The organism is Pseudomonas sp. GM18 (assembly GCF_000282195.1).
Classification (GTDB): Bacteria; Pseudomonadota; Gammaproteobacteria; order Pseudomonadales; family Pseudomonadaceae; genus Aquipseudomonas.
This window is the reverse complement of sequence record NZ_AKJT01000041.1, coordinates 1-57671: the sequence shown is the minus strand read 5'-3', so window position 1 is coordinate 57671 and position 57671 is coordinate 1. Positions and strand designations below refer to the sequence as shown.

Annotated in this window: 50 protein-coding genes (1 of these 50 running past the window's edge); 18 read left to right on the top strand and 32 right to left on the bottom strand. The window is 59.3% G+C overall.

Annotation, left to right across the window (positions count from 1 at the left end):
* From treZ to PMI21_RS15490, 5 genes are all read right to left on the bottom strand, one after another.
* Positions 1 to 1735 carry the 5' portion of a malto-oligosyltrehalose trehalohydrolase gene (gene treZ / locus PMI21_RS15470; protein WP_007937872.1) on the bottom strand. The gene continues 62 nt to the left of window position 1, outside the view, so 1735 of the gene's 1797 nt are visible here — the first part of the coding sequence; the start codon lies at positions 1733 to 1735; the stop codon falls past the left edge of the window.
* A 13-nt stretch (positions 1736 to 1748) separates the two neighbouring features.
* A complete protein-coding gene (gene glgA, locus PMI21_RS15475) occupies positions 1749 to 3335 on the bottom strand; it encodes a glycogen synthase GlgA (protein ID WP_007937870.1) in 1587 nt (528 codons plus the stop codon).
* Between the two features lie 496 nt (positions 3336 to 3831).
* The gene (locus PMI21_RS15480) at positions 3832 to 4785 is read right to left on the bottom strand and encodes a D-2-hydroxyacid dehydrogenase family protein (protein ID WP_007937868.1); all 954 of its coding nucleotides are present in this window, start codon (positions 4783 to 4785) and stop codon (positions 3832 to 3834) included.
* Between the two features lie 36 nt (positions 4786 to 4821).
* Positions 4822 to 5268 carry a YqaA family protein gene (locus PMI21_RS15485; RefSeq protein ID WP_007937866.1) on the bottom strand — a complete coding sequence of 149 codons (447 nt, stop codon included), beginning with the start codon at positions 5266 to 5268 and terminating at the stop codon, positions 4822 to 4824.
* Complete coding sequence (locus PMI21_RS15490) at positions 5268 to 5714, bottom strand: DUF411 domain-containing protein (RefSeq protein ID WP_007937865.1); 447 nt, start codon at positions 5712 to 5714, stop codon at positions 5268 to 5270. Before PMI21_RS15490 ends, PMI21_RS15485 begins: the two co-directional genes overlap by 1 nt.
* A gap of 502 nt (positions 5715 to 6216) precedes the next feature.
* On the opposite strand from PMI21_RS15490, the gene PMI21_RS15495 reads away from it, so the two are divergent.
* Positions 6217 to 6747, top strand: coding sequence for a hypothetical protein (locus PMI21_RS15495; protein ID WP_007937863.1), 531 nt, complete (start codon positions 6217 to 6219; stop codon positions 6745 to 6747).
* Positions 6748 to 6796: 49 nt separating this feature from the next.
* Here the strand turns inward: PMI21_RS15495 and PMI21_RS15500 are convergent, their stop codons facing one another.
* Entirely contained in the window at positions 6797 to 7792 is a 996-nt protein-coding gene (locus PMI21_RS15500; RefSeq protein ID WP_007937861.1) for an aldo/keto reductase, read from the bottom strand.
* Positions 7793 to 7907: 115 nt separating this feature from the next.
* On the opposite strand from PMI21_RS15500, the gene PMI21_RS15505 reads away from it, so the two are divergent.
* Positions 7908 to 8834, top strand: a complete 927-nt coding sequence (locus PMI21_RS15505) for a LysR family transcriptional regulator (protein ID WP_007937859.1) — start codon at positions 7908 to 7910, stop codon at positions 8832 to 8834.
* On the opposite strand, the gene PMI21_RS15510 is transcribed toward PMI21_RS15505, so the two are convergent.
* Genes PMI21_RS15510 through PMI21_RS15530 form a run of 5 tightly spaced genes read right to left on the bottom strand, consistent with a single transcriptional unit; the run spans position 8823 to position 15896 of the window.
* Positions 8823 to 9770, bottom strand: a complete 948-nt coding sequence (locus tag PMI21_RS15510) for a GNAT family N-acetyltransferase (protein WP_007937856.1) — start codon at positions 9768 to 9770, stop codon at positions 8823 to 8825. The two genes, PMI21_RS15505 and PMI21_RS15510, sit on opposite strands and share 12 nt — an antisense overlap.
* Positions 9770 to 11059, bottom strand: a complete 1290-nt coding sequence (locus PMI21_RS15515; RefSeq protein ID WP_007937854.1) for an AMP-binding protein — start codon at positions 11057 to 11059, stop codon at positions 9770 to 9772. Before PMI21_RS15515 ends, PMI21_RS15510 begins: the two co-directional genes overlap by 1 nt.
* A gap of 39 nt (positions 11060 to 11098) precedes the next feature.
* Entirely contained in the window at positions 11099 to 13501 is a 2403-nt protein-coding gene (locus PMI21_RS15520) for an aldehyde dehydrogenase family protein (RefSeq protein WP_007937853.1), read from the bottom strand.
* 1 nt (position 13502) lies between these two features.
* Complete coding sequence (locus tag PMI21_RS15525) at positions 13503 to 14633, bottom strand: LuxE/PaaK family acyltransferase (protein WP_007937851.1); 1131 nt, start codon at positions 14631 to 14633, stop codon at positions 13503 to 13505.
* Positions 14634 to 14654: 21 nt separating this feature from the next.
* Complete coding sequence (locus PMI21_RS15530) at positions 14655 to 15896, bottom strand: MdfA family multidrug efflux MFS transporter (protein WP_007937849.1); 1242 nt, start codon at positions 15894 to 15896, stop codon at positions 14655 to 14657.
* Positions 15897 to 16434: 538 nt separating this feature from the next.
* On the opposite strand from PMI21_RS15530, the gene PMI21_RS15535 reads away from it, so the two are divergent.
* Positions 16435 to 16623, top strand: coding sequence for a hypothetical protein (locus tag PMI21_RS15535; RefSeq protein WP_007937845.1), 189 nt, complete (start codon positions 16435 to 16437; stop codon positions 16621 to 16623).
* Here the strand turns inward: PMI21_RS15535 and PMI21_RS15540 are convergent.
* Entirely contained in the window at positions 16613 to 17014 is a 402-nt protein-coding gene (locus PMI21_RS15540) for a hypothetical protein (RefSeq protein WP_007937844.1), read from the bottom strand. The two genes, PMI21_RS15535 and PMI21_RS15540, sit on opposite strands and share 11 nt — an antisense overlap.
* Positions 17015 to 17247: 233 nt before the next feature.
* Between PMI21_RS15540 and pvdQ the strand changes: the two genes are divergently transcribed.
* On the top strand, positions 17248 to 19593 hold the full coding sequence (pvdQ, locus tag PMI21_RS15545; protein WP_007937843.1) for a bifunctional acylase PvdQ: 2346 nt from the start codon (positions 17248 to 17250) through the stop codon (positions 19591 to 19593).
* A gap of 55 nt (positions 19594 to 19648) precedes the next feature.
* On the opposite strand, the gene PMI21_RS15550 is transcribed toward pvdQ, so the two are convergent.
* Both PMI21_RS15550 and PMI21_RS15555 read right to left on the bottom strand, forming a co-directional pair.
* Positions 19649 to 20650, bottom strand: coding sequence for a FecR family protein (locus PMI21_RS15550; RefSeq protein ID WP_007937842.1), 1002 nt, complete (start codon positions 20648 to 20650; stop codon positions 19649 to 19651).
* 98 nt (positions 20651 to 20748) lie between these two features.
* The gene (locus PMI21_RS15555; RefSeq protein WP_007937841.1) at positions 20749 to 25620 is read right to left on the bottom strand and encodes a dermonecrotic toxin domain-containing protein; all 4872 of its coding nucleotides are present in this window, start codon (positions 25618 to 25620) and stop codon (positions 20749 to 20751) included.
* Positions 25621 to 25839: 219 nt separating this feature from the next.
* Here PMI21_RS15555 and PMI21_RS15560 point away from each other — a divergent pair, with 219 nt between their 5' ends.
* Positions 25840 to 26880, top strand: a complete 1041-nt coding sequence (locus PMI21_RS15560; RefSeq protein ID WP_007937840.1) for an Ldh family oxidoreductase — start codon at positions 25840 to 25842, stop codon at positions 26878 to 26880.
* Positions 26881 to 27086: 206 nt separating this feature from the next.
* Here the strand turns inward: PMI21_RS15560 and PMI21_RS15565 are convergent, their stop codons facing one another.
* Positions 27087 to 27404 carry a DUF883 family protein gene (locus PMI21_RS15565; protein WP_007937839.1) on the bottom strand — a complete coding sequence of 106 codons (318 nt, stop codon included), beginning with the start codon at positions 27402 to 27404 and terminating at the stop codon, positions 27087 to 27089.
* A 207-nt stretch (positions 27405 to 27611) separates the two neighbouring features.
* Here PMI21_RS15565 and PMI21_RS15570 point away from each other — a divergent pair, with 207 nt between their 5' ends.
* Positions 27612 to 27863 carry a hypothetical protein gene (locus PMI21_RS15570; protein WP_007937833.1) on the top strand — a complete coding sequence of 84 codons (252 nt, stop codon included), beginning with the start codon at positions 27612 to 27614 and terminating at the stop codon, positions 27861 to 27863.
* Here PMI21_RS15570 and PMI21_RS15575 read toward each other — a convergent pair.
* Positions 27856 to 28779, bottom strand: coding sequence for a LysR family transcriptional regulator (locus PMI21_RS15575; RefSeq protein WP_007937831.1), 924 nt, complete (start codon positions 28777 to 28779; stop codon positions 27856 to 27858). The genes PMI21_RS15570 and PMI21_RS15575 overlap by 8 nt on opposite strands.
* 85 nt (positions 28780 to 28864) lie before the next feature.
* Here PMI21_RS15575 and PMI21_RS15580 point away from each other — a divergent pair, with 85 nt between their 5' ends.
* Together PMI21_RS15580 and PMI21_RS15585 are read left to right on the top strand one after the other, a co-directional pair.
* Positions 28865 to 29788 carry a carbon-nitrogen hydrolase family protein gene (locus PMI21_RS15580; protein WP_007937829.1) on the top strand — a complete coding sequence of 308 codons (924 nt, stop codon included), beginning with the start codon at positions 28865 to 28867 and terminating at the stop codon, positions 29786 to 29788.
* 68 nt (positions 29789 to 29856) lie between these two features.
* A complete protein-coding gene (locus PMI21_RS15585; protein WP_007937828.1) occupies positions 29857 to 31419 on the top strand; it encodes an alkaline phosphatase D family protein in 1563 nt (520 codons plus the stop codon).
* Between the two features lie 235 nt (positions 31420 to 31654).
* Here PMI21_RS15585 and PMI21_RS15590 read toward each other — a convergent pair whose 3' ends face one another.
* From PMI21_RS15590 to PMI21_RS15600, 3 genes are all read right to left on the bottom strand, one after another.
* Complete coding sequence (locus PMI21_RS15590) at positions 31655 to 32128, bottom strand: LEA type 2 family protein (protein ID WP_007937827.1); 474 nt, start codon at positions 32126 to 32128, stop codon at positions 31655 to 31657.
* 55 nt (positions 32129 to 32183) lie between these two features.
* Complete coding sequence (locus PMI21_RS15595; protein ID WP_033063981.1) at positions 32184 to 33659, bottom strand: nucleobase:cation symporter-2 family protein; 1476 nt, start codon at positions 33657 to 33659, stop codon at positions 32184 to 32186.
* A gap of 170 nt (positions 33660 to 33829) precedes the next feature.
* Positions 33830 to 34723, bottom strand: a complete 894-nt coding sequence (locus PMI21_RS15600) for a LysR family transcriptional regulator (RefSeq protein WP_007937825.1) — start codon at positions 34721 to 34723, stop codon at positions 33830 to 33832.
* A 101-nt stretch (positions 34724 to 34824) separates the two neighbouring features.
* On the opposite strand from PMI21_RS15600, the gene PMI21_RS15605 reads away from it, so the two are divergent.
* From PMI21_RS15605 to PMI21_RS15630, 6 genes are all read left to right on the top strand, one after another.
* On the top strand, positions 34825 to 35916 hold the full coding sequence (locus PMI21_RS15605) for a polyamine ABC transporter substrate-binding protein (protein WP_007937824.1): 1092 nt from the start codon (positions 34825 to 34827) through the stop codon (positions 35914 to 35916).
* A 22-nt stretch (positions 35917 to 35938) separates the two neighbouring features.
* A complete protein-coding gene (speB, locus tag PMI21_RS15610) occupies positions 35939 to 36898 on the top strand; it encodes an agmatinase (RefSeq protein WP_007937823.1) in 960 nt (319 codons plus the stop codon).
* A gap of 106 nt (positions 36899 to 37004) precedes the next feature.
* Positions 37005 to 37721 carry a helix-turn-helix transcriptional regulator gene (locus tag PMI21_RS15615; protein WP_007937821.1) on the top strand — a complete coding sequence of 239 codons (717 nt, stop codon included), beginning with the start codon at positions 37005 to 37007 and terminating at the stop codon, positions 37719 to 37721.
* Positions 37722 to 37773: 52 nt separating this feature from the next.
* A complete protein-coding gene (locus PMI21_RS15620; RefSeq protein WP_007937819.1) occupies positions 37774 to 38115 on the top strand; it encodes a nuclear transport factor 2 family protein in 342 nt (113 codons plus the stop codon).
* 202 nt (positions 38116 to 38317) lie between these two features.
* On the top strand, positions 38318 to 39436 hold the full coding sequence (gene zapE / locus PMI21_RS15625; protein WP_007937817.1) for a cell division protein ZapE: 1119 nt from the start codon (positions 38318 to 38320) through the stop codon (positions 39434 to 39436).
* Positions 39437 to 39566: 130 nt separating this feature from the next.
* Positions 39567 to 40058, top strand: coding sequence for a GNAT family N-acetyltransferase (locus PMI21_RS15630; protein ID WP_007937815.1), 492 nt, complete (start codon positions 39567 to 39569; stop codon positions 40056 to 40058).
* Between the two features lie 75 nt (positions 40059 to 40133).
* Here the strand turns inward: PMI21_RS15630 and PMI21_RS15635 are convergent, their stop codons facing one another.
* Positions 40134 to 41879, bottom strand: coding sequence for a phosphoethanolamine transferase CptA (locus PMI21_RS15635; protein WP_007937813.1), 1746 nt, complete (start codon positions 41877 to 41879; stop codon positions 40134 to 40136).
* 195 nt (positions 41880 to 42074) lie between these two features.
* Positions 42075 to 42257: a DUF6026 family protein gene (locus tag PMI21_RS15640; RefSeq protein ID WP_007937811.1), complete on the bottom strand. Its 183-nt coding sequence runs from the start codon at positions 42255 to 42257 to the stop codon at positions 42075 to 42077.
* 272 nt (positions 42258 to 42529) lie between these two features.
* On the opposite strand from PMI21_RS15640, the gene gnd reads away from it, so the two are divergent.
* Genes gnd through PMI21_RS15655 form a run of 3 tightly spaced genes read left to right on the top strand, consistent with a single transcriptional unit; the run spans position 42530 to position 45848 of the window.
* The gene (gene gnd, locus PMI21_RS15645; RefSeq protein WP_007937809.1) at positions 42530 to 43510 is read left to right on the top strand and encodes a phosphogluconate dehydrogenase (NAD(+)-dependent, decarboxylating); all 981 of its coding nucleotides are present in this window, start codon (positions 42530 to 42532) and stop codon (positions 43508 to 43510) included.
* Positions 43507 to 45030 carry a glucose-6-phosphate dehydrogenase gene (gene zwf, locus PMI21_RS15650; protein WP_007937807.1) on the top strand — a complete coding sequence of 508 codons (1524 nt, stop codon included), beginning with the start codon at positions 43507 to 43509 and terminating at the stop codon, positions 45028 to 45030. Before gnd ends, zwf begins: the two co-directional genes overlap by 4 nt.
* Positions 45027 to 45848 carry a Cof-type HAD-IIB family hydrolase gene (locus PMI21_RS15655; protein ID WP_007937806.1) on the top strand — a complete coding sequence of 274 codons (822 nt, stop codon included), beginning with the start codon at positions 45027 to 45029 and terminating at the stop codon, positions 45846 to 45848. The genes zwf and PMI21_RS15655 overlap by 4 nt, the downstream gene beginning before the upstream one ends.
* 25 nt (positions 45849 to 45873) lie before the next feature.
* Here PMI21_RS15655 and nhaB read toward each other — a convergent pair whose 3' ends face one another.
* The 3 genes from nhaB to PMI21_RS15670 all read right to left on the bottom strand — a co-directional run bounded on the left by nhaB (position 45874) and on the right by PMI21_RS15670 (position 49283).
* Positions 45874 to 47376, bottom strand: coding sequence for a sodium/proton antiporter NhaB (gene nhaB, locus PMI21_RS15660; RefSeq protein ID WP_007937805.1), 1503 nt, complete (start codon positions 47374 to 47376; stop codon positions 45874 to 45876).
* A gap of 67 nt (positions 47377 to 47443) precedes the next feature.
* The gene (locus tag PMI21_RS15665) at positions 47444 to 48733 is read right to left on the bottom strand and encodes a hypothetical protein (RefSeq protein WP_007937804.1); all 1290 of its coding nucleotides are present in this window, start codon (positions 48731 to 48733) and stop codon (positions 47444 to 47446) included.
* Positions 48734 to 49016: 283 nt separating this feature from the next.
* A complete protein-coding gene (locus tag PMI21_RS15670) occupies positions 49017 to 49283 on the bottom strand; it encodes a hypothetical protein (protein ID WP_007937803.1) in 267 nt (88 codons plus the stop codon).
* Positions 49284 to 49626: 343 nt separating this feature from the next.
* Between PMI21_RS15670 and PMI21_RS15675 the strand changes: the two genes are divergently transcribed.
* On the top strand, positions 49627 to 50952 hold the full coding sequence (locus tag PMI21_RS15675; RefSeq protein ID WP_007937802.1) for a sigma-54 dependent transcriptional regulator: 1326 nt from the start codon (positions 49627 to 49629) through the stop codon (positions 50950 to 50952).
* A gap of 67 nt (positions 50953 to 51019) precedes the next feature.
* Here the strand turns inward: PMI21_RS15675 and PMI21_RS15680 are convergent, their stop codons facing one another.
* The 8 genes from PMI21_RS15680 to pnuC all read right to left on the bottom strand — a co-directional run bounded on the left by PMI21_RS15680 (position 51020) and on the right by pnuC (position 57555).
* A complete protein-coding gene (locus tag PMI21_RS15680; protein WP_007937801.1) occupies positions 51020 to 52324 on the bottom strand; it encodes a hypothetical protein in 1305 nt (434 codons plus the stop codon).
* Positions 52325 to 52370: 46 nt separating this feature from the next.
* Positions 52371 to 53117 (bottom strand): hypothetical protein, encoded by a 747-nt coding sequence (locus tag PMI21_RS15685; RefSeq protein WP_033063978.1) that lies wholly within the window; start codon positions 53115 to 53117, stop codon positions 52371 to 52373.
* 45 nt (positions 53118 to 53162) lie between these two features.
* Positions 53163 to 53843 (bottom strand): C39 family peptidase, encoded by a 681-nt coding sequence (locus PMI21_RS15690; RefSeq protein WP_007937799.1) that lies wholly within the window; start codon positions 53841 to 53843, stop codon positions 53163 to 53165.
* Between the two features lie 67 nt (positions 53844 to 53910).
* Complete coding sequence (locus tag PMI21_RS15695) at positions 53911 to 54858, bottom strand: hypothetical protein (protein WP_007937794.1); 948 nt, start codon at positions 54856 to 54858, stop codon at positions 53911 to 53913.
* 64 nt (positions 54859 to 54922) lie between these two features.
* Entirely contained in the window at positions 54923 to 55516 is a 594-nt protein-coding gene (locus tag PMI21_RS15700) for a hypothetical protein (RefSeq protein ID WP_007937793.1), read from the bottom strand.
* A 1-nt stretch (position 55517) separates the two neighbouring features.
* Positions 55518 to 55973, bottom strand: a complete 456-nt coding sequence (locus PMI21_RS15705; protein WP_007937791.1) for a hypothetical protein — start codon at positions 55971 to 55973, stop codon at positions 55518 to 55520.
* A gap of 488 nt (positions 55974 to 56461) precedes the next feature.
* On the bottom strand, positions 56462 to 56995 hold the full coding sequence (locus PMI21_RS15710; protein WP_007937789.1) for an AAA family ATPase: 534 nt from the start codon (positions 56993 to 56995) through the stop codon (positions 56462 to 56464).
* Positions 56992 to 57555, bottom strand: coding sequence for a nicotinamide riboside transporter PnuC (gene pnuC, locus PMI21_RS15715; protein WP_007937788.1), 564 nt, complete (start codon positions 57553 to 57555; stop codon positions 56992 to 56994). The genes PMI21_RS15710 and pnuC overlap by 4 nt, the downstream gene beginning before the upstream one ends.
* Positions 57556 to 57671: the final 116 nt, after the last annotated feature.

Here is a 57671-nt window from a genome sequence, read left to right as displayed (position 1 = left end):
AATACGGGGCAAGGGTGCCCTGATCCAACAGACCGGCCGAGTGCGGCGGGTATTCGAACAGCAACGTCGCGTCGGCCTGTGGGGTGTGGACCACGGGCGCGTCGCGCAGGTTCAGGTCAATGCGCAGCTGACGGCCATCGCCCAGCCGCCAGCGTGCCGTCACCGCGCCTTCGGCCAGTACCTGCGCGCCCAACGCCTGGGTGCCGGGCAGGTGCGGGATGATGTGTTGATGGCGGGTTTGCAGCAGTCGGCGATACAGGTCGTAAACCGGCGGCTGCCGGGTGGCGGTCAACTTCGGCCGCGACGCCTCGAAAGTCTGCATCGCGTTCGGGTCGGGAATCTGCTCGCGTTTGTGCGGGTCGGCAAAGGCGCTGAAGGCGGCGAATTCATTGCGTCGTCCTTCGCGCACCAACTCTGCCAGTTCACCGTGGTGGCTGGTGAAAAACAGGAACGGTTGCTCGGCGGCGAACTCATCGCCCATGAACATCAGCGGGATCATCGGCGACAACAGCAGCAATACGGTGGCGGCGTTGAGGGCCTCGGAACGGGCCAGTTGATGCAGGCGCTCGCCAAAGGCGCGGTTGCCGATCTGGTCGTGGTTCTGCAGGAACAGCACGAAGGCCGTCGGCGGCAAGTGACCGCTTGGCTCACCGCGCGGCGTACCGTGGCGGGTGATATGGCCTTGAAACACGAAGCCCTGACTCAGGCAGCGGGCGAGTTGTTCGGTGGGGTTTTGGGCATAGTCGGCGTAATAGGCGTCGGTTTCACCGGTGAGCAAAACGTGCAGGGCGTTGTGGCCGTCGTCGTTCCACTGCGCGTCGAAACCTTGCTCCAGCAGGCTGGCCTGGTTGTGCTCGTTTTCCGCCATCAGCCACACGTGCCGCGCCGGGTCGATTTGCCGGCGGACCCTTTGCGCCAGCTCTTGCAGGAAGTCCGGGTCGTCGATGGCGTGCACTGCATCCAGGCGCAGGCCGTCGAAACGGTACTCCAGCAACCACATCAGCGCGTTGTCGATAAAGAAGTCGCGCACCTCGTGCCGGCGGAAGTCGATGGCTGCGCCCCACGGGGTGTGTTGGTCTTCGCGGAAAAAGCCTTTGGCGTAGCGATGCAGGTAATTGCCGTCCGGGCCGAAGTGGTTGTAGACCACGTCGAGAATCACCGCCAGGCCATGGCCGTGGGCCGTGTCGATCAGGTGTTTGAGTTGTTCGGGCGATCCGTAGGAGGCCTGCGGTGCGTAAGGCAAAACCCCGTCATAGCCCCAGTTGCGCTCGCCGGGAAACTGCGCCAGCGGCATCAGTTCGATGGCGGTAATCCCCAGCTCGACCAGCCGCGCCAGATGCTGCTCGACCTCGTTGAAGCCGCCGAGCGCACCGACATGCAGTTCGTAGATCACCGCCTCGTTCCACGGCCGACCCTGCCAGGCGCTGTGTTGCCAGCGATAGGCGAGGGGATCGACCACCACGCTGTGGCTGCCGATATCGCCCGCCTGCGCGCGGGAGGCCGGGTCCGGCACCTCCAGCTCGCCATCGATGTTGTAGCGGTAGCGGGTACCCGCGGGGCAGCGGGTCTTGATCACAAACCAGCCATCGGCCTGAGGCAGCAGTGGCAGGGATTGTCCGTTTTCCAGTTCAAGACTGACGTAAAACGCATCTGGCGCCCACAAGGCAAAACGCGTGTGTTCGGCGTCCAGCATGATTGCGCCGTGGGGCCAGGTCTCAAGGGTCCGTAACGGCATCGTTGAAAACCTCTTACTGTTTGCCCGATTTACCCAGCGCTTTAGCCACCAGTTGTTCGTAGAGTTCGGCGTAGGGTTCGACCGCCTTGCACCAGTTGAAGGGCGCCGCCATGGCCCGGCAACGCATGGCGTTGAGCAGGCCGGGGAAGGCGAACACCTTGAACGCGCGGCTCAGGGCTTCGCGATAGCTCTCCACGGTGGATTCGTCGAAAAGAAAACCGGTCACGCCGTTTTCAATGGTGTCGGCCAGGCCGCCGGTATTGCGCGCCACCGGCAATGAACCGAAGCGCTGGGCGTACATCTGGCTCAGGCCGCAAGGTTCGTAACGCGAAGGCATCAGCAGGAAATCACTGCCGGCAAACATCCGGCGGGCGTCGGTTTCATTGAAGCCGATGTGCACGCCGATTTGCCCGGGGAAGCGCAACGCCAGCTCACGCATGGCTTGTTCTTCTTCCGGTTCGCCACGGCCGATGATCGCAATCTGCCCGCCATTGGCGACAATGTATTCGGCCACCGCTTCGGTCAGGTCCAGGCCTTTCTGGTACACCAGCCGCGAGACCACGGCGAACAGCGGGCCTTCGGAATCATCCAGGCCAAACAGCCGGCGAACGTGCGCCGCGTTGACCGCTTTGCCGTCCCAGTCGCCGATGCCGAACGGGCAGAACAAGTGCGGATCGGTGGCCGCGTCCCAGCTTTCATCGATGCCATTGGGAATCCCGCTGAGCAGACCTTGCTGGGTCTTGGCGGCGAGAAAGCCGTCGAGGCCGCAGCCGAAGGCCGGCGTGGTGATTTCCTGGGCATAGGTGGCGCTGACGGTAGTGATGTGGCTCGAGTAGGCCATGCCGGCCTTGAGGAACGACATCTTGCCGTAAAACTCCATGCCTTCCTGTTGCAAGGCATGCGCGGGGATACCGAGTTCCGGGCATGAGCCGAGGCTGGTGACGCCCTGGTACGCCAGGTTGTGGATGGTGAACAGAGTCGGGGTGCGTTGGCCACGCCAGTGCATATAAGCAGGGGCCAGGCCGGCGGGCCAGTCGTGGGCGTGCACCAGATCCGGGCACCAGTGAATTTGTGCGAGGTTGGCGGCGATATCGGCGGCCGCGAGGCCCAGGCGGGCGAAACGAATATGGTTGTCTGGCCAGTCACGGCCATTGTTGGCGCCGTAAGGCGAACCTTCGCGCTCGTACAGTTCAGGGCAGATCAACACGTAAATGACCAGGCCGTCGGGCATGTCCATGCGCCCGATCTTGCAGGGCGGCAATGCGGCGTGCCCGCCCAGTTCACCGATGATATGAATCGGGTTTTCGCTGTTCAGCACTTGCGGGTAACCGGGGATCAATACCCGGACATCGTGCAGGTGAGCCATGGCTCGCGGCAGCGCGGCGGAAACGTCGCCCAGGCCACCGGTCTTCACCAGATCGGCAATCTCCGAGGTAACGAACAACACTTTCTTCTTGTTGGGATTCTGACTGACTACCGGTGCCAGCGCCTTGGTGACCGGGGCACTGACCGATTTGGCGGTAAGGGCCCCCACGGTACTGGCTTCGCCGACCTGCTGAAGAGCACGTTCTCCCTGAACATCTAACGCCGTACTGATCATATGCATCTCCCCGTGTTGTTGATCTGATTCCAGGCCTGGCACAAACGGTGTTGGCCAATTCCTGTGGCCGGGCGCAAACGCGCTACGCATCGGTGAGCAAGTGCTGCCCATGCGCTGAAGCTCAATGGGTGAAGTGGCTGTTGCAAGGAATGCACCAGTCGCTGTGCCCTACCTTTCAGCTGACCTGAAGCCAGCACCAAAAGTTTCTATTTATTTCACCGAATGACCACTCGGTTTTATTCCCCGAAAACAGTCTAGGCCAGAACCTAGAGGGGGGCGGTCAACCGGACAAATTGTTCGACAATCGGTTGGGAGAGGGTACAAAACACGAGGGCTTTAAGGGGCAGCGCACCGACGAAGTGCAGGTTTGTTTTTTGGGGCGGGTCAAATCGGGACCGGGAGGTCTCGATAGTTGGGCGCTACGGGGAATGGATTGCACCATTGCGGTGCGTATGATTCAGGGCAATGTGGCGGGTTTGAGGGCCTCTTCGCGGTCTCAGCCCAGTAACCGAACCGGCGCCCCGGCCGCCCACGCCTGAATGTCCTCAATCATCTGCAAAAAGAACAGCTGATAGTTCTGTCGGCTGACGTACCCGACATGGGGCGTGGCCAACACATTGTCCAGCGTCCTGAACGGATGATGGCGGGGCAACGGCTCGTGCTCGAACACATCCAGCGCAGCACCCGCCAGGCGTTGTTTCTGCAGTGCCTTGATCAGCGCCGACTCATCGACAATCGGCCCGCGCGCGGTATTGACCAGCCAGGCCGTGGGTTTCATCCAGCCCAGCGCCTGAGCGTCCACCAGCCCTCGGCTGCGCTCGCTGAGTACCAGATGGACCGACAGCACATCGGCCTGTTCGAACAGTTCCTGCTTGCTGACATAGGTCACGCCGACTTCGGCGGCCCGTTCGCTGGTGAGGTTTTCGCTCCACGCAATGACGCGCATGCCGAACACCTGGCCGAATTGGGCGACCCGTTGACCGATGCTGCCCAGGCCGAGGATTGCCAGCGTCTTGCCCTGCAGGTCGCCGCCCAGGCCTTGCTGCCAAAAGCCCGCGCGCAAGGCGTTGGCTTCGGCCACCAGGTTGCGGGTCGCGGCCATGATCAGTGCCCAGGTCAGTTCTGGCGCTGCATGTTTGTAGCTGTCGGTGCCGCAGACCTGGATGCCCAGCGCGGCGGCGGCTTTCAGGTCCAGGGCGGCGTTGCGCATGCCGCCGGTGACCAGCAGTTTGAGGGCGGGCAGGCGGCGCAGCAGGTCCTCGTCAAACCGGGTACGCTCGCGCATCACGCAGATCACCTCGAAGGCGCCCAGGCGCTCGGCCAGGGTTTCGTTGTCGGCGGGGTAGTCATGGATAAAACTCACCTGGCCGATGCTGTCCAGCATCGACCAGTCCACCACGTCGTGTGCCACGTCCTGCCAGTCATCGATCACTGCAATCTGCACCGCCATCAGCCTTACCTCATCAACGAACGGGATTGGTTTTGTTCAGCCAGCCGAGCAACCCATCCAGCCTAGTGTGGCCACGGCCAGCACGCCATAGCGAGCGCCCTTGGCGAGGGTCACGATTATCAGGAAACGCCCCAGCGGTTCGCGCATGACGCCGGCCACCAGCGTCAGCGGGTCGCCGATGATCGGTACCCAGCTCAGCAGCAAGGACCAATGACCGTAGCGCTGATAGTGTTTTTGGGCTTGTTGAAGATGACGAGGGCTGACTGGAAACCAGCGCCGTTCGCGAAACCGCTCGATGCCGCGCCCCAGCCACCAGTTCAGCAGCGAGCCCAGCACGTTGCCCAGCGTTGCCACTGCCAGCAGCGACCAGAGCCAATACCGATCGCTGAGCAACAGCCCCACCAGCACTGCTTCGGACTGCAAGGGCAGCAGGCTCGCAGCGCCGAACGCCGCGAGAAACAGCCCGAAGTAGGCGCCGAGCATCAATGGGCGGGGTAGTCCGCCACCACCACGTCAGTGCCATCCTTTTGCAGGCCGATCACCTGATAGGCGTCGCTCATGCCGTCCATTTCCATGCCGGGCGAGCCCATCGGCATACCGGGGGCGGCAACGCCCAACAGGTCGTCACGCTTGCTCAAGGCCAGCACTTGCTCGGCAGGCACATGGCCTTCGACGAATTTGCCGTTGATCAAAGCGGTATGGCAGGACGCGAGGCGTGGCGGCACGCCGTGTTGTTGCTTGAACTGGCTCATGTCGGCTTCAACGTGGTCTTCGACCTTGAAACCGTTGGCTTCCAGATGGCTGACCCATTTTTTGCAGCAGCCGCAATTGGCGTCGCGGTGAACTTCGATCGGGATCAGGTCGGCGGCCTGGGTCAGGGAGGAGATAAAGAGGGCGCTCAGGGCGGCCAGACGCAGTTGGGTTCGCATGGGGAATCTCGTCTCGGGTTGCGGCCAAAAAGATGCATTTTGACCAGTTTATCCAACAAAGAGACAGGGGATTGTTTCGAAGTAATACAGGAAAGTTCCGCAGCGTTAGCCGCGACGCATTCCCATAGCAGCGGGTGAAGGCTGCGTTCTACTACGAAGCAGTCGCAATATCTGAATTCACGGTACACCCGACAGACTGCGTCAGTAGATGTACCGCTGCTGATACAAACGAACTAACCAAGTCGTACATGGAGATCCGTCTAGTTGTCTGCGTCATTGTCGAAAAGATCTTGCGGGCCAATGAAGCAAGGCATTTTTTGATATGTATCTTAAATGTACAAAAATTGTTAAAAACAGAAATATTTGTTGGTCGCGCTAGTGCGCGCGTCGATACTCGCCCGCACTTAACTCGGTTAAACAAGGAACTTTTTATGGTCGCCTCACAAGGACGTTTGCGTGTTTTGGATGATGGGCATCCGGCCACGCAGTCGGGAGTCCGGTCATGACAATCGGTTACACAGGTAGCTGGACGAGCAAGGCGGGATTACTGGTCAGGGACGCGGGCAGCAGCAAGCCTGTCACCCATAGCGCCAGGGTCAAGCAGATGCTGGCAATGGTGGGAAGCAATCCGAATGTGCTGAACACGGCGAAAATGGATGAACAGAAACTGCACCGGAACATCAAGGGCTTCGACCCGGAAAATGTTTCCGCCAAACAACTGGGTAATCTCAGTGCATTCTTGAGAAGCAAAGGCCTGATTTCCGATATTACTTCGATGACCTTGCTGAATGCCGGTGACAAGTTCGACCGGTTTGGCGTACAGAAAGACCCGGATGCGAAGTTTAATGCACTGGAATATTTCGCCACACAACTGGACGCGATCCAGAGCAACAGCATCAAGGGTGACAAGTACGCCGCTGGCTTGATCCCGGAATACAAGACGGCGATCTACGTACTGCAGAACCTGCAAACTTACGGCAAGGGCAACGGGACAACGGTCCCCAATGACAAGGGCGTCAAATCCAGGGCCTGATGCTTGGCAGCGTTGGCCCGCTCGAACTGTCGAGCGGGCCAGGCAACGGCTACCGGTCGAGTAACTTCATGACCTCTTCTGGGTAGCGCAAGCCAGCGGTGGCATTGGCCGGGAATATCGCTTCAAGGGCCAGCAACTCTTCGCGACTCAGCTTCACCTCCAGCGCGGCCACATTTTCTTCCAGGTATTTACGCTGTTTGGTGCCCGGAATCGGGATCAGGTAATCCCCTTGAGCCAAGACCCAGGCCAAGGCCAGTTGGCCGGCCGTCACGCCCTTGTCGGCGGCCAGCGTTTGTACCTGCTGCACCAGCAACAGGTTTTTGGCAAAGTTTTCCCCTTGGAAACGCGGGCTGAAGCGACGGTAGTCGTCGGCGGCGAAGTCATCCGGGCTTTGCAGTGCCCCGGTCAAAAAGCCTCGGCCCAACGGGCTGTAAGGTACAAAGGCCACGCCCAGGCGCTGGCATGCGGCCAGGCAACAGTTCTCTTCCTGATCGCGACTCCACAGCGAATATTCACTTTGCAGGGCGCTGATCGGATGAACCTTGTTCGCTCGCTCCAGTGTGGCAACCGAGGCTTCACTCAATCCCAGGTAACGCACTTTGCCGGCCTTCACCAGTTCGGCCATGGCGCCGACGGTTTCCTCGATGGCCACCTGCGGATCGATGCGGTGCTGGTAATACAAATCCAGGGTTTCCACGCCCAGGCGCTTGAGGGTGCCGTCGATCGCCGCGCGAATGTATTCCGGACGACCGTTGACGCCTCGCGCACCGGGGTTGGACGGGTCGCGGACAATGCCGAACTTGCTGGCCAGAAACACCTGGTCACGCTTGCCGACAATCGCCTTGCCGATCAGCTCTTCGTTGGTGTGTGGGCCGTACATGTCTGCCGTGTCGAGCAGGTTGATCCCCAACTCCAGCGCGCGATGCAACGTTGCCGTGGCTTCGCGGGTGTCCACACCCGTGGTGTAGAAATCGGTCATGCCCATGCAGCCCAGACCGATGGCTGATACCTGTGGTCCGTTCTTGCCCAGTTGACGTGTTTGCATGAAATGAACTCCCTGTGGATGTGGGCGCTTAGTGTCGATCTCGACAGAACGAAGATAAACCGGCTAAAAGTGCTATCACTGTTCGTAATTTCTAAATAATCATCGAGTCCTGACCGTGGATCGTTTAAACGCCATGCGTGTGTTCACGCGAATCGTCGAGCTGGGCGGCTTCGCCAAGGCGGCGGACAGCCTGCAATTGCCGCGTGCCTCCGTAACCATTTTGATCAAGCAACTTGAGGCGCATCTGGGCGTGCAGTTGCTGCAACGCACCACTCGGCAAATCAGCCTGACGCTCGATGGCGCAGCCTATTACCCGCGTTGCGTGCGGTTGCTGGCGGATCTGGAGGAAACCGAAGCTGTATTCTCCGCTGCTCGCCACAACCCCAAAGGGCTGCTGCGAGTGGATATGCCGGCGGGAGTGGGGCGTTTGATCGTGATCCCGGCATTGCCGCAATTCACTGCACGCTATCCCTTGATCGAGCTGGAAATCGGTTTGAATGACCGGCCTGTGGATCTGATCCGCGAAGGTGTCGATTGCGTGTTGCGGGGCGGCTCGGCCCTGGACGACTCACTGGTGGCGCGGCCGCTGGCCACGCTGGATCAGGTCACGTGTGCGAGTCCCGAATACTTGCAGCGTTGTGGGACTCCGCTATGTCTGGAGGACCTGAAGGGGCATCAGATGGTGGAATACTTTTCCAACAGCACAGGCAAACGCTACGGACTGGAGTTCGTTGTCGATGACCAGCTGCGGCTGATCGACCTGCCCAAGCACGTCTCGGTCAACAGCTCCGATGGTTATCTGGCGGCGTGTGAGGCGGGGTATGGTCTGGTCCAGGCCCCGTACTATCACGTTGCCCGCCAGTTGAAGGAGGGGCGTTTGATCGAGGTCCTGAGGGATGTGCCGCCACCGGGTATGCCGCTGACGGCGCTCTATCCTCCTCACCGCCAGTTGTCCCGGCGGGTGCGGGTGTTCGTCGACTGGATGGTGGAGCTCTGTTCCCAGCCGGCTAATGGTTTTTATAGAAAGGGCTCACGCGGCTGAGCGGGCACCCAGGGGGGCGTCTGTTTTCGTGACGGTTGCGTTCTGCTGCAAATCTTCATGCAACTGTTGCATGTACGCGCAGTCCAGATCGAGGGATCGAACCTGCACGCCCCGATGAAACAGCGCGAACCAGCCATTGTCACTTGATGTAGGCATCAGGCCGGTAAAGGCGAAGCCCAGCGCCGAAAAGCTGCGCAAGTCCTGGGCGAAGTGTCGGGACAGTTCGAGTCGTGCCGAGATCAGCCAGTGCCTGGGCAGTCGCCAGAGTTGATCAAGCAAATCTTTGTTCAAGCGCTGAATGACTATGTCGACTCGATGCTGATTTTGCTCGATTTGCAAGGGCATCGCGAGGCGCGGCGTGTCCTGGTGAGTTCCGAACACCGAGCACAAGTGCTGCATGAGCGCTCGGCAGCTTTCGGGCCAAGGGATGTCGGGGAGCGGCCGTGCGTGTCCTTCGATGACATGGCAGCCCATCACCATGGTTTCCAGGAGTGGTTTGGCCAATGGCGAAGGGACGTAATCGGGAAGCAGTCCAGTGCTGTGAAAACCGATTTTTTTTGCCATGCGTTGCGTGTAGGGATGGTGGGTCACTTGCTTGATCGAGACGTTTTTAAGCCCCAGAGAACCTGCCTGCCTCAGCAGTTCGCGGCTCAGGCGGGTCGCGAGACTCTGTCCCCGGGCAGCGGGATGTACCACGGTGAGGGCCAGTTCCGCGGTATTCGAAGGCGTGTCGCGTCGCAACGCGGCATGCCCGAGAACGTTTGCATCGTCCACAGCCAGCATTGATTGCCAGTGACCCTCGGCATTGTGCTGACTGATCATGTTCGGCAGGTAAACATCCGGCTGAGGGTAATCATCGCCGTAGACTTCTTGAAACAATCGGCTCACTGCGTCTGCGTCGCTGGGGTGGTAGGGGCGAACTGTCAACCGGGTCATCACGCGAACTCCAGCCGGGGAACGTCATACACTCGCAAATCCAGCACCCGCAGCTGTTTGCCCGAACGCGGGTGAAGCTTCAGGTCTGTGGTTGCGCAGGACAATACTCGAAACTCCAGCAAACCCTCGCGGCTCAGATCGTCGATGGCGGGGTAGTGGGCAAGCAGCGCTTCACGCAATGCGCGGAGCACCGGTTCGACGTCCTGTAACTGAAGTTCAGGCACCCACTTCACGCTCAACACATCCTTGGGGCCGGTCTGTTCGATCAGCAATTGCCATTGTTCGCTGTGCGCTACACGCTGAACGATCTCGTGTATTTCTTCGGTGAACAGCGACAGCACACCGACTCGTATTCGTTGGCTGTGGGCACTGCGCCCTTTGAGCGCGAATTTACGCCTCGGGGTTGCGGCCGGCTCACGCCAACAGGCACGGTCACCCACCGGGTAACGCAGCAGCGGCATAAGCCGGCGTGTCAGGTTGGTCAGTACCAACAACCCGGTGCGATCGCATTCTTCAATCACTTCACCGGTGTGTTCGTCGACGATTTCCAGCAGGGTTTGCTGTTCGAACACTCTATGTTCGCCTAATGCACAGTCGCGAGCGCTGGCGCCTATGAGTCCGGCGTCTACGCTTGCATAGCCAATGGAGGCGATACGGGCGTTGGGAAACACTTCTGCGAGGATTGCCAACTGCGGGGCAAACAGGCTTTCACCTCCATACAACAGCGTCTCGACCCCGCACAACACACGCCGATGCTGCGCCAGGTAGGCGCAGAATCGCAGCAGTTGTGCCGGCACTCCGGCCAGAACGTTGATCCGATACCGCTCTATGGCATCCGCCAATACGTCCGGCTCGACACTTCCGGTAAACGGAAACTCACAGATGGATCGCTCGACATGGGCCAGGGAGTCGTGGACGAACAGAAAGCTGGCGTAGAGATCCCCTGAAAAAAACAGGTTGGCAACCCGGTCGCCGTTGTTCAGTTGAGCTGAGAGGCTGGCGCCGAACGTGCTGACAAAGGCATGCCATTCCTCGTGGGAGTAAACCGCAAGTTTGCCTTGGCTGGTCGAGCCTCCGGTTTTAAATACCAGTGCGCCATCGACATCTCCGGTCAGGACTGGCCAATGACTCAAGTCGTTACTACCGGACCAATAGTCGGCCACATGGGTTAATGGCAGATCTTTTAAAGTAAGCCCGTTCGCGGGCAAGTGTTCCAGATGTTTACGGTAGAAGTTGGAGTGTTGTCTTATATAAGGTACGAGTTGTTCAAGCGAATAAGTTGGCTTCACGGGATTCTCTTTTATAGTGGACGTCTTGCGTCGACTTTTTTATTTTCGTTGATCGATAATTAAGGGGGTTTTGCCACTGTGTTTGTTTCGGGTGAATGCTTGTTCAGCGCATGTCGTCACCTCCACAATTAAAAGTTCAGCGCTCACCGCATTCGCCAAGGCTTCGTGGGTCAGCAGTTTTTCGTGTACCCACGCGGCGTCTGCATCTGCGAGAACGTGCATTCGCTCGATCCCGTCGGTGGTGTGGTCCAGGACCACTTGAATGGGGGATCCCACACTAAGTTCCAGCGCCGCAGGCGCAATGAACTCCGTGCCAATGCGCACCAGTTTGCCGTGCCGCTGCAGCAGTTCGAATCGTGGCGTCTCCAGTCCGCAAGGGCAGGCTCCGGATATCCAGCGGCCGGTGTCGCCGATGTCATATCGGTGCACGCGCTGACCTTGCCGGGCGCGGGACGTAAACAGCAGGCGGCCGATCTCATAGGCCTGTACCGGCACATCCTGTTCGAGCTGAACGATTTCCAGATGCTGGGTTTCGCTCATCAAATGGAATACGCCGTCCGCCGTTGCCTGGCAGGCATGCCCCAGGGGGCCTGCATCGACGGAGCCATAGATGGCGGAGCGAATCGTCGACACCCCACAGCTTTCCATCAGGCGCCGACTGGCTTCTCCCGGATGTTCGCCGCCCAGGAACACTTTGCCGATACCGGCATAAGCGCGAAGTCGGGCCTGCTCTTTGAGAAACAGGCGATGCAGCGTGCTGGGCATGCCGATCAGCACGGTGACACGCTGCTCCACGATCAGTCGGGCGATTTCGCTGAAGTCATCGTCCTGTGGAGCCCCCATGGGCAAATGCACAACACCCATCTGTTCAAGAATGTTGGAAAAACTGAAAAAACCACCATAAAGGTTGCCGCCGTAGAACAGGTTCATCACCCGATCCTGTGACGGATCGAGCCCGACGGAAAACATGCCATCGGCTGCGGCGCGCATTTGTCGTTGAAAGTCTTGATAGCTGAAGCCAGCCAGCGCCGGCGTCCCGCTGCTACCGCCGGAGCGGAAATACAACTGTGCTGCGGATCCGATCGGCTGGGCCATAAAAGTGTCTTTGTCCATGATCGGGTCATTGGATGTGTCGGGGGCGGGTGGAACCGGGTCGAGCGTTGCACGGCCCGACGACACATGGGGGGGCAAACTCACCGAGAGGCGGCGACTCAGGCGCGACAGCGCGTAGACGCCATCGTGGGGCTCACCGGTGTATCCGTCATGGATCGACTGGCAAGGCGCAATGCGACTGACGCCCGCATTGACCAATGTTCGAACGAGCTCGGGCGTTTCTGTCGAGGGACACATCAACGCGCAGCTTTGCAGGAAGTTGCGCCAGGGCTGCAGTGTCTCGGCGAGCAGATGCTGCGGAACCGGTTTGAGCACAATCGTACGAAACAGCGGTGACGGCGCGAGCGTTTGATGGTGCTCCCAGATAACACGCCATCCGAGGCCGGTCCACACCTGGCCGGTCTGATTGGCAAAGCACTGATCGAGCCGTGCCATGGCGGTGCGGGTGGTAATTTCCGATGCTTCCTGATCTGTCGGCGTTAACGCCGGCCAATGTGGCGCGCGACGGTTGAAGGCTTCGGCCAGTCGATCTCCGAGGCTCTGCAAGACGGCCGGATCGTTGCTGTCCACCAGTACCCACTGAGGGCTGGAACACGCTTGTTGATCCAGTCGACAGACTTCATCCACCAATGCATCGAGCGCCGAAGGCGTCGCGGCGTCAGATGACAGGTAGGCGAAGCTGATCTTGTGTCCCCAATCGATCCAGCGACAGCCGGACGGGATCTGCTGACGGATCGATTTAAGCGCTGCTTCCCCGCCCCAGGCGGACACCCCATCGGCCTTGGCGCAGAGTTGAGCGATATGAGAAGTGTCCACCGGCAGAACCGCTACGAATTCGGCCAGTCTGCCGCTGGTGTCGCACCGCACAAGGGCGGCGAGTAACTGCGCGGTCAGCCCCTGATCGCTGGAGCTGGGGCGAAGCCAGTTGATGTTGCCGGCCAGCAGGCTTTCGAGTACCGCGAAGAACGCCAGCATCGGTGCGTTGCCCGGGGTGATATGCACCACCAGCCCTAATGGATGCCAGCTTTCGAAGCTTGGCTGGCGGTAGTCGATACGCCGCAGCGAACGCGGTTGCGGGCCCAATTCCCGCTCAAGCTTGGTGCTCAGGTTGCTGTGTTGGCAGAAATCGATAAGCCCTTGATATTGATCGTCGTCGAGGGACAGATCCAGGCTACGAGTTTGCAACTGCGCCGCAAAGCGAGCGGCGGATTCGATGACGGTCTCGTTATGGATCGGTGCAGAAAGCAGTCGAGGCAATGATTCTTGAAGGAGTTGCAGGGCGCTTTCCGGGGTGACGTCATCACGCAACTGGCCATTGATCAGGTACATATCAAGCCCCCCCGATCAGTTCTGACGCGGCCATGGCACAGCTGCGACTGGCGCTGGTGCCGGCACGTCCATGCAGTTCGAACCAATCGGTCGTCAGGCCGCATCCGCAACTGGCGCCGGGGTGCAACGTTGCCAGATCGCCCATGACCACCGCATGAGCAGGGCTTGAGGAAATGTAGGGGGAGACGAATTCCAGCAAACCGCGCTGGCCGTAGGGCTGGACAGTGAAATCGGATGGGTTGCGCACGAAAACCTTCGAATAAATCGGTACATGAAAATGATGATGGGCACACTGGATATAGGGCACGGCATGCTCTACGGCGCCGTAGCCGTCCCGACAGCGGGACAGGTCGATACCCAATTGCCGGTTGATTCGGGCATACAACTGATGCAGGGGAATCTCCTGTGCCGCCTGGGTCTTCCAGCCGCCTCCCAGAAACACCAGTGACTGGGCAGGCAACTGCAAGTCGGCCACGCCGGTGTCTTCCATGTGTTGCAGTGCATGGAAAAGGAACGCCGGAAAACCGAGAATGCGAACGGGCAATCCTTCCTCGGCAAACTCCTGCAGGGCGCGAATCACACCGAAGAGGTCGAACTCGTGGCCTTTGCCGGTCAGGCGCAATCCGTAAGCGACTCGGTTGACGGGGGCATAGCTGCACAGAAATTGATCGGTATAGGCCGTGCCCAGGGTGATGACCGCCTCGGGTTCGTAGCTCAGAAGCAAATAATTGCAGGGGCTGTCCGGGGTGTCCCAGCCGTAATGGCGGAAAATGTGGCTCACCATGCCTTGGGCGGCGACCATGCTGCGATGGTCGTAGCGCATGCGACTCTTCTGACCGCTGGTGCCGGACGAGGTCATCTCCAGCGCGTCTTCGCCTGTGGTGCCGAGCAGCAAATGACGTTTGAAGTAATTGGCGAAAATCGGCGGCAACCTTGACCAGTCATCCAGCGTCTCGAGGGTGCGGGCATCAAGGCCATTGGCGTTCAGCCAGCGTTCGTAGCCAGGTGTGTGGTGGCAATGAAACAGGCTGACTTCAGCCATGGCCCGATCGAACAGGCCTTGCGGCACGGAATCCGGGCAATAGGGTTGTGTCAACGCGCAAAGCGCATCGGTGTGGGGTAGATGGATCATCAGAGAACCTATGGTGTGGTGTCAGACGGCATGAACGATGTGAGAGCGCTGCAGGAACAGTCGCAAGGGGACGAGGCACAAGAGCCCCGAGAAACCGGTAAGCAAGGCGAAGGTTTCAAGACTGTCACCGGCCCCCAACACGGCGATAATCGAGCCACCACCCCCCATGACGACAATGGAGATCATGCCGATCATGGCCGACACCAGGCCTTTGCTGTCGTCGCTGGAGAACAGTGCTAGCCGGTACAGCGCGGCATTGCTCATGCCAAGACCGACGGCGTAAAGGGACAGGCAACTGATCAATAGAGCTGTTGAATTACCGATAAAAGCGATGACGGCCAAGGCGATGAGGCCACCGCAAAATGGCCAGAGTGCGTATCGAATCAGTTGGGTCAGTTCAGTCTTGGCAATCAGTCGGTTGAGTATCAGATTGCCGAGAATGACGGCCGCAAATACCGGGATCTGCCACAGGCCATAGTGCAGGGTAGAAAGCCCCTGGTTTTGGATGAGCAAGAGCGGCGCCAGCCCGATCCAGGCAATCAGCGGCAAGCTCATCAGCCCCAGGGCGACGGTAGCGCTCAGAAATGGCGGGTTGGTGAGCAAGGCTGTGTAGCGGCGCAGCGTACCGCCCCATTCAAACGGCACAGCGGCCAGTCGCTGTCCGTCATGGCGCAAGGTGCCCACCGTTTCCGGCATGAACAGGTAAAGCCCGAGCCAGACTATCGCGCCGCCGACTCCCAAGAGTAAAAACAGCTCCCGCCAGGAGAGCCACTCCAGCATCAGGCTGCCGAGCAAGGGCCCCAGCAGCGGGGAGAGCAGCGCAACATTTCCCAGCAACGCCATGATTTTTACTGCATCGGCTTCGCAGAAGACTTCTTGCAGGGCTGGATAGCTCACCGCAATGATGAATCCCAATCCCATACCTTGAATCAGCCGCAAGCCGTTGAAGGCAAGAATGCTCTGCACGTTGAACGCAGCGGCGCAGGCGAAGGCGAATCCAGCACAACCGATGAGCAGCGTCCTGCGACGTCCGAAGTGATCTGACAACGGACCGATCAACCATTGCAAAAGAATGCCCCCTGCCAAATAAAGATTGAAGGCGTAAGGAACATGGCTCGGACTGGCATTCAATTGATGGGTTACGGTCAACATGGCCGGCATGATCATATCGCTGGCCATATAAGTCAGAAGTTCGAAGAAAGTGATCGCAAGGCAAAACCCAAGTAATCGAGGCGGACTTATTTCTATTAAAGGTTTGCGCATGACGTTCCTGTTGGTGCTGGAAGTTTGATAAGACAGCAGGAAAAGAATAGTCATGATCTATTAACGGTTTCATTGGCTTATTTGAAACTGAAAGTTTCAAAGCTTTTCGTTGTGTGTCTGGCTGGGGGTGGATGAAAAAAAGAGTAGGGTTTTGTAAATAAATGGAATAAGAATAATGTTATACGAAAAATTCCCGCTATAGGGCGGATGTTTGTATATGGCTTGTAGGAAAAGTTCTTTGTCTTGTGGGGAATAGTCGGTTATTCAGTCATCAAGAAAACAGCTTCATGTTATCGATGCTGATAGCAACCTTGGCCACTACGGTCATAATGGTGGCTGCCATGCGACCAGAGGAATCAGCAATGTGATTCGAAGGAAGCATTTCAAAAACCTCATGGTTATCGCCGCAATGAAGTCAAAACGCTTCATCGACTGTAAGATGAGGTCCCGTTTGAAGCCCCACATTCGCGCAGAACGGTAGGGGCTTGGTACACAACCGGATACAGCCCGGATACATTTATTGGTTCAGGAACCCGTAATGACCCAGTCACAACGTTTGAAATACTCGATTCTGATTTCCCTGGTGGTACTGGGGATCATGTTCGGCCTTTCCTGGCTGCAAAACGCAGGGTTCATCAGCGAGAAGCTGTTCCAGTACATCGCCATTGGCGTGGCGGTGATCGTGGTGGTCATCAATGGCGTGATGCGTCGCAAGGTCAAGCCTTGAGCGACGCCTGCTGGCCTGATTGCTCACCATGAAGGACGGCGACAGCCTGTGGATGCAGGCTGTAGCTTTTGTCCGGATTGAGCGTGATCACACCTTCACTGCACAAGCGCTTCAACACTTCGCGGACACTGAGAAAGGACAGGGGAATGTCCAGGTCCAGCAAATGACTGTGCACACCGCGCACACCCAGGCTGCGGTCGCTTTCAGCGGCGCTCAGCAAGGCGTCGATGACTTTCAGGCGAACCAGGCTGGTCCGCAGGCCAAAGCACTTGAGCAGAAACCTGATCCGTTCGTTGCCCTGGCGTTCGGTGTGTTGATTGAAAACGCCGGAGCTCATGGCGCTGCCCTGTGGTGCGTGGCTACCATCCGTTGGCAGTTGCGGGTTATGCATGCAAAAACTCCTTTTCAGAGCCTGATCATGAAAATGTGATGGGTGCTCTCAATCAATAAGACGAACGAGCCGGGAAATAATGAAGACCTGCATGTAGAAAATTTGTCGCCGCGACGTCAGCGCTCTGTGAGATGGGCGGGGGGGAAGCCCTCAAAGGCCTAAACTTTTGGTCATTTGCTTCGTTTTTCGGAAGACGCATTGCGTGTCAAACGTCTTTTCGATCAGGAGCGAGCGTGATTATTTCCAGGCAGTTAACCAGGTTGAGTCTTGCGGGTGTGTTTCTGGGGCTGAGCCTTGCGGCGAACGCGCGCAGCCAGCCAGAGCAGGCGACGGCCGACATCCGTCGTACCAGTTTCGGCGTACCGCATATCCGTGCCGAAAACGAGCGCGGGCTCGGCTATGGCATTGGCTATGCCTACGCTCAAGACAACTTGTGCTTGCTGGCCAATGAGATCGTTACCGTCAATGGTGAGCGTTCACGGTATTTTGGCCCGGATCAGGTGACGGTCGAAGAGCGCGGCAACCTGGCCAGCGATCTGTTTTTCAACTGGCTGAACACCCCCGAAGCTGTCGCCGGTTTCTGGCAGGCGCAAACACCTGAAGTCCGTGAACTCATTGAAGGTTATGTGGCGGGTTACAACCGCTCGCTGACAGAGCGTCGGGCGCAGGGGCTGCCGCAGCAATGCCAGGGCGAATGGGTACGCGTGATTACCGCTCAGGACCTGGTCAAGTTGACTCGTCGTTTGCTGGTCGAAGGCGGCGTGGGCCAGTTTGCCGAAGCACTGGCCGGCGCGACTCCGCCTAAAGCCGTCGCTCATGCGGCAGGCGACCCGGCGTCGTTCCAGCTGGCGGCTTCGCGCCTGCAACGCTTCGCACTGGATCGCGGCAGCAACGCCGTGGCGGTCGGCAGCGAGCGTTCGTTCAATGGTCGCGGGATGTTGCTGGCCAACCCGCATTTCCCTTGGGTGGGCGGGATGCGTTTCTATCAGATGCACCTGACCATTCCCGGCAAACTGGACGTCATGGGCGCCGCGTTGCCCGGTCTGCCGATGATCAACATCGGGTTCAACCAGCATTTGGCATGGACCCACACCGTCGATTCCTCCAAGCACTTCACCCTGTATCGCCTGCAACTCGACCCCAAGGATCCGACCCGCTATCTGCTGGATGGCAAGTCCTTGCCGATGAAAAAGCAGACGCTGGCGGTCAGTGTGAAGCAACCCGATGGCCAGACCCGGGAGATTTCCCATGTGGTTTACAGTTCGCAATTCGGCCCGATTGTGCAATGGCCCGGAAAACTGGACTGGAACACTCAGTTTGCCTACAGCCTGCGCGATGCCAATCTGGATAACGACCGGGTCTTGCAGCAGTGGTACACGATGAACCGTGCTGTCAGCCTCAAGGATTTCCAGGCATCGGTGCACAAGATTCAGGGGATTCCGTGGGTCAATACCCTGGCGGTGGACGATCAGGGGCAGACGCTATACATGAACCTGTCGGTGGTGCCGAACGTCAGTGCCGACAAGTTGGCCAAGTGCAGCGATCCGCGGGCCGGATTGCAGATGATCCTGCTCGACGGCTCCAACAGCGCCTGCGCCTGGGACATCGACCCGCACGCCGCGCAGAAAGGTATTTATGCGGCAGACAAATTGCCGCAACTGCTGCGCAAGGATTTTGTGCAGCATTCCAACGATTCGGCCTGGATGGCCAACCCGGCACAACCGCTCACCGGTTTCTCGCCGTTGATCAGTCAGGACAGCCAGCCATTGGGGCTGCGTTCGCGCTTCGCACTGGAGCGCCTGGGCTTTTTGAACAAGGCGGGTCCCATAGCGGCGGCGGATCTGCAACACATGGTGATGGACGATCAGGTGTATCAGGCGGCCCTGGTGATGCCGGACCTGCTGCAATTCTGTGCTGCGGACCTCGGCCCCGATGCGCCGACGCTGATGTCGTTGTGTGCCAGTCTCAAGGCTTGGGATCACCGAGTGAATCTGGACAGTGGGTTGGGCTTTGTGCATTTTCAGAACGTCATGCAGGCGTTGCAGCAAGTCCCTGACCTGTGGCGTGTGGCGTTCGATCCGAAGGATCCGCAAACCACACCGCGTGGCCTGGCAATCGAACAGCCGGAAGTCGCCAAAGCGGTTCGGGCGGCGATGCTGGCCTCGGTAGAAAAGATCAAGACCCTTGGCCTGAAGGCTGATAGCCGCTGGGGCGATATCCAGGTGGCCAGCAGTGGCGGTCAGCAGACGCCGATCCATGGCGGGCCGGGCACGCTGGGTGTGTATAACGCCATTCAAAGTGTGCCGAGAACCGACGGCAAGCGGGAAGTCGTCAGTGGCACCAGCTATTTGCAGGTGGTGACGTTCGATGACAAGGGGCCGCAGGCTCAGGGTTTGCTGGCATTCTCGTTGTCCAGTGACCCAGCGTCGAAGTATTCCCGGGACCAGACACTGGCCTTTTCGAAGAAACAGTTGAGTGTGCTGCCGTTCACCGAGCAGCAGATCATGGCTGATCCGCAGTACCAGGCTCAGACGATCCGTGAGCAGGATGAGAAAGCAGGGAAGATCGCCGCGCAATAACAGCGATAGCGTCCAAATGAAAAATGAAGGCCGCACCCCATAGGGGGCGCGGCTTTCAGCTTTTTGGGACTTGCTGCGGAATCGAATTGAGAACCGGATTGCCGTCCTTGTTACGGGTCAGGTAGACCGGCAGCACCCTGGGCAGCGAAGCCACCAGGTTGTCGACCTCTTTGATGTTGTAGATGCCGCCGAGGCGAATCGAGCCGGTGCTGTGGTCCGCGATCATTACTGGTTTGTTCAGGTAACGATTGATCAAGGGCAGGGCGTCGGTCAGCGCCAGATCATCGAGCACCAGTTTGCCGCTGCGCCAGGCCAGCGACTGGTCGTTGGCATAGGTCTGGCTGATTTGCGGCGTGAAGTCGCCGTGCCTGTAACGTGCCTGCATCGCAGGTTCCAGGCGCAGGCCGTCGCCGGGCAGGGCATCGTTGCTGGTTACCAGCACGGAACCCTCGATCAGGTTCACGCGGACTTGGTCTTCATACATCCAGACGTTGAACCGGGTGCCGGTGACGCGAATACTGCCGTCGGCCGCCTTGACGATGAAAGGGTGCTGCATGTCATGGCTGACGCTGAAGAAGGCTTCGCCTTTTTTCAGCGTGACACGACGCTGATCCTTGTAATTGCTGAACGTCAGTTCACTGCCCAGGTTCAGTTCTACCTGGCTGCCGTCGCTCAGGGTGACCTGACGAACATTATCGGTTGCCTCGAAATGCTGGTAGGCATTGGGCAGCCATCCAAGGTTCCACCCGGTATACGCCGCCAGTGGCAGCGCCAGGGCGCAGACGGTGGCTGCAAGGCCGAAAGTGCGCCAAGGCGTTGCCGGTTTGACCCGAACAGCGGGCACAGAGGATTCCGCACGAGGCAAATCCCCCGCAACATCCCAGATCTCCAGCATGGCTTCGTACTCGAAGGCGTGCAGCGGATGGGCATCACGCCATTGCTCGAACGCCAGGCGTTCTTCAGCCGTGCAGTCGATGGCGTGCAGACGCATGCACCAGTGCGCAGCGGCATCGGTGATGGCGTCGTATTGGGCTTGCGAGAGAGAGTGGTCGGTCATTGACTCATCCTGGTTTCCTGCATTCTAACCTTGAGGGCAAGTCTGCGAGAACAGCCGTCATGGCAATTGCCCATCAAAGTCGCACTTATTTTTATGACTCAAGGCGTGCTGGTGTGCAATTGGCGCCCTAACTGAGCGATTAGCCAGGACACGCTATCGGCGTTGCCGAGTTGCACGGCCAGTCTGGCCTTTGAGTCCTTCATGAAGCGCTTGCGGGCTTCGACCAACGTCGTTTCACCCGTTAATCTCAAAACAGTTTGCAGTTGCCGATCAGTACTCCCGTTAGTGGTACTGCCAAAATCCTCCCACAGCCCGGAATCGGCATTGTGGAACGCGAAGAGTTGGGTCAAGGGCGACTTGCTCGACAATGCGGTTCGCTGAACGTCAGTCAATGTTTTTTTGAGCGCCCTGGCCCGGGTGCTGGACGTTTCTATCAAGTCGGCAAAAGGTCTGGAGGGGTCGAGATAACCGAGGTCTTCTGTGTCGCATACAATGTGCGACAGCTCGTGAATCAAGGTGGCGGCTCGGGCATGAGGCCGGATGGGGAAGGATGCATCAGACATGTAATTGCGGTAATGGTCAAAATTCGGGAGAAAGAATTTCTCTGCCAGATAGACTTTCCGCTTGCGGTCCCCAGGAATCGTGAAGGCGAAAGTATGTTCCCGGCCTTTATGGGTTCTCCCGACCACAAATCGATTGGACTTCGCTTCCCTGAGTGTGGGATCCAACAAAGCGCCAAAAACATCGCCGACGACTTTCTCGAGCATCGTCACATGCTCGGGAAGCACTGTCGGTACATCGAGAAATTCCATAATAAGCTGATGTACAGGCGTGACTTTTTTACCCGGGGTTCTGAGTAGCTGCAGATTGCGAAAAGCGTTCCAGGCATACGTGGTCGCCAGGTCCAGGCCTTCGTCGATCAGGCGCGCCCTGACGGGAAACATCGAGCGGATCTCTGCCATCCCATTGGCTTCGACATTCATGCCGCCTCTTACTGCAAGCGCTGTCTCCAATCGGTTGAGCAGGCTGTAGCGCGGATTCAGCGTTTCCAGATCCAGCACCCATTGCTTGGAGGTGTTCTGGCGTAGATCGGGACCATGGGCATCGTTGCTGCCGATGCGCCAGAGCGCACCCCGTTTTTCGACTGGATAGACTTTGCCTTCAACCGGGCCATAGTGTTTTTTTGTCGTCGGATGGGTATAGAGCCCAAGCGTCGGGTTCAGCGTCAACGAGCCCAGATCGACATCGGGACTCTCATAGCGCTGCAAGCGAGTGCGTTCGGGCGCTGTGATGTCGATGTCTTGCCATTTTGACCGTGTGCCGGCTGTTACTGGCGCCGGCTCACCCACGGTCGAAGACAGCGTTGCCTGGTCCTCCATCGATTGACGCAAGGTGGCGAGTTGCGCAATGCCGCTGATGAATGCCCTTATCGCGGCGCCCCACTTGTGCGTTTGCAGGTCTTCGGCGGATTGCTTGATGTCCTGGTAGCTGCGCCATACCGTGATCGGGTAAGCGAGCTTGCCCATGAAGAACGTATAAGCCTCCTGCAAGTCCTCGCCCAATACGTGCCTGATGGTTGCCCATTCGCCCTGAGCATTGTTGTCTGACTGACACCCCAGTAAACGGGCGAGTAACTCGGCATTGTCGTTGAACAAATGCCTGAACAGGTTTCCCTTGATTGGAGTGGACGCCAGGGTGACTTCGCTCAGGTGATTACCGGTGGTCGCCATCCGGTTTTTCAGGAGGGTCCGATCAGCCTGCGGCAGATTCATGAGTACCCAGTCGTGCAGCGCGCCCTGGGCCTTCATTTCTGTCAGCAGTTGTTGTTCATTTTCATATTCCTTGACCCCGTGCCGAGGACTATAGGGCGCTAAAAGGACCTGCGGTCCTGCGCTGTCCTGCGCTGAGCCGATCAGATAGAGGCCTGGCACTTTGAGTGTTTGTCCGCTCTTGATGCCTATGAGTTCAAGTGGGCGGATGATCGCCTTTGCGCCATCGACGGCGGCACGGGCGATGGCGTCGGGCATGTCCATGATTTGCCGGAGCAGATCAAATCCTGCCTCGCTCAGGCGCTCCTGAAGTTTTTCCGAATGGGCATAATGCATCAGTTGCCACGGTAATTGTGTGGCGAAACGCTTTCTGCGATCCGCCGCGCCGGGGTGCGTATCGGCAAACGCTGCGCTCAATATCGCTTGCTGATGCTCGCCCGGCTTCAGGTTACGTATCAGGCTTTTGATGTAGTTTTCGTCCATGGCGTCCGGAATCGCGGTGGCATTTAGCGACACCAGTTTGAAAGCGGCGTGTTCCAGATCCTTGATGTGGGTCAACGCAAACTCGGTCAGGGTGTGTATCACCGTCCCGGATGTCGCTCGTGGGCTGATGTGTACCTGGACGTTGTCCGGATCTATGTCGAAAGTGTCTGCCTTGAGTTGCTTCTGCAATTCATGGTGTGCCGTGCGCGCCAGGCTGCGAATGCCGCTCAGGCAGTCCTTGTCATCGGTGACGTTGTTCAGATATTGCTGAAGCAGTTCCCCGTGCAGCATCTGGTCTGCGATAGAGGCTTTTGCCAGCCATGCCGGAAGCATTTGCTGAGTCGTCAGGGACCGGGCGATGTTCGTTGCACGTTGCAGCCCCGTCTTCGGTTCGCGCAGCGCCACCAGGTTCAGCAGCCTGGATACGTTCGCGGCGGGAAGCGGCGTCTTCAGTGCATTTTCGATGGACGTCAGGTCCATCTGGACATTGGGCTTTTGTACATGATCGAAAAAATTGTCGCGAATCAGTTGCAGCGGCGCCAGGCTAAAGGTCTGCCAAGGCAATCTTTGGCTGCGTCCGAGGTTTTCCAGCAGCGTGGTACGTTCATCTTCGTCTTTCAGGCGTCTTTCGAGTTCGCTCAGCAAGGGGGTGAGCGAGGGGAATGCTTCGAATCCAATCGCCGGGGTCCATAGAATGGCCTTGCCCGAATGGGTCGGGTCCAGTCCGCCTCGTTCCGTCAGCACAAAACAACTGGCCAGGTTCAATAAATCGGTGGTGTCACCGACCTTCAGCGCCAGAGAAAACACGTCTGGCAAAAAGCCGTTCAGGGCGGCGCGTTGCAGGCGCACCGGAGTATCGAGCACCGTTTTGATGATTGCCTGTTCCGTTGCACCTAACGTGTGGGCGACTGTCCGCAGTTTGAGTTCGCTGTGCAGTGCCGTTGACAGGGTATGGGTGAAACTCGATTTCAAGCCTTCCAGCGACGAGCCAACGATACGTTGCGCTTCAGCGATTGTGCGGGTGACGGCAGGAATGGCGGGGTAGTTTTCAAGGCGTTGTTCGAGCGCCTGTTCGACCGTGGAGAGCAGGCTCAGCTGTTCTTTGGCCGACTCGGCGCGCACGGTAGCCGGTTGCGCGCTCCAGCGCTGGTCCGTTTGTGTACTCCAGCGCCCGGCGGCGTCGCCGGCTAACAGCCGCTCGTCGATCAGGGCTCGAACATCCAGCGCCTTGTCCAGCAAGGCATGGGGGTTGAGCATGCCTTCGCTTTCTCGGAACCGGCTCAAGGCGTAGCTCAGGTTTTGCAATTGCTTGGCAAGCACATCCGCCGTCAGTTGTTCGAACACCGGGCCGACAATCGGTTCACCAGCAATCACTCGCTCGTCGGGTTCCAGCTTAAGAAACGTGCCGCGTTCATCCTGCGACATGAAATTGAGCAGCGTGTCTTCATGGCCTTCGCTTTTGAGCATGCGCAACACGATGTTCTTGAGGGTGGGCAGGTCGCTCGTGGCCTCGATGCCTCGGGACGGGGTGTACAGAAAACCGAGGGTATCTTCAGCACCGATCATGAAGGTCGAAGCCAGTTCCACGTAATGCTTGTAGAGGGCGGTCACGCGCACTTTTTCAATACGCAGAGAAGCGCCCGGGGCAGCTGCAAGGCTGACGTTCATCAGGCTCAGGTATTGTTGTGTGGTCAGAATTCCTTGTTGGCGCTTGAGCAACAGATCCAGGTGCCAGGTGTCGCGCATGCACTCGGTTAAAAACTCCGAAGGTGATTGTCCGCTGCTCATGGGCGTGTTCCAGAACGACTGGAGCAGACTTTGCAAGTGCGGTGTAAAACTTTGCGCGATTTCGATGATCGCACTTTCCCATGCCTGGTTATCAGCGTCGCTGCTCACGCCATGGCGGGGATGGGAGAAAATCCGGGAATCGCCAACGGGCCATTGGTAGGTCAGGTAATACTGCAGAAGGGCGGCGCCCAGCGGGAGCGAGGACATCTTGTGGCTATAGTCGGTAGTGTCGAAGGCGGAAACGGTGTTGATGAAACTCTCCAGCCGCGTCTGACGCTGGTCCAATCCAGGGAAGCGCTTGGCCAAGGCAACCTTGAGGGTTTCATCGAGCATCGACTTCAGTGTCGGGAGCTTCATCAGTGCGCCCGTCATCACCTGGATGTTGTGTGCCCTGTTACGCTCGAGGACGGTCTCCTGTTCCTGAAATACCGCCCCTTCGATGGTCTGTGTCGTGATGTCTGGCGTGGTGGCTGCCAGCACGGCGGTGCGCTGTTCGATTGAGAGGTAGCGCAGTAATTCTCGCTTTGCGGTGTCCTGTCCCAGCCACTCCTTGAGTTTGCTTTTCACGTCGTCCATGTCGGCGAATTTGATCAGGCCTTTCCACGGTGTATAGATAATGACCTCGGTCTTGTCCTTGTCCTTGTCCCTGTCCTTGTCCTTGTCCTTGTCTTCGACTTTGGGGTGACTCATGCAAAACGCACCGGCCAATGGAATGTCGGGCTCGTCAGGTATTTTCAACATCAGCTGGTCTACCTGCATCGGTGCCTTGTGGGCAGCGCGAACCTCATGGGTGGCGAGATAAACACCACCTTTCAACCATTTCAGGTCATCAAGGGTGAAGTTCAGTGCTTTCTCGCGATCACCAGGTTGCTTTGCATTGGAGGCACGTTCTGCCTCGTCGAAAAAATACGGCTGTGCTGGATCGGTCATGATTTTTCCTCGATGGGCTGCGATCGCAGGTTGTTGGTTCGAGGGAAAACAGTAGGGCCAATGGAATGCCCGGGTGCGGTACATATTGCTTGAGCTGATCCTTTGTCGCAGGCTTGACAGGACGCCGGTAAAACAGCGCTTAATCGACGACTTTTATCGGTTGCCCTGCAACCTCGCTTGACCTGTTGCCCATACCCAATAATAAAACCGGAGCTTCAGATGACCGTATCGCCTGAAATGGCCGTCAATTCGAACACCCAAAACCTCGATTTCGACGCGCTCGTTCAATTGCTCGAGCAGATCTTTCTGCGTCACGGCACCTCAGCTGACGTCGCCAGAACCCTGGCCCTCAACTGTGCCGGCGCCGAACGCGACGGGGCTCACAGTCACGGTGTGTTCCGCATTCCCGGCTATGTGTCGACGCTGCAGAGCGGCTGGGTCAATGGCCAGGCCGTGCCGGTGGTCGAGGACGTGGCCTCGGGGTTTGTCCGGGTCGACGCTGGTAATGGTTTCGCCCAACCGGCCCTCGCGGCAGCGCGGCCCTTGCTGGTGGAAAAAGCCCGCAGCGCCGGCATTGCGGTGCTGGCCATCCGCAATTCCCACCATTTCGCTGCCTTGTGGCCGGACGTCGAACCGTTTGCCTATGAAGGGCTGGTGGCACTGAGCGTCGTCAACAGCATGACCTGCGTGGTGCCGCACGGTGCCGATCGTCCGCTGTTCGGGACCAACCCGATTGCCTTCGCCGCGCCCAGGGCTGACGGTGCGCCGATTGTCTTCGACCTGGCGACCAGCGCCATCGCCCATGGCGACGTGCAGATCGCCGCCCGTAAAGGCGAACGCTTGCCTGCGGGCATGGGCGTGGACAGCCTCGGCCAGCCGACTCAGGACCCGAAAGCAATTCTCGAAGGTGGCGCGTTGCTGCCGTTTGGCGGGCACAAGGGCTCGGCGCTGTCGATGATGGTGGAGTTGTTGGCGGCGGCGTTGACCGGTGGCAACTTCTCGTTCGAGTTCGATTGGTCGAACCATCCGGGGGCCAAAACCCCCTGGACCGGGCAACTGCTGATCGTGATCGATCCGAGCAAATCGGCGGGGCAAAATTTTGCCGAACGCAGTCAGGAACTGGTCCGGCAGATGCACGGTGTGGGGCTCAAGCGTTTACCGGGTGATCGGCGTCACCTGCAACGCGCCAAAGCCAAGGTCGAAGGCATTGCGCTCGATCCACAGACGCTGGCGAATCTGCGGGAACTGGCCGGGCATTGATCTGCGCGCGATGCGCTCTTCGTAGCAGCTGGCGAAGCCTGCGTTCGGCGGCGAAGCCGTCGTAAACACTGTGTGCAGGGTTTACTGAAACACCGCAAACTTTGGTTTTACGACGGCTTCGCCGCCGAACGCAGCCTGCGGCAGCTGCTACAGATCGCATTGACAGGTATTAAATGCAGCGCTCGCTTTTTTTCGTTCGCATCGGTTCAACGCCGGCCCAGCAACAGACCAACCACCAGACCGAAACCCGCAGAGATGGCCACGGTTTGCCATGGATGACCGCCGATGTAGGTTTCGGTGGCGTCGACTGCGGGTTTGGTCCGCTCACGAACACTGGATACCGAGCTTCTGGCCTTCTGGAGTTTCTGGGCGATTTGCCCGCGAAGGGTGTCCGCTTCTTCTCCGACCAGTGAGGCACTGCTTTTCAGTAGTTTTTCCGACTCTTCGATCAGGGCCTGAAGTTCGCTGAAGACCTGATCCTTGATTTGATCCTCGGCGACTTGATCGGCAGTTTTGCGGGCCATTGGTGTACTCCTTACAGTGAATGGACGGTGAGCAATGGAGTCTGCGGCGATTGAAAAAGTTGCAGCTATTGTGCGCGGTGGCTCAAGCGGACGCAGAGCGTCCATTGAGGCATGCCTTTGCTGCGCGTGGGAACGATAAAATCCAGCGCAGGACATTTCTTCCTACAGTGTAAGATGTCGCCTATTTTACGCAGCAGGTAATTCCCCATGAGCTTCAATCTGGCCGATAAACCCCTGGCCGAGCGCGCAGCGCTTGAAGATGAAAAATCCCGTCTGTTCGAACTCTGGCAAAACAACCTGGGCAAAGCCAAGGGCGAAGCCGCACGCTTGTTCGGTGAGCGCGCCAAGCGCAAAGGCAAATGGGCGGAATGGGTGCGCTCCGAACTCGACGGCATGTCGCCGCCGGAATTCGCGAACATGGTGCGCAGTGAAGTCAATCGCCTGATGGCTGCTAAATAAGCGCCTGCCTGGAAAAAATCGCGACAATCGCCTCGCGAACTTTCAACACCACCGGATCGAGCTGCGTACTGGTGCGCCAGCCCAGTTCGATCGGGTAACGCGGCAGCGCCAAAGGGCAGGGCAGCAACGCCAGTCCACTGAGCGCGGCGATGCTCTGCGCCGCATGGGCGGGAATGGTCGCCACCGCCTGGCTGCCCTTGAGCAAATACGGCAACGCGGCAAAATGGGTGGTCGACGCGCATACCCGCCGACTCAATCCCAGCGCCGCCAGACCTTCATCGGTAATCCCGATAAAACCGCCTGAAGACACCAGAATGTGCTCACGAGCGACGAACTCATCAAGGCTGAGGGTCTGTTGTCCCTCGGTCAGGCTGAGGGGATCCACCAAACACAGATAACCCCCTTCACCCAACACCTGACGGCTGAGCAAACGTTCGGCAAACCCGCCTGCGGTGATCGCCAGATCGATGCTGCGCTCCATCAACGCCCTGGCGACGATCTGGGTGTGGGTCTGGCGAAAGATCAGCCGCAGTTTCGGCGCACGGTGAGCGATCTCTTCGATCAATCGTCGCCCGTAGGCGATTTCAAAATCATCCGACAAACCCACCGTGACCGAGCGTCCGTCGTATTGATGGGCCGCCGGATCGACCATCGCCAGGCTCTGCCGGCATTTGTTCAGCGCATCGCTGACCACCGGTTTCAGCTGATTGGCCTTGAGCGTCGGCGCAAGACCTCGACCGGTGCGCACGAATAACTGATCGCCATACACCTCGCGCAACCGGCGCAATGCCGCGCTGACCGCCGATTGCGTCACGCCAAGACGCAGTGCGGCACGGCTGGCGCTGGACTCTTCATGCAGCGCTTCGAAGACTTTGAGCAAGTTGAGATCGATGGTGGCGATATTCATTTGATTCATATCATTCAGCAGTGAGTCGGGCTTTATTCATGATCCTGTGGCGCCGGAGAATGAGCAACACCTCATTACTGACGGAGTCACCGCGATGCCCAAGTCAATCGTTGCTGCCCTGCAAATCGGCGCCTTGCCCGGCGGCAAGGCCGACACCCTCGAGCAAATCCTTTCATGGGAAAGTGCCATTATCGAATCCGGCGCGAAGCTGGTGGTCATGCCCGAGGCGTTGCTCGGTGGTTACCCCAAAGGCGAGGGCTTCGGCACGCAACTCGGCTATCGACTGCCGGAAGGTCGCGAAGCGTTTGCCCGGTATTTCGCCAACGCCATCGACGTGCCCGGTGCCGAGACTGAAGCCCTGGCCGGTTTGTCGGCCCGCACCGGGGCCAACCTGGTGATCGGTGTGATCGAGCGCGCCGGCAGCACCTTGTACTGCACCGCGCTGTACTTCGACCCGCAGGCGGGACTGGTCGCCAAGCACCGCAAACTGATGCCCACCGGCACCGAGCGACTGATCTGGGGCAAGGGCGATGGCTCGACCTTGCCGGTGATCGACAGCCATGTCGGGCGGATCGGCGCGGTGGTGTGCTGGGAAAACATGATGCCGTTGCTGCGCACCGCGATGTACGCCAAAGGCGTGGAGGTCTGGTGTGCGCCGACCGTGGATGAGCGGGAAATGTGGCAGGTCAGCATGCGCCACATCGCCCATGAAGGACGCTGCTTTGTGGTCAGTGCCTGTCAGGTTCAGGACTCGCCGCAAGCCTTGGGCGTGGACATCGCCAACTGGCCGGCAGAGCGCCCGTTGATTGCCGGCGGCAGCGTGATTGTCGGGCCGATGGGCGACATTCTCGCCGGGCCACTGCGCGACGAGGCGGGTTTGCTGACTGCGGAAATCGACACCGATGACCTGATCCGCGCCCGATACGACTACGACGTGGTCGGGCACTACGCGCGCCCGGACGTGTTTGAGTTGACGGTGGATGAGCGAGCCAGACCGGGCGTGCGGTTCAACGCATAATCCGTCGGGGGGCGTGATTGTCGTCTAATCTCCAGGCGTTCACCTCCCCGTCAACGGATGGACTCGCCATGAGTTTGTTACTAGGCCCGATTCTGCAGTTTCGTGGCATCAACAATAACGTCTACAACGTGTCTGCCCTGGTGGTTTCACCCTTGGGCGGGCCACCACCCACGGTAAAAGTGCCCAAGGGTGTGACTGCCGACACACCCTTGGCCATCGCCGATATCCCGCTGCTCGATCCTAAGTCCCGCGTCTGGCGCGTCGATTTCAAAGCGACGCAGGATCAGGCCGTTGCCACCAGTTACACGGTCACGATTGACGGCTCGCAGGGCAACTTCGTCGTTCCGGCCATGGGCCAGTCGCCGCGCATTGCCTATGTATCGTGCAACGGCTTCTCCGACCCCAGGGAAATGGAGAAGGTAGACCGGAACAACGAGCGTTGGGAGCACATGTGGGGCGCTCACCAGGGCGAGCCCTATCATCTGCTGTTGATGGGCGGCGATCAGGTTTACAGCGACGACATGCGCAGCAGTGTGCCGTCGATGAAAACATGGTTCGCCAAACCCTTCGCCGACCGTCAAAAGGCGGCCTACAGCAAGGTGATCGAAGCCGATCTGGACAAGTTTTTCGCCAGGCTCTACCTGGAGTGCTGGAAACAGCCCGAGATGGCCAAGGTGTTCGGCGCCATTCCGACGGTGATGATGTGGGATGACCATGACATCATCGATGGCTGGGGTTCCTACGATGAGATATTGCATTCAAGCCCGGTGTTCCAGGGGCTGTTTGCCACGGCCAAACGCTATTTCAGGATTTTCCAGCAGCAACTGATCCAGACCCATCCTCACCTCAAACCGTCTGCTGATACCCACCCCTGCGCGATTCCCGGCACCGCTGATGGCTTTCACCTGGGGTTCACCGGCCTGGGCGAGTTGGCCTTGCTGGTTCCCGATTTGCGCAGCGAACGCACGCCGGATTTGACCGCCCCGCGTGCCCAACAAACCCGGGTCATTTCCCCGGTCAGTTGGGATGCGATTTATGCCTGGCTGGACAAGGTCCCTGCGCACAAGCACCTGTTGCTGATGTCGAGTATTCCGGTGGGTTACCTTGATTTGCAGGCAGCCGAAAAGGCGCTGGACCTGATGGCGGGGCAGCAGGAGCTAGAGGACGATTTACGCGACCACTGGCGAAGCCTGCCGCACCGCAGTGAACGCAAGCGCTTGATCATGCGGCTGCTGGATTTCGCCAAAGCCCAATCATGCAAGGTCACGCTGGTGTCCGGCGACGTTCATGTGGCGGGGGTCTGCGTAATCGAGTCGAAATTGCCCCGGCATGGCAGCGATGGTGCGGGGAAAATCTACCAATTGATTTCCACCGGCGTCGTCCATCCTGCGCCTCCGGTGCTGGCAGTGCACTTTCTGGAGTCCATCGGTGCGAACCAGGAACAGATTGACTACGCCATCACCGGAACCATGCTGCCCGTCAGCGCCAGGGGGCGTTACCTGATCGCCGCTCGAAACTGGTTGGCGATAGAGCCGGATGAGGGCGGCAACGGCAAAACCCGACTGTGGGCCAACTGGCACGTAGAAGGCCTCAAGCATTGTGTGACGCAGGTGATCGACCCCGTTACCTAGCGTGCTGCGGTTCACTTAAGCGATTTCAGCCGCGACGCATTCCTTGTAGCAGCTGCCGAGCTTGCGAGGCTGCGTTCGGCTGCGAAGCAGTCGTCAAATAAGACAATGCGGTGCATCAGATACACCACGGCAGCCGGACTCACGACTGCTTCGCAGCCGAACGCAGCCTCGCAGGCTCGACAGCTGCTACAGATCGCACTACGGCGTAAGTGAACAGAATTACGTTACTAGCGCGTTACCAGGTGCCGGAGATCGAGCCCGGCAGGCTGAGCTTGCCGCGATCGACAAAACGCATGGTGCCGAACGCGCCGCCAGCCAGTTTGCCGCGCAATACGTAGGGCAGATTGTCCAGGGTCTGCGTCTGACTCAACCCGAGGGTCTGACGCAGCACCGTGAACGCCGAGATGCTCACCGGCACCACTATCACCGCTTCGGAGAACCGTGGGATCGAGCCCGATTGATCGCTGACGCCGGAGGCGAGTGGTCGGCCATTAACCTCCAGGTCCAGCGCCACGCCGTTGTAGGCGATCGCGGTTTCATTGGGGTTTTGCACGCGCAGTTTTACCGCGAAGCGCACTTCCAGCTCCTGGCTTTGCAGCGGTTCGATACCGACCACATTAATGTGCAGCGGGTCGCGACTGGGGAACAAGGCGCAGGCGCTCAGGGAGAGCAATAGAAGGGATAGGGACAGGGCTAGCAATCTGCGCATGGACGGGCTCTCGTAGAGAAAAAGGCCGAACCGCCCAAAGCTCGGCCTTCGAGCATTACGGACGGTTCAACTGTGCGACAGCCACAGGCGACGCGGGTTCACCCTTGGCCGGAACATCCGGGTTCTGCATCACCTGAAGCACCGAGGCTTCCGGGTCGAACTCGTCTTCTTCCAGCTCGATGAACTCTTCGGGCAGGAAGATATTCAGCACGATAGCGCACAACGCACCGACAGTGATCGGCGATTCGAAGATGTTGTGCAGCGCCTTCGGCAGCTCGCGCAAGACTTCAGGCACCGCCGCGACGCCCAGGCCCATGCCGAGGGAAATCGCCACGATCAGCATGTTGCGCCGATGCAGGCCGGCCTCGGCGAGGATCTTGATCCCGGCCACTGCCACGGTGCCGAACATCACCAGTTCGGCACCGCCGAGCACCGGTTTGGGCATCAATTGCAGCACCGCGCCGATCATCGGGAACAAGCCCAGCAGCACCAACAAACCGGCAATGAAAAACGCCACATAACGGCTGGCCACGCCAGTGAGCTGGATCACCCCGTTGTTCTGGGCGAAGGTCACCATCGGCATGCTGTTGAATACCGCCGCCATGGCCGAGTTGAGGCCGTCGGCCAGCAGCCCGGACTTGATCCGACGGATATACACCGGGCCTTTGACCGGCTGCCGGGAAATCATCGAATTGGCCGTCAGGTCACCGGCGGCTTCGAGGGGCGACACCAGGAAAATCACCGCCACCGGCACAAACGCCACCCAATCGAAGGAAAAACCGTACTTGAACGGCACAGGCACGCTCATCAGCGGCACGGCGGGCAGGCTGGCGAAATCGACCAGGCCCATGAACCACGCGACTGCATAACCGAGGGCCAGGCCGATGACGATTGCTCCCAGGCGCAGGAACGGCACGTCTACCCGGTTCAACACCACGATGGTTCCCAGCACCAATGCCGCCAACGCCAGATGGCTGGCCGCGCCGAGATCCGCCGCACCGAAACCGCCGGCGATGTCGGTCATGGCGACCTTGATCAGCGACAGGCCCATGAGGGTAATGATGGTGCCGGTCACCACCGGGGTGATCAGCATCCGCAGCTTGCCGATGAACTGGCTCAACACCACTTCGATGAACGCGGCGAAAAAGCACACGCCGAAAATCGTCGACAGGATTTCATCGGTGCCACCGCCTCGCGCCTTGACCATGAACCCGGCGCTGAGAATCACGCTAATGAACGAGAAACTGGTGCCTTGCAGGCACAACAGGCCGGAGCCGACCGGGCCGAACCGCCGCGCCTGCACAAACGTGCCCAGCCCCGAGACGAACAGCGCCATGCTGATCAGATAAGGCACTTCACTTTGCAGGCCCAGGGCGCTGCCCATGATCAGCGTCGGGGTGATGATGCCGACGAAACTCGCCAGTACATGTTGCAGGGCGGCGAAGACCGTGGCGGTCAGGTGAGGGCGGTCGTCCAGGCCGTAAATCAGATCGTTGTGACGTGGGGAAGCGGTTTTTTCAGCTGCGGTCATGGTCAGGTGCGTGCCAGAAGGCGGGCCGGTCGGAAAAGGGTGCGCAGGATGCCAGAACGGTCTGGCCACGGCAAAATCCTGTAGGAGCGAGGCTTGCCCGCGAAGAACGATGACGCGTAATACCTGAAAAACCGCGGCGCATCCTTCGCGGGCAAGCCTCGCTCCTACGTTCAGACAAACGCCGCCAGCAGATCCTCTTCAAACGCCTTTTGCGCATCCCCCGGCACCTGTGCGCGATGGCGGGCCAGGTGGAACGCTACCTCGAAACTCATGTCATCCTGGCGCACGGCACGGAGCAATCCTTTGTCTTCCCAGCTACGTGCGAAGTGATCGGGCAAATACCCCACATGCTTGCCGGACAGAATGAAGGCGAGGGTGCCTTCGACCTGCTCGGACCGCGCCGAACACATTTCCCCCTGAAACGGCTCGTCGCTGCGCAGGAAACGATAGGGGTGATCGACCCGGTCGCAGGCCTGGAGCGCTTGATCGTCAGGGGCGTCATCGGTGAACAGTGGATGCCCGGAGGCGCAGTACAGATGCTGGGTTTCGGTGAACAGTTCACGGTAGTCAAAAGCACGCTGCGCCTGTGAGAAATAGCCAATCGCCAGGTCCAGCCGTTGTTGCAACAACAGCCGTTCCATTTCGCCGGGCATGGCGCTGATCAACTCGATACGCACCGATTCGTCCCGTTCGCGAAAGCGCCGGATCGCCTCGGCCACCCGTTGCAACACCGACTGATCAAGCGCTTCGGACAAACCCAGGCGCACTTCGCCGATCAAACGTCCGGCCACACCGTTGGATTGATGGCGGAACGCTTCGATTGATTCGAACAAGGCACGGGTGGCAACAAGCAACTGTTCGCCCTTGGGCGTGATCTTGAACCCGCCCTTGCCGCGACTGCACAGGCGATAACCGAGCCGGGTTTCGAGCTTGGCCATCTGCTGGCTGATGCTTGACTGGCTCAGCCCCAGGTCACCCTGGGCCGCGCTGAAGCCTCCGCACTCCACCACGCTGACAAACAGGCGCAGCAGGTGCAGGTCCAGATCATGCAGTTGACCGAGCATCAAACATTACTCCGCAATAAAGTCAGGATAACTAACCTGGTATTTTTCCAATGTAACCGACGACGCATCCTGCAACCACTTCCTCCAGTCAGGTGTTCGTCATGGCTCCGCTCTTCAAGCTGTGTTTACCCGCGCTGTTCCTCGCCATGGCCGTGCCGGCCCAGGCTGAGGAAAAAGTCCTCAATCTCTACAGTTGGGCCGATTACGTGGCGCCCGAGACCTTGCAGCGTTTCGAAAAGGAAACCGGTATCCAGGTGCGCTACGACACGTTCGACACGCCGGAAGTCCTGGAAACCAAACTGCTCACCGGCGGCAGCGGTTACGACGTGGTGGTGCCGTCGTCCAGTGTTCTGGCGCGCGGCCTGGCGGCGGGCGCGCTGAAGGAAATTGCTCACGATGGCCTCAAGGGTTACGCCAACCTCGACCCGGACATGCTGGAAAAACTGGCGGCGGTCGACCCCGGCAATCGGTATGGCGTGCCTTACACCTGGGGCACGCTCGGGCTCGGGATGAATGTCGAGGCGGTAAAACAACGTTTGCCCAATGTTCCGCTCAACAGCCTGGACCTGCTGTTCAAGCCCGAATACGCCAGCAAACTGAAAGACTGCGGCATCGCGATTCTCGATTCGCCGCAAGAGGTGATTGGCCTGGCGCTGCATTACTTGGGTAAAGATCCCTACAGCACTGACAAGGCTGATCTGACAGCCGCCGACACCCTGTTGCGTCAGCTACAGCCGTCGGTGCTGTACGTCGCCACCGGGCGGCAGATCAACGATCTGGCCAATGGCAGCGTTTGCCTGGCACTGACCTACAACGGTGACGCGAGCATGGCCGCCGATCAGGCGCGCAAGGCCAATAAACCGTTCGAGGTGGCGTACCGCATTCCGCGTGAAGGCACGCTGGTGTGGCAGGACAACCTGGCGATCCCCAAGGATGCGCCGCACCCGGAAGCTGCCCGAGCTTTCATCGAGTTCATGTTGCGCCCCGAATCCGTTGCGGCGCTGACCAATACGCTGTTCTTCGCCACGGCCAATCAGGCGGCGACGCTGTTGGTGGATGAGGCGGTGCGCAGCGATCCCGATATCTACCCGCAGAGCGAGGTGCGTGAGCGGCTGTACGCCGACCGCAGCATGAGCCTCAAGGACATGCGTCAGCGCACCCGTCTGTGGACCACTTTCCGTAGCCGCCAATAAGCCAACAATAAGGAACACACCCATGGACGTCCCTGCACAGAACGATCAGGCCATGACCCGCGACAGTCTTTACGGGACTGCCGCCGAAAGCACCTACGCCGGTATCACCAGTTTCATGCGCCGTCGCTACAGCCGCGACTTGCGTGGCGTCGACGTGGTGGTCAGCGGCGTGCCGTTCGACACCGCCACCAGCAACCGCCCCGGCGCGCGTTTTGGACCGCGCGGCATACGGGCGGCGTCCACCGGGATCGCCTGGGAACGCCATTGGCCGTGGACGTTCGACCCGTTCGATCACTTGGCGGTCATCGACTACGGCGATTGCGCCTTCGATTACGGCACGCCGCAATCGGTGCCGGAAAGCATCGAAGCCCATGCCGGGCACATCCTGAATAACGGTTGCGCGATGCTGACCTTCGGCGGCGATCACTTCATCAGTTATCCGCTGCTCAAGGCCTATGCCCGCCAGCATGGCCCGTTGTCATTGATTCACTTCGACGCCCACAGCGACACCTGGCCGGATGAAGAGGGCAAGCGCGTCGATCACGGCACGATGTTCTGGCATGCGGCCAGGGAAGGGCTGGTGGATCCGTCGCGTTCGGTGCAAATCGGCTTGCGCACCACCAATGACGATCATCAGGGCTTTCAGGTGCTGGATGCGCGGCAGGTGCATCGGCAAGGGTGCGAGGCGATCGTCGAGGCGATTCGTGCGCGGGTCGGCGATCACCCGGTGTATTTGACCTTCGACATCGACTGCCTCGACCCGGCCTTCGCGCCAGGCACTGGTACGCCGGTGTGCGGTGGCTTGAGCACGGTGCAGGCGCTGGAGATTCTCGGCGGTTTGCGCGGGATCAACCTGGTGGGAATGGACGTGGTGGAAGTGGCGCCGGCCTACGACCACGCCGACATTACCTCACTGGCCGCGGCGACCTTGGCCATGGAGATGCTGTGTTTGTATGCGGCCAGGCATAAGGTCGATCGATAGCCCTGACTTGCCCGCGAAGCTTTTCAGAGCGACCTATCGCTACTGCCACTTTCTGACAGCAGCCTCTGCTAAGCTCTGGCGACTGCCAGAAAGGAGCCTGCCGACCGTGTCGCGAACCAGCCGTTTACTGACCTTGTTACAAGTGCTGCGCGGCAAAAGTCGTCCGGTGACTGCCGCGACATTGGCCAGCGAGCTCGAGATTTCCGAGCGCACGCTGTACCGCGACATCGCTGAACTCACCGCACTCGGCGCGCCGATTTTTGGCGAGGCGGGGATCGGTTATGTGTTGCGCAGCGGTCTGTTTCTGCCGCCCTTGATGCTCAATGCCGACGAGACCGAAGCCATCGTGCTCGGTTTGCGCTACGTGGATCAGCGGGGGGATGAGGTCTTGAGCAAGGCTGCGGCCGATGCCCTGGCAAAAATCGCCGCGGTGCTCGACCCGACGGCCCAGGACGCCTTGCGTAACCCGACGGTGTTGCCGGGCCCGCCGGGTTATGGCTATCCGCAAAACGCCGTGCCGTTGAATGTGTTTCGCCAGGCCATCCGCGATCAGGCCAAGCTGCACATCGATTACGCGGACGCCAACCAGGTGCCTAGCCAACGGCTGATCTGGCCACTGGCCCTGGGGTTTCTCAATGAGGTGCGGATCATCGTCGCCTGGTGTGAGTTGCGCAGTGCCTATCGCACGTTTCGCACCGACCGGATCTCGGCCGCCAGTGAACAGGGTGAGCGCTATCCGGGGCGGCGCAGCGACCTGTTGCGCACCTGGCGCAAGCAGATGCAACTGGACGAAGCAGGGCGTTTCACTCCTGACAAGAACTGACACTGGCTTGTTTTAGCATGGCTCCAGAATCAACTCACAAGGAGCCGTAAACATGTCCAGTCCAGCCTCTTCACTGGCCCCTGCCATCGCCGCCTACATTGCTGCCGCCAATGCTCGCGACACCTCGAGGGTCGCCAGTTTTTTCGCTGAGGATGCCAACGTGTTCGATGAGGGCCAGCATCAGGTCGGCACCCAAGCCATCGCCCAGTGGATGCAAGACACTGCACAACGTTATCAGCCCCGGGTCGAGGTGCTCGACGTTCAGCAGCGCACCGGCAAAGTGCTGGTGCACAACCTGATCTCCGGCACCTTTCCCGGCAGCCCGCTGGAACTGCGCTACATGTTCCGCCTCAATGAACAGGGCAAGATCGCCCGGCTGGACATCTCGCTGTAACCACCGGCCGATGTAGCAGCTGTCGAGCACCGCGAGGCAGCGTTCGGCGGCGAAGCCGTCGTAAAATCAGGCGCCGCGGTCCGTCAGACACACTGTGCATTCAGGATTTACGACTGCTGCGCAGCCGAACGCTGCCTCGCGGTGCTCGACAGCTGCTACGGCCAGGCTTGGCGAGCCGCTATAGAGACGTATACTGCCGCGCATGAATGTCGACTCTCCCTTAAGCGCCTGGCAACACGCCATCGAACAGAAGGGTTTCGTCCAGGACGAAGCCCAGGAACATGCCGTGTGGGCGCTGCAAAAATGCCACGAAGCCTTGCAGGAAGGCCGCGCGTCCATCACTGGCGTGTACCTCTGGGGGCCGGTTGGGCGGGGCAAGACCTGGTTGATGGATCAGTTCTATCAAAACCTGCGCGTCCCGGCCCGGCGGCAGCACTTTCACCACTTCATGGGCTGGGTGCATCAGCGCTCCTTCCAATTGACCGGCACTGCCGACCCGCTGAAGGCCCTGGCCCGCGAGCTGAGCCAGGAAGTGCGGGTGCTGTGTTTCGATGAACTGTTCGTCAACGACATCGGTGACGCGATCATTCTCGGGCGTTTGTTTCAGGTGATGTTCGAGCAGGGCGTGGTGGTGGTCTGCACCTCCAACCAACCGCCGGATCAGCTGTACGCCGATGGCTTCAACCGCGACCGGTTCGTGCCGGCGATTACCGCGATCAAGCAGCACATGCAGGTGATTGCGGTGGATGGCGGGGAAGATCATCGCCTGCACCCTGGCGCCGGCCTGCAGCGTTACTGGGTGAACGTTCCGGGTCAGCCCGGTGCCCTCGGCGACGTGTTCAAGGCCTTGACCGTCGGCCAGTCGCTGTCCAGCGCTCCGGTGCAGATCGGCTACCGTTCGGTCAATGTCATGCAGGCCAGTCGAACCGTGCTCTGGTGCCGTTACGCCGAGGTCTGCGAGCAGCCTTTTGCCGCCATGGACTTCATGGCCCTGTGCGATACCTTCAGCGCTATTCTGTTGAGTGACGTGCCCAATCTCAGCGCGCAAAAGCGCGAAGGGCGCATCGCCCGCGGCACTGAAGACGGTGTCGAGCGGGTGGCGGCGGGGGATCGCGAGTTACCGCAGTTGTCGGTGCATGACGACGGTGTGCGGCGGTTCATTGCGCTGGTGGACGAATGCTACGACCGCAAGGTGCCGCTGTACCTCGAAGCGCAGGTGCCGATGGAGGCGTTGTACACCGAGGGCTATCTGGAGTTCCCGTTTCGCCGCACCCTCAGCCGTTTGCAGGAGATGCAGCTAAAGCGTTTTGCCGAGGCTTGATGTCCGGGAGAAGGTGTAACGGGGCGAGAGGATACGGTTGTCGGCACCGCGGCGCTCGCGATAAGGTCGCAGGACCTTTCAGTGCGCAAGAAGCGAACTGGGGCAACTTCATGTGTGATCGAGGGTGGAAATGGAATCCGCAGAAATTCTTGTGCTTCAGGCCAGTTACAGCAACCCGACACATGCCGAGGCGATTTGTCTGGTATTGAACCACTACGCCGAAGACCCGATGGGTGGCGGTCAGTCGTTGCCCACCCATGTATTGCAACAACTGCCGGGGGAACTGGCCAAGCGGCCCCATGCTTTCAGTGTATTGGCGTTTGTCGGTGGCGAGCCGGCAGGGCTGGTCAATTGCTTCGAAGGTTTTTCGACCTTTGCCTGTCGGCCATTGGTCAACGTGCATGATGTGGTCGTGGTGTCGAAGTTTCGCGGGTTGGGGCTGAGCCAGAAGATGCTGCACAAAGTCGAGGACATCGCACGCCAGCGCGGCTGCTGCAAGATCACCCTGGAAGTGCTGGAAGGCAATCCAGTGGCCCAGGCGTCTTATGGAAAATTCGGTTTTTCACCCGGCATGTTCAACCCGGCGCACGGCCGGATGCTGTTCTGGACCAAAGCGCTTTAGCCTGCCGAGCCATAAAAAAGGGCGCCCATCAGGACGCCCTTAAGTCATTTGTAGCAGGTCGCGGGCCCCTCAAAACTACTGCTGTACAACCGCCGCTGCGACAGGCGCAACCTTGGGCTTCATCAGGCTGAAGTCGATCAATGGCCGCTGCTCACGCTCGTAAGGGTTGCCGATCATCAATGGCCGAGGCTTGAAGCTGTCGCTGACCAGGCTTTTACTGCGGTCCAGTTCATCGAAACTCAGGCCAGCCAGATCCGCCCAGGTGTGAATCAACTGGGAGCTGCTGTACGGCCGACCCAGATCAGCGGCAAAACTCCAGTCATGGCTTTCGCGCCATTTCGGCGAAGCCCAGGCCATGAATGGAATGGTGTACATCGGCGCGGTCGGCTTGTTCTCGTTGCGGCCCAGGGTGTTGTGGCCAGCGGAGTCGAACACGTCTTCGCCGTGGTCGGAGAGGTACAGCAGGAAGCCGTTCGGATCGGTCTTGGCGTAGTCCTTGATCAGGCTCGAGACCACGAAGTCGTTGTACAGCACCGCGTTGTCATAGCTGTTGTACGTCGGCACCTGATCGTCACGCACACCGTCCGGCACGCCTTTGCGGTCGGTGAACTTGTTGAACGTCGGCGGGTAACGGTACTGGTAGCTCATGTGCGTGCCGAGCAAATGCACGACGATCAGCTTGCGTGGCGCCGCATCGGCCAGCGCCTTGTTGAACGGCTCGATCACATCGCCATCGTACTGGGCAGCGTTCTGGTTACGGTTGTTGTTCAGGTACACCTGCTCGTCGGCCTGTTCGGAGAAGGTCGTGAGCATGGTGTTGCGCTTGGTCATGGTCTGCTGGTTGGTGATCCAGAAGGTTTTGTAACCCGCCTGTTTCATCATGCTGACCAATGACGGCGTCGTCAGGTAGAGGTCCGGGTTTTCTTCGTCGGCGAACGTCAGCACCTGCTGCAGCGCTTCAATGGTGTAGGGGCGTGGGGTAATGACGTTATCGAAAACCGCCAGTTGGTCCTTGAGCTTGTCCAGCTCTGGAGTGGTTTCCCGCGGGTAGCCGTACAGGCTCATGCGCTGACGGTTGGTGGACTCACCGATCACCAGCACCAGGGTCGCCGGCTGATTGGCCATCGAATCGGTGAAGTTCTTCAGCGGCGGGATCTTGCTGGCGCTGTCGAGCATGTCTTGCATGCCGGCCAGGGTACCGAGGTAACGGTGATAGGCCACGGCCATCTGCCACGGCACCGCGGGCTCGATGCGGGTTTCGAATTTCTCGAAGCCGTCCGCCAGGCTGCCGGTGTGCGCGGTCTGCTTGATCAGCGGGTAACCGATCACGGCCAGCAGAATCGCCGTCGCGGCAATCAGCGCCTGGGCGCGTGGCAGGTACACCGGGCGCACGCGGGTCCAAAGGAAATATGCGAACGCGGTGTGGGCGAGGAACGCCAGCAGCATCCACCAGGCAAAATACTGCGTCATGTACTCGCCGGCTTCAGACACGTTCGATTCGAACATGATGAAGATGACGCTCTGGGAGAATTCTTGCTGATAGATGAAAAAATAACCCAGGCTGGCCATCGAACAGGCCCACAGCACCACGCCGATCAGCGCGGACATCACACGGGTTTGTTTGGGAAATAACAGCATTGGCGCGAGCCAGACGGCGCTCATCACAAAGGCCTGGCGGAACCCGCTAAAACCGGAGGTGCCCGTCAGTTGAATCAGTAGTTGGGTGATGCCGGAAAAATACCAGAAGAACAGAAACAGCCAGAGAAATCCTGCCCAATCGAAACCCTTCGCAGACGTTTTGCTGCGTTTAAGCAAAGCCATTCAACACTCCAGCCTGATGATCGGCCGTCGGCACTCTCCTTGTCACAGACGAACGGATGCCGCTCGCAAAGCAAGCAGCCACAAAGGGCCGGAGTATCGCCACGCAAGTGTGAAAACTTTGTGAGTTGTCGCAGCGGACAGGATTGCAGCGAGTCAGAAACAGCGGTGGGGCTGCTTCCGACTCAAGCGAGGAGATCAGGCGTGGGGAGCACGTAGGGTGACGGGCAAGGGCTGAGCCTGATTGCCTTGGGCCAGCAGGCGCAACTGCGCAACTTCTCGTTTCAACTGATCGCGCTCGTCTTTCAGCTGGCGCAGTTCATCGCGACGGATCGTGACGTAAAGGGTTTGTGCTGGCAGTGCTGTGTGTACGGTGCCCATTGCTCACCTCGCAAATGGCGGTATCAACTGTAAGTCGGCTCCCGAGACCGGGTGCTCACTTACTATCGGCGCCGATTTTGATTTCTTTTGCCCATGAAGGGAACTTTTTTATTTTTAATTGTCGTTGTGTCTTCGGCACGATTCCAGACGTTATCAGTCTGGATCGGGCACAATGCCCGGAAACTTCATCCCGCCGCTCTGGACTAACCTTCACTAGTCGCGTTGGGCTATAACCTTAGACACACTTTATTTGTAGTAGGGAGCATCAGTACATGCAACTCGGGATTATTGGACTGGGCCGCATGGGCGGTAATATTGCGCGGCGCCTGATGCTCAACGGGCACACCACCGTTGTTTACGACCGCAATACCGCCTTTGTCGACACCCTGGCCGAAGAAGGCGCCACCGGTGTTGCCGACTTGCCGGCGCTGGTCGCTGGCCTGGCCAAGCCACGCGCGGTGTGGGTCATGCTGCCCGCTGGCGCACCGACCGAAGACACCATCGACGCCCTGAGCACCTTGCTTGAAGCGGGCGATACCATCATCGATGGCGGCAACACCTTCTATAAGGACGACATCCGCCGGGCCAAGACCCTGTCGGAAAAAGGCCTGCATTACATCGACGTCGGCACCTCCGGCGGCGTCTGGGGCCTGGAACGTGGCTACTGCATGATGATCGGCGGCGATGCCGAGACGGTTAAGCGTCTCGACCCGTTGTTCGAGTCCTTGGCCCCGGGCCTGGGCGACATCCCGCGCACCAAGGATCGCAAGTCCGATGACGATCGCGCCGAGCGCGGTTACATCCACGCAGGCCCTGCCGGCGCCGGCCACTTCGTCAAGATGATCCATAACGGCATCGAATACGGAATGATGCAGGCCTTCGCCGAAGGCTTCGACATTCTCAAGACCAAGTCCAGCGAAAGCCTGCCAGAAGATCAGCGTTTCGACCTGAACGTGGCCGATATCGCCGAAGTCTGGCGTCGTGGCAGCGTGGTCTCGTCCTGGTTGCTCGACCTGACTGCCGATGCCCTGGCCAGCGACCCGAAACTTGAGGGTTACTCGGGATCGGTGGCTGACAGCGGTGAAGGTCGCTGGACCATCGAAGCCGCCATGGAGCAATCGGTGCCCGTACCGGTGCTGTCGAACTCACTGTTCTCCCGCTACCGTTCGCGCGGGCAAGGCACCTTTGGCGACAAGATTCTCTCGGCCCAGCGCTTCGGCTTCGGCGGCCATGTGGAGACTGCGAAAAAATGACCCATGTGATCCGCAGGAAATCCAAGGCAGAACCCGCGCCGCCCACCACGCTGTTTCTGTTCGGCGCCCATGGTGATCTGGTCAAGCGCCTGCTGATGCCGGCGCTGTACAACCTGAGTCGTGACGGTTTGCTGGGGAATGGACTGCGGATCATCGGCGTTGATCACAACGCCATCAGCGACGAGGCCTTCGCCAAAAAACTCGAAGATTTCATTCGGGCGGAAGTGGCGGCCAAGGTCGGCAAGGGCGATCACGCCCTTGATCCGGCGTTGTGGGCCAAACTGGCCAAACACATCAGCTACGTCCAGGGCGACTTCCTGGACGAACGCACCTATCAAGCGCTGGCGGAGAAAATCACCGCCAGCGGCACCGGCAACGCAGTTTTCTACCTGGCCACCGCACCGCGCTTCTTCAGCGAAGTGGTGCGGCGTCTCGGCGCTGCAGGATTGTTGCAAGAAACCCCCGAAGCGTTCAGAAGGGTGGTGATCGAAAAGCCTTTCGGCTCGGATCTGTACACCGCCGAAGCCTTGAACGCGTGCTTGCTCAAAGTGATGACGGAAAAGCAGATCTACCGGATCGATCACTATCTGGGCAAGGAAACCGTGCAGAACATTCTGGTCAGCCGGTTCTCCAACAGTCTGTTCGAAGCCTTCTGGAACAACCATTACATCGACCACGTACAAATCACCGCCGCCGAAACCGTCGGCGTGGAAACCCGTGGCAGTTTTTATGAGGTCACCGGCGCCCTGCGGGACATGGTGCCCAATCACCTGTTCCAATTGTTGGCGATGGTGGCCATGGAACCACCGGCTGCTTTTGGCGCCGACGCGGTACGCGGCGAGAAGGCCAAAGTGATCGGCGCGATTCGCCCCTGGTCGACCGAGGAAGCGCGAGCCAACTCGGTGCGCGGCCAATACGCCGCCGGCGAGATCGATAGCAATCCGCTGCCCGGTTATCGCCAGGAAACCAACGTCGCGCCCGACAGCACCACCGAAACCTATGTCGCGCTCAAAGTGATGATCGACAACTGGCGCTGGGTCGGCGTGCCGTTCTACCTGCGTACCGGCAAGCGCATGAGTGTGCGCGACACCGAGATCGTCATTTGCTTCAAACCGGCGCCGTATGCGCAGTTCCGCGATACCGAGGTCGAAGAATTGCAGCCGACCTACCTGCGGATCCAGATCCAGCCCAACGAAGGCATGTGGTTCGACCTGCTGGCCAAACGGCCGGGGCCGGCATTGAACATGGCCAATATCGAGCTGGGCTTTGCCTACAAGGATTTCTTTGAAATGCAGCCGTCCACCGGCTACGAAACCTTGATCTACGATTGCCTGACCGGCGATCAGACACTGTTCCAGCGTGCCGACAACATCGAGAACGGTTGGCGCGCCGTGCAGCCGTTCCTCGACGCCTGGCAGCAGGACGCAACCGTGGAGAGCTATGCGGCTGGCGAAGACGGACCCAAGACCGCTGACGAGCTGCTGACCCGCGACGGTCGCGTCTGGCACAGCCTCGGATGAGTGACGTCACGCAACAACCCATCCGCTTTCTGCTCAGTGACATGGACGGCACGTTGTTGCTGCCCGATCACAGCCTCAGCCAGCGCACCATCGAGGCCGTCCGCGCCTTGCGCGAAGCCGGTGTGCTGTTCAGCCTGGCCACCGGGCGTCCGCCCAAAGCCATGTTGCAGCAGATCGAAGCCCTGGGCGTTGATTTGCCAACGGCGGCATTCAATGGCGGCACCATCGTCAACCCGGACGGCAGTTTGCTGGTTGCGCACTATTTGCCGGCAACCACAGCGCTGACGGCGCTGACGCTGTTTGCCGACCGGCCGGACATTGAAGTCTGGGTGTTCAGCGGTGGCGACTGGCTGTTGAAGGATTCGAACGGCCCGATGGTCCCGCGAGAGCAGCACGGCCTGGGTTATCCGCCGGTGGTGGTCGAGAGTTTTGAGCCTTACTTGGCACGCATCGACAAGATCGTCGCCGCCAGCAACAACACCGAACTATTGATCGAGCTGGAAGCGCGGTTGCTGGCCAAGGTCGAAGGCCAGGCGCAGGTGTCGCGTTCGCAACCGGTCTATCTGGACGTGACCGCGATGCAGGCCAACAAGGGCGCAGCACTGGCGACACTGGCCGGGTTTCTTGGCGTGTCGCTGGAACAGACCGCCGCCATGGGCGACGGCGGCAATGACCCGGCGATGTTTCATCGTGCCGGGTTGTCGATCGCCATGGGGCAGGCGGAAGAGGCGGTGAAGCGTCAGGCCGACGTGGTGACCGGGGCCAACACCGAAGACGGCGCGGCCCAGGCGATCGAGCAATACATCCTCAAACGCTGAATACACAACCTTGAGTATTGCGGTGCTACAGCCAGTAGCTTACGGCGTACCAGCCAAGAACCCCCATCACTACGGTGTAAGGCAGCGCCATCCACACCATTCGCCCGTACGACAGACGAATCAACGGTGCAATCGCCGAGGTCAGCAGGAACAGGAACGCTGCCTGGCCATTGGGCGTCGCCACGCTCGGCAGGTTGGTCCCGGTGTTGATCGCAATCGCCAGGGTTTCAAAGTGCTCGCGGCTCATGTGGCCGGAGATGAATGCCTGTTTCACTTCGGTGATGTAAATGGTCGCCACGAACACGTTGTCGCTGATGGCCGACAGCAAGCCATTGGCAATAAACAGCATGCCCGGCTGTTGATCCGCCGGCAGCGTTAACACCCACTGGATCAGCGGCGCGAACAGTTGCTGATCGTGAATCACCGCCACCACTGCGAAAAACACCACCAGCAGCGAGGTGAACGGCATGGCGTCCTTGAAGGCGGTGCCGAGGCGGTGCTCGTCGGTGATGCCGGTGAACGCGGTGATCAGCACAATCACCATCAAGCCGATCAGGCCGACTTCGGCGATGTGAAACGCCAGCCCGGCAATCAGAATCAGCGCCGCCGCCCCTTGAACCAGCAACGCGGCGCGCTGACGCGAAGTACGCTCGGCGTTGTCTTCAGCGGCGTAGTTGGCCAGCACCGTACGCACGTTGTCCGGCAGCAGCGTGCCATAACCGAACCAGCGCAGTTTCTCCAGCAGTACGCAGGTCACCAGGCCCGCTGCCAGCACCGGCAACGACACCGGGGCGATCTTCAGAAAGAACTCGGCGAAGTGCCAGCCCATCTCATGGCCGATCAGCAGGTTTTGCGGCTCGCCGACCAGCGTGCAAACACCACCCAACGCTGTGCCGACCGCGCCGTGCATCAGCAGGCTGCGCAGGAAGGCGCGGAATTGTTCGAGGTCGGCATGGTGCAATGTCGGCAACTGCCGGTCATCGCTGAACTCGCTGTCCTGACGCGGATCGTTGCCCGAGGCGACGCGGTGATACACCGAATAAAACCCCACGGCCGCGCTGATGATTACCGCGGTCACGGTCAATGCATCGAGAAACGCCGAGAGAAACGCTGACAGGAAACAGAACATCAACGCCAGCAGCGCCTTGGAGCGAACCCCCAGCAGCAGGCGCGAGAACAGAAACAGCAGCAGGTCTTTCATGAAGTAGATGCCCGCCACCATGAACATCAGCAGCAGGATCACCGGGAAGTTGTGCACCAGTTCGTCATAGAGCGCCTGGGGCGTGGTCATTTTCAGCAGCAGTGCTTCGATCAGCAGCAAGCCGCCGGGCATCAGCGGGTAACACTTGAGCGCCATGGCCAGGGTGAAGATGAACTCCAGCACCAACAGCCAGCCAGCCGCCACCGGGCCGATCGTCCATAACACCAGGGCGTTGAGAATCAGGAACCCGATAATGCTTGCTTTGTACCAGCGGGGTGAATGCCCAAGAAAATTGTGTGCGAAGGCCTGGGCCAATGAGCCGGACATCGGCTACTCCTTGTATTAAGAAGCGCGCAACTTGCCGTAAGCGGAAGGGAAGATCAAGTGCAGGAAACTAGGGTTGATAACGGGCGACGACAGCTCGGTAGTTGCCATCCAGTGAATAGCCGCCGACGACGATGCAACCGTCGGCCTGCACGGCCAATGAAGTGGCGGTGTCCGGGCCTCGACTCAGGCGTGTGCGGACCCAGCCCTGGCCATTGGCGAAGCTGCGATCCAGCGCTCCGTTGGGTAAGTACCGGGCGAGAATGAAATCGCCATCGACCCCGCCGACCGTCGCTCCGACAGTCAGCACGCGGTCGTCCGGTTGTACCAGGGCGGCGGTCCACTGGCAGCCGCTGTGGCCGATCTCCAACAGTTGTGGCTGGCCGCCATTGTAATGAGTGTCAGGCCGGCCATTGCTGTGAACGTTCAGGGCGAGGCAGTGCGTCGGGTCGCGACTGCTGCCAAAACAATGCAAATCACCATTTTCGTGCTGGACGACCTGGCAGACCTGGGCACTGTGACCCCAGGCCTTGAAGGTCATGAACCCATCCACGGCGAAGCCGTCATCCAGCTGGCCATCGGTGTGATAACGCGCCAGCAAACCTTCCTCGGGGAAGTTGATCGATCCGCCTACCAGGATTCGGCCGTCATATTGCACCATCAAGCTGTTAAGCCAGGTGTTCATCAATAAGTGCCGGACCATGACAAAACCACGACCGTTGAAGGTGCTGTCCAGCGAGCCGTCGGCATTGAGCCGTATCAGCATGCCGACGTGATCGGCGCGTTCAAAGTGATGATTGGCCAGCAGCAGGATTGGACCGTCGTCCTGCACGCAGATATCACAGGCCTCGGTGCCCGGCACGCCGGGTGGTAACCAGACGTCGCGAGCGCCTTGGGAAAGATTCCCCGGCAGGCGCACCACGCAACGGCCATGCTCACCAAAACCCTGTATCGGGCAGCCTCGTTGATCAAACATCGCCAGGGCGGGCAGCGTGCGATGAGCATTTTCGTAGTGCAGGCCGGCCACCAGAATGTTCCCGTCGGCCAGCACCCGCACCGTGCCCGCCATGGCCTCGTAGCCGTGGGCGAATTGCCCGATGATGCTGCCTTGTTTGCCGAAGGCCAGATCCGCCGAACCGTCCTCAAGCAGGCGGGCCAGGCCAAAGCGGCTGCCACCTGGCGTGCCGACCTTGGCTGCCACCAGTATTCGGCCAGTGTGGTCAATCGCCACACCATTGACCCTGCTGGAGGTGCTGCCGGCGAAATACACTTGAGTCTTGCCGTTGCCGGCGAAATGGCTATCGAGTTGCCCGGCATCTTTCACCGTTGCCGGCATGGCAAAAGCAGTCTGGAGTGACATGCGCGCATCTCCTTGCCAGTCGTCCTTGTCCGGGTGCCCGGAGGTTGACTGTCTGAGCAGAACATTCAATCCCTGAATGCGATGATGTGCAACTGCCATTACGCTCGGGAGGAGCGTCGTTTTGTGCCAGAACAGTGTCTTTTCGAACCAGTGACAAGCCTGCCAAGTAATCTGGCGGATTAGAAGTTAAAAACGGGAATTGTGTCGTACAGCTGATCGTAGAAAACCGTCAACTAAGGAGACGAAGGGACGCGGATTACCGGGCGGTAATCCGCGAAAAAGATTAATGCGGCATGGACCACGATTGCAGTGTGTAACCTTCCTCGCTCAACTCGGCGCGGGCTTGTTCCAGCAAGTGTGCAAGTTGCTCCGGATCGGAATAGGCACTGCTCGGAATTTGTTTGCGGCTGATGCGAGTGTTAGTGCGATCAATGATGGCCAGGCTGAGCTCGCCATTACCGTCTTGTGGGGCCCAGGCCACGCATTGAAAGGGTTGGAATGCGCGGTCGGCAATCAAAAGAGCTTCGTTGATACGGAGCGGGGCGTTCATGGGGTCTTCTCTCTGTGTGCCCAATCAAGTGATGTGCCGTCGGTTGGGCTTACCGTTCGGCTGGTTACTTGTACTGATGTCCGCAACCGGGGGTTGGGTCACACACATTCAAAAGAAATTTCAACTTTCTTTGATTCGCCGGCGATTCAGGCAGTTGCTGAAAGCTGAGTGAAAGGTTCAATTCGTTAGGCAACTCATTAAGTGATTTTTTATAACTAATAAGCCAACGTCCCTATAAGCAATCGATACAAGCCAGCGTCAATATTTTGCTAGTGTTACACCGAAGCCCGCCAAATGACTGTTTTTAATAATATTTCCTAAAATTTGGCGCCAAGGAACAGTCATGATCGAAGCGCCTGCTTTACGACGTCTTTTAGTAGTGGATCCTTGCGACGACTGCCACCGTTTGCTGCCGGGTTTACGCGCTGTGGGTTGGGATGTCGACAGCTGTACCCTGGAAAACGCCGCGGAACGAACCTGCGACGTCGGCCTGTTGCGCTTGCAGCCATTTCATCTGGAACGTCCGGAAGCCGTCAAGGAACTGATCACCCGTAGCGGTACCGAGTGGATCGCCGTGCTCGATCAGGATGTCCTGCGAATGCAGAATGTCGGGGATTTCGTCTGCGAATGGTTTTTTGACTTCCATACCTTGCCGTTCGATGTTTCACGGGTTCAGGTCACTCTGGGCCGAGCGTTCGGCATGGCGCGCCTGCGCGGGCAGGGCACGGTTCATATCGATCAGCCTGAACACGAACTGCTCGGCGACAGCAAACCGATTCGCGAACTACGCAAATTACTGAGCAAACTGGCGCCCACCGAATCGCCGGTGCTGATCCGCGGCGAAAGCGGCACCGGTAAAGAATTGGTCGCTCGCACCCTGCATCAACAATCCCAGCGCCACAGCAAGCCATTCGTGGCGATCAACTGTGGCGCGATTCCCGAACACTTGATCCAGTCCGAATTGTTTGGTCACGAGAAGGGGGCCTTTACCGGCGCCCATCAGCGCAAGGTCGGGCGGATAGAAGCGGCAAACGGCGGAACCCTGTTTCTCGATGAAATAGGCGATCTCCCCCTGGAGCTGCAAGCCAATCTGCTGCGCTTCCTGCAGGAAAAACACATCGAGCGGGTAGGCGGCCATCAGCCTATCCCGGTAGATGTGCGGGTATTGGCGGCGACACACGTCGACCTTGAAGAGGCCATCGAGAACAAACGCTTTCGCGAAGATTTGTACTACCGCTTGAACGTCCTGCAAGTGGTCACCGTGCCGCTGCGTGAGCGCCATGGTGATCTATTGATGCTGGCCAACCACTTTTCCCATTTCTACAGCAGCGAAACCGGCCGTCGTCCCCGCAGCTTCAGCGAAGATGCGTTGGTTGCCATGGGCAAGCACGACTGGCCGGGCAATGTCCGCGAGCTGGCCAACCGGGTACGCCGTGGGCTGGTATTGGCCGAAGGACGGCAGATCGAGGCGCGAGACCTGGGGCTGCTCAGTCAGCACGCCTTCGCCACGCCGATGGGTACCCTTGAAGACTACAAGACCCGCGCCGAACGCCAGGCGCTGTGCGATGTGTTGAACCGGCACAGCGACAACCTGAGTGTTGCCGCCCGAGTCCTGGGCGTGTCGCGGCCGACTTTTTACCGATTGCTGCACAAGCACCAGATCCGCTAGGGCGGGTAAACGAAAAGGCCTGCTGCGACATCCATCGCAGCGGGCCTTTTCCATTGGGGTGAAGCGGTCAGAAGTAGTACGGGAATTTCAGGCTGAAGGAAAAGTCCGGGGCATCGTCCGTGATGCCGATGGACAGATTGGGAACGATGGTCAGGTTGTCGGAGGCCGCGATGGTCATGCCGACGTTGAAGTAACCGGCGTTGGCGTCACTGGACACCACAGACTCCCAATCCCCGCCATCCTGCTTGAGCTTGCTTTTGCGTTGCACCAGGTCAGACATCGAGAACGACATACTCATTTTTTCGTTCAGCGCAAATGCGATCCCCGCGCCAATCTGGAAGCTGTCGCCGATCCGCACTTTGCCCGGGACTTTTTGATTGACGGTGGCGCTGATGTCGTCGAAGGATTCTTCGAAGTTGTGGGTGTAGGAAAGGCTACCGAACAGAACCGCCGGATCGTAGGTCTTGACCAGCGAGATACCGGGGCTGATCGACCAGACGCCGTTGCCGGTCGGCAGGGTGTCAGGCACGAACAGGTTGGTATTGGCGTCGCTCTGGCGCAGTTTGATCCCGAACGGGTCTTTGCCGGTCGGTGCCTTGACGCGCAAGGTGAACACGGCGTCCGGGGTGTTGATCGATTCGTCCATGAACTTGTAGGCGATCCCGAAGTTGACATCGCCCAGCGTCGGATCCCGGGTGACGGTTTCTTCGCTGGTCACCCCCGCCGCACCGTTGTTGGCGCCGCCGGACTGATACGTCGATTCGCGGTACACCACCGGCACGTTCAGGTCGAATTGCCAGCGATTGTCGAAGTTGTAGCGGCCGGTGAGGTCCAGCGTCCAGGTGTCGGCCTTGATCCGGTCCAGGTTGATGTTGCCCAGGAAGATCGAGTCCAGCGCGAGGAAGCCGTTGAGGATCAGCTGACGGGTGTCGTAACGCGAATAGGTCAGCCCGGTTTCGAGGCTGAACTTGCCGCCGCCGAAGAATCCGCTGGCCTCGTCATACAGGTTGGAAACACTCTGTGCCGGTTGAGAGTCATCGGCCAGCGATTGCCCATAGGAACTGCCGCTGCCTGCGGCGCCTCCTGAAGCAGCGGCCGCTCCCGTCCCGGTGGCCACTTGCTGGTTGCCTTTCATGTCGGCTGGCGACTTGGCCAGGCGTTTAGGCGGTGCCGCCGCCGGTTGTTCCTCCACCTGGCGGACCCGTTGTTCGAGTACCGCCAGGGCTTTTTGTTGTACTTCGTACCGTTGTTTGAGCTCCATGAGTTGCTGCTTCAAAGCTTCCACGTCCGCATCGGACGCTGCTTGCAGCAGCGCCGACGGGAACAAAGTGCTCAGACAAACGATCGCGCGCAGTGGTACTGACCGATACATGATAAGTCGTCCCCCATGAAGCCCAATGATCGAACATCAGCGTAGTTCAATATCCCAGGCTGCGTAGTGCGTTGAGTTGATTCAGATTGCAGTTGACTGCTCCGGCATTTCGGCCGTTGTTGTTAAGCACCACATTAAGTTGCGTCAGGTTATTGACCCTGTTGCCGTTGCCCAGAAGCCGGGTGTTCTGCACCAGCCCCCCCTGAGCCGCCTTTTGCATGGTCGTGCCTTGATTGTTGCTGGCCTGGATGGCCATTTGTACGCCGCCACCAGTGGCCGCCACTGCGACGCTACCGGCGGCATTGCTGTCGGTAATGGTCTGCCCGCTTGTCAGCACCTGCCCTTGGGCGGGACTCGGCGCCGGCGCCTGGTTGGCCTCCTGGACGTTGATGGCGACATTGTTGTAGGCGGTATTGCCGTCACCGGCGGCGCGCACAGTTTGAATGACACCCTGGGCGGTGGTCAGTCCTGCGCCACCGATGACATTTCCGGTACCCAATGACGGCGTACTGCCGTTACCGGATTCTTTAATGGTCGACACGTAAAATTGGGGTTTTACGGTAGAGGCCTGGATCTGCATGGCCGTCGTCACCCCGATCAGGTCGCCACTGGCATTGCGCCAGGTGCTGCTCATGACAACGCCGAAGCTGATGATCCGCCCCGGCATGACATAACGACCGCGTAGCTCGGCGAGCTCGTGGTCCTTGAGTTCGATGGGTTTGAATCCTGCATTGGCATAGCTTGATGCGCTTGCTGCCAGGCAAGCGGCGGCCAGCCAGTATGAGGTTTTCATCTGCTGCTCCCGGGGCATCCGGCCCTCTCTATCATCAGTGGGCGATTAGAAGAAGTCGCTCTGTATGAAGCCAAAGTCCATCAGTTCGGCATCTTTGACCGGGTTGAATGTGTCCAGCTTGTTCTTGGCCGTCAGCGGTTCAGGAGGGCTACGCAGTGCATTGGTTTTGTCGTAACCGGGACCCACGATAGCGAAGACGATGCCGTTCCAGCCTTTGACAAAGTCATCATGGGAATAGCGTTTGTGCCCAAGCACCGGGTCGCCGATATAGACCCAGTTCTTGTCCGCCCGCTGCATCACCACGAAATGCTTGTAGCCGCGAATTTCCATCAGCACCACCACCGGAATGGTCACCGCTTCGAGTTTCTCGGGCGGTATCCGGTAGCCACGCGCGCGCATGCCGATTGCTTCGATGTAGCGCTTCATGTCCAGCATGGAGAAACCTTGCGTGCGGACAAGGTTCTGGTCAGCGTTGACCAGCATGCCTTTGATGATGTGTTCCTCATCGACATCGAGCCAGTAAGCCTGGCGCAACACCGTGGCCAGTGCGGCGGCGCCGCAGCTGAAGTCGGTTTTTTGTTCGACGATGTCGCTGAACTTGCGCTCACGCACACTTTGCACCTGCTTATAAACCAGCATACCGCCAGGCAAGGCGGCGACTGGCATCTGTGCCGCCTGAGCAAGGCCACACAGGCACAGCAGTGCAAAAAAGGCTGTCGTACGCATGATCGATACGCCCTCGAGGAGCCGTGGAAAGAAAGCCCCGTTGCCGGGGCTTTCATTTCGATCGCGATTACATGCAGGCCCTGCAGCCGGCAGCGATGGACAACGAGTTGCTTTGTTGGTTGCCCACACCCGCCGACACGTTGGCGCCGCCGTTGCCGGAGAAGCCGTTCATCGAGTTGGTCATGGAGGCGTTGTTCACAACAGGGTTTTTCCAGCCGTCTGGCGTCAGCACTTGATGGGTGGTTACGCTAGACAGATCGAAGGTGCCCACGGCGGTGAACTTGAACTTGTCGTCGTCGTGGCGTCTGTGATCCCAACCATTGTCCTCGATAGTCCCGGTGCCATGGGCCTTGAAGCTGCCTGAGGAAGTGGTGGTGTCGGTGAGGGTGGTGGTGACGTGGGTCCGGTCAGCTTTGTTGTCGACATCCAGACCGGTGGTGGATTGGTAAGCGTCAGCCGAGGCTGTCGCTACACGTCCGCCGGACACGGCAATCGCCAGGTTGTTTTTCTGTTGGTTGAAGTTGCCGGCAGTCACGTTCATGCCTATGTTGCCGGAGCCGTTGTTGCCTGCATTGTTGAGCGTGGCGTTGTTTTGAGTGGAGCGGTTTTTGACATAGTTGTCGGTGTTGTACTGATAGGCGTTGGACGTTGCAGTGGCAGAGCCGAAGATGAAACTTTCATCGGCAGTAGCCAGCGCGGCGGCGTTGTCTTGTTGGTTACCGTCGCCGCCAGCCACGTTGGCGCCCATGTTGCCGTCGGAGCCGTTGAGCGAGTTGTCAACTTCGGCAGTGTTTTTGGTGCCTTGGTTGAGTACCGAGTTGCCGCTGCTGTCCTGTGTGTCCCCTACATAGGCAGTGGCGGCGGAGTCGATTGACAGTTGCTGTTCCCAGGTTGGGCCTTTGGGGCCGTGATGGTGGTGGCCGTGGCCGCGTTCGTTATCGCCGGCTTGTGCGGCCATCGCCATGACAGCTGCCAGGGCGAAGACCAGAGGTTTGAGAGCCATTGTGGGTTTCATGGTGTTTCTCCGTGCTTATTAGTTGGTTAAGTGTTGGTTACTTTCTAATCGCACTGCGTTCGGGTCAGTCAGAGACCCGTATGCTCAGGGTGTTAGCCATTCGGTTCCCCACCCCGGCACTCTGGTTCACCTGAATCACTCCTCGGCTGCCGGTGAAGGCCTGGTCGCTTGTCACGACCTGGCGACTGCCTTTTGAAGCGTCAGTTGCCCCTGAGCCTGGTAGCAACGCCACGTTCTGTTGAGAAAGGGCGCTATCGTCGACGCTTTGCGGCGCAGCACTGATGCTGATGCGCATTGCGTTGGCCATCTGGTTGTTGGCCCCGGCGCCCTGGTTGACACCCAGTGCACCGTTGCCTTGACTGAAAGAGTTACCGCCGATGGTGGCCGTCGCGTTCATCGACGGGTTGGCGGGCGTGTCGAGTTTCTGGATGATGCGGGTGGTCGCTGAGGCATCGGTGGTGCCGATGGCGATGGCGCGGGTGTTGGTCTGTTGCTGTTGATCGCCGGATGCCTGGTTGACGTTGAAGTTGCCGTTGTACCGGGCGCCGGAATCCAGGATGCTGGCGCTGTTGACCACCGGAACGCTGGAGTCGGCCATGGCGCTTGCACTGACGCTGGCACTGACGAGCAGGGCGAGCAGGATCGGGGAGCGACTCATGTCATTGACCTCCCGCCAGTCTGCCCAACGGCGCGAGGCCGGAAGTCATGGAGCGGTTGATGGTTCCCGAAATCGCGCCACCGCTGCCGCCCCCGTGACCGGCGCTCATGCCGGGCATGCCGTTGGGGTTGGTGATGACACTGAGGCTGCCGGGTACGCTGGCACCGTTCTGGTTGATGTTGTTGCTGATGGACGAACCGCTGGCCACGCTGGCGAACTCACCATCGCTCAACTCGGTGTTGCTGAGTGTCGTGTTGACACGATCCGAAGGGTTGGCGTTGACAGTGATCGGGTAGGGGTCTTTCTGAAACGGCGGTCTGCCGACGGTGTGGGGTTGTACATCGCGAGTGAGCACGATGACGCCATTGCCTTCAGCCTGAGCGTCGAAGCTGAGTACCGAGACGGCGGCACATCCGAACAGCAACAAGCGTGTCAAGCCTTTATGAAAAGTCCCCACGACGGCGATTCCTTCTGTTGTGCGCTGGCCCTAATCAGCGTTGTGAAGGAGAGAGCGAAAGCCGTGCCGCTTTCTGATTGTTGTTTTGATTCAAGGGGTTATCGATCAAGTTAAATGGATCCTTGATTGAGCTGTTTCAGGCTTGAGACAAAAGCGGGGGCTATAACAGGGAAAAGGAGGCGCAACGCTCTGGATCCATAGCTTGCGTTGTGATGTATCAGCGCTTTAACACAGATCATGACGCAATGATGAATAGCGCTGAAACGGGCTGTTCGAGCACAAAGGTATGTTTCACAAACGGACGCATTTGCAAAAATATCGCAACAAATGCTGGGGTGTTGGCGGCCGTAGCAGCTGTCGAGCTTGCGAGGCTGCGTTCGGCTGCGCAGCAGTCGTGAATCCGGCTGGCGCGGTTTGCCTGATACACCGCAAGTTCTGGTTTTACGACTGCTGCGCAGCCGAACGCAGCCTCGCAAGCTCGACAGCTGCTACGGCCGGAATCGTCCAAGCAGCAGAGTGACGGCCTGCGACGCCTGGGCTCGGCGTTCTGCCCAGTCACCCTGGATCACTTGAACAGGTTGCCGATGCTGCTCCAGCCACGCCTGAGTCGCGTTGAAAAAAGCCCGGCGTTCATCCAGCTGCGGCTGACACCGCTGGCCATCGTCGGTCCAGTCGACAAGTTCAGGCGACAACAGCAAGTGCAAGTCGTAATGCCGGGCCAGCAGCGCTTGTTCGAGCCAGGCCGGGCAATCGCTAAACAGGGTCTGGCTCCAAAGCATGTTGCTCAGCAAGTGCGTGTCGAGAATCAGCAACGGTGGCGCAAGGGCGCGGGCATCATCTTCCCATTGCAGCTGACCGCGGGCGATCTCGGGGATATCCGCCAGGCAGGTGTCCCGTGCCTCCTGTTCAATGAACCAGCGCACGTATTCGCCCACCAGAACACCGCCGAATTGCCGTTGCAGTTCGGCGGCCAGCCAGCTCTTGCCGCTCGATTCGGGCCCCGTGAGCACCAGCACCTTCATGTGCGCAACGCCGGGTCGGCGCGCCACGTGCGCCAGCCTTGCACGGCCAGCAGGGCGAATACCCCATAGAGGGCGGCGGTCAGGTACAACTCTTTGTAGATGAACAGGCCGACGAAGATGACGTCCAGCGCGATCCACAGCGGCCAGCATTGCAGGCGTTTTTGCGCCATCCATAACTGTGCTACCAGGCTGAAACCGGTCAATGCGGCGTCGAGCCAGGGCTGGGCGGCGTCGGTCCAGTGAGCCATCGCGGCCCCCAGCAGCAGACTGCCGACCGCGCCCACGGCCAGCCCGAGCGCGACGGATTTGCCATCGAGCAGGCTGACGTGTCGCCCGTCATGCGTCGCGCCGGCGCGGGTCCACTGCCACCAGCCGTAGAGCTGCAACGCGGCGTAGATGACTTGCAGCAGCATGTCCGAATACAGCTTCACCTCGAAAAAGATCCAGCTGTACAACAGCACCATGACCAGGCCGATCGGCCAGCACCAGGGGTTCTGTTTGACCGTCAACCAGACGGCAATCACACCGAGGGCGGCGGCAAACAGTTCAAGCCCGGACATGGAGGTTCCTTGGGGAAGACGAAAAGGGGGGGAGGATTGTAGCGGCAGGCGCTGCCAAGTAGAACCGGCTTGCGCGGTCCGGTGTAGCAGCTGCCGAGCCTGCGAGGCTGCGTTCG

Excerpts from the sequence above, each read along its gene's own strand:
- glgA (WP_007937870.1), bottom strand. The coding sequence starts at position 3,335 with ATGATCAGTACGGCGTTAGATGTTCAGGGAGAACGTGCTCTTCAGCAG.
- PMI21_RS15480 (WP_007937868.1), bottom strand. The coding sequence starts at position 4,785 with ATGGCGGTGCAGATTGCAGTGATCGATGACTGGCAGGACGTGGCACAC.
- PMI21_RS15485 (WP_007937866.1), bottom strand. The coding sequence starts at position 5,268 with ATGCTCGGCGCCTACTTCGGGCTGTTTCTCGCGGCGTTCGGCGCTGCG.
- PMI21_RS15490 (WP_007937865.1), bottom strand. The coding sequence starts at position 5,714 with ATGCGAACCCAACTGCGTCTGGCCGCCCTGAGCGCCCTCTTTATCTCC.
- PMI21_RS15495 (WP_007937863.1), top strand. The coding sequence starts at position 6,217 with ATGACAATCGGTTACACAGGTAGCTGGACGAGCAAGGCGGGATTACTG.
- PMI21_RS15500 (WP_007937861.1), bottom strand. The coding sequence starts at position 7,792 with ATGCAAACACGTCAACTGGGCAAGAACGGACCACAGGTATCAGCCATC.
- PMI21_RS15510 (WP_007937856.1), bottom strand. The coding sequence starts at position 9,770 with ATGACCCGGTTGACAGTTCGCCCCTACCACCCCAGCGACGCAGACGCA.
- PMI21_RS15520 (WP_007937853.1), bottom strand. The coding sequence starts at position 13,501 with ATGTACCTGATCAATGGCCAGTTGCGTGATGACGTCACCCCGGAAAGC.
- PMI21_RS15525 (WP_007937851.1), bottom strand. The coding sequence starts at position 14,633 with ATGATCCATCTACCCCACACCGATGCGCTTTGCGCGTTGACACAACCC.
- PMI21_RS15530 (WP_007937849.1), bottom strand. The coding sequence starts at position 15,896 with ATGCGCAAACCTTTAATAGAAATAAGTCCGCCTCGATTACTTGGGTTT.
- PMI21_RS15535 (WP_007937845.1), top strand. The coding sequence starts at position 16,435 with ATGACCCAGTCACAACGTTTGAAATACTCGATTCTGATTTCCCTGGTG.
- PMI21_RS15540 (WP_007937844.1), bottom strand. The coding sequence starts at position 17,014 with ATGCATAACCCGCAACTGCCAACGGATGGTAGCCACGCACCACAGGGC.
- PMI21_RS15550 (WP_007937842.1), bottom strand. The coding sequence starts at position 20,650 with ATGACCGACCACTCTCTCTCGCAAGCCCAATACGACGCCATCACCGAT.
- PMI21_RS15555 (WP_007937841.1), bottom strand. The coding sequence starts at position 25,620 with ATGACCGATCCAGCACAGCCGTATTTTTTCGACGAGGCAGAACGTGCC.
- PMI21_RS15560 (WP_007937840.1), top strand. The coding sequence starts at position 25,840 with ATGACCGTATCGCCTGAAATGGCCGTCAATTCGAACACCCAAAACCTC.
- PMI21_RS15565 (WP_007937839.1), bottom strand. The coding sequence starts at position 27,404 with ATGGCCCGCAAAACTGCCGATCAAGTCGCCGAGGATCAAATCAAGGAT.
- PMI21_RS15570 (WP_007937833.1), top strand. The coding sequence starts at position 27,612 with ATGAGCTTCAATCTGGCCGATAAACCCCTGGCCGAGCGCGCAGCGCTT.
- PMI21_RS15575 (WP_007937831.1), bottom strand. The coding sequence starts at position 28,779 with ATGAATCAAATGAATATCGCCACCATCGATCTCAACTTGCTCAAAGTC.
- PMI21_RS15580 (WP_007937829.1), top strand. The coding sequence starts at position 28,865 with ATGCCCAAGTCAATCGTTGCTGCCCTGCAAATCGGCGCCTTGCCCGGC.
- PMI21_RS15585 (WP_007937828.1), top strand. The coding sequence starts at position 29,857 with ATGAGTTTGTTACTAGGCCCGATTCTGCAGTTTCGTGGCATCAACAAT.
- PMI21_RS15590 (WP_007937827.1), bottom strand. The coding sequence starts at position 32,128 with ATGCGCAGATTGCTAGCCCTGTCCCTATCCCTTCTATTGCTCTCCCTG.
- PMI21_RS15595 (WP_033063981.1), bottom strand. The coding sequence starts at position 33,659 with ATGACCGCAGCTGAAAAAACCGCTTCCCCACGTCACAACGATCTGATT.
- PMI21_RS15600 (WP_007937825.1), bottom strand. The coding sequence starts at position 34,723 with ATGCTCGGTCAACTGCATGATCTGGACCTGCACCTGCTGCGCCTGTTT.
- PMI21_RS15605 (WP_007937824.1), top strand. The coding sequence starts at position 34,825 with ATGGCTCCGCTCTTCAAGCTGTGTTTACCCGCGCTGTTCCTCGCCATG.
- speB (WP_007937823.1), top strand. The coding sequence starts at position 35,939 with ATGGACGTCCCTGCACAGAACGATCAGGCCATGACCCGCGACAGTCTT.
- PMI21_RS15620 (WP_007937819.1), top strand. The coding sequence starts at position 37,774 with ATGTCCAGTCCAGCCTCTTCACTGGCCCCTGCCATCGCCGCCTACATT.
- zapE (WP_007937817.1), top strand. The coding sequence starts at position 38,318 with ATGAATGTCGACTCTCCCTTAAGCGCCTGGCAACACGCCATCGAACAG.
- PMI21_RS15630 (WP_007937815.1), top strand. The coding sequence starts at position 39,567 with ATGGAATCCGCAGAAATTCTTGTGCTTCAGGCCAGTTACAGCAACCCG.
- PMI21_RS15635 (WP_007937813.1), bottom strand. The coding sequence starts at position 41,879 with ATGGCTTTGCTTAAACGCAGCAAAACGTCTGCGAAGGGTTTCGATTGG.
- PMI21_RS15640 (WP_007937811.1), bottom strand. The coding sequence starts at position 42,257 with ATGGGCACCGTACACACAGCACTGCCAGCACAAACCCTTTACGTCACG.
- gnd (WP_007937809.1), top strand. The coding sequence starts at position 42,530 with ATGCAACTCGGGATTATTGGACTGGGCCGCATGGGCGGTAATATTGCG.
- zwf (WP_007937807.1), top strand. The coding sequence starts at position 43,507 with ATGACCCATGTGATCCGCAGGAAATCCAAGGCAGAACCCGCGCCGCCC.
- PMI21_RS15655 (WP_007937806.1), top strand. The coding sequence starts at position 45,027 with ATGAGTGACGTCACGCAACAACCCATCCGCTTTCTGCTCAGTGACATG.
- nhaB (WP_007937805.1), bottom strand. The coding sequence starts at position 47,376 with ATGTCCGGCTCATTGGCCCAGGCCTTCGCACACAATTTTCTTGGGCAT.
- PMI21_RS15665 (WP_007937804.1), bottom strand. The coding sequence starts at position 48,733 with ATGTCACTCCAGACTGCTTTTGCCATGCCGGCAACGGTGAAAGATGCC.
- PMI21_RS15670 (WP_007937803.1), bottom strand. The coding sequence starts at position 49,283 with ATGAACGCCCCGCTCCGTATCAACGAAGCTCTTTTGATTGCCGACCGC.
- PMI21_RS15675 (WP_007937802.1), top strand. The coding sequence starts at position 49,627 with ATGATCGAAGCGCCTGCTTTACGACGTCTTTTAGTAGTGGATCCTTGC.
- PMI21_RS15680 (WP_007937801.1), bottom strand. The coding sequence starts at position 52,324 with ATGTATCGGTCAGTACCACTGCGCGCGATCGTTTGTCTGAGCACTTTG.
- PMI21_RS15685 (WP_033063978.1), bottom strand. The coding sequence starts at position 53,117 with ATGAAAACCTCATACTGGCTGGCCGCCGCTTGCCTGGCAGCAAGCGCA.
- PMI21_RS15690 (WP_007937799.1), bottom strand. The coding sequence starts at position 53,843 with ATGCGTACGACAGCCTTTTTTGCACTGCTGTGCCTGTGTGGCCTTGCT.
- PMI21_RS15695 (WP_007937794.1), bottom strand. The coding sequence starts at position 54,858 with ATGAAACCCACAATGGCTCTCAAACCTCTGGTCTTCGCCCTGGCAGCT.
- PMI21_RS15700 (WP_007937793.1), bottom strand. The coding sequence starts at position 55,516 with ATGAGTCGCTCCCCGATCCTGCTCGCCCTGCTCGTCAGTGCCAGCGTC.
- PMI21_RS15710 (WP_007937789.1), bottom strand. The coding sequence starts at position 56,995 with ATGAAGGTGCTGGTGCTCACGGGGCCCGAATCGAGCGGCAAGAGCTGG.
- pnuC (WP_007937788.1), bottom strand. The coding sequence starts at position 57,555 with ATGTCCGGGCTTGAACTGTTTGCCGCCGCCCTCGGTGTGATTGCCGTC.